The organism is Pseudogemmobacter sp. TB195 (assembly GCF_058313095.1).
On the sequence record NZ_JBZEGG010000013.1, the window covers coordinates 113,227 to 169,091 of the forward strand.

The window sequence follows — 55,865 nt, forward strand, 5'->3', positions numbered from 1 at the left end:
GACCACGCTGCGCCTCGGGATGATCGAGGATTTCGAAGCCGATGTGACGCCCCGGCTTTTATCGGCCCTGGCGCGCGAATTGCCGGGCTGCCGCTTCCTGCTCGAGACCGGGCCATCGCACCGTTTGCTGGAAAAGCTCGATGCACGAGCGCTGGATATCGTGGTGGCGGCGGATCTGCCCGGCGAAGTGACCTGGGAAGGCGAGCGCGAGCAGCATCCGATCCTGCGCGAGCCGTTTCTGGCAATCCGGCCAAAAAGCGGCGCGGCGGATCTGCCACTGATCCAGTATTCTGCCCGGCATCTGATGGGCCGCCAGATCGCGGCGCATCTCTTGCGCGAGGGCCAGCGCCCTGCGGCGCGCTTCGAGCTCGACAGCTATCACGCGATCCTTGCCATGGTGGCCGGGGGCGAAGGATGGGCCATTCTGCCGCCGCTGGCGCTGCATCAGGCGCGGCGTTTCCGCGCCGAAGTCGAGGTCTCGCCTTTGCCCTTCGCCGCCCTGTCGCGCAGCCTCTCGCTGATGGCCCGCGCGGGCGTCCTGCGCGACATCCCGGCCCTGATCGCGGGCCGGTTGCGGATCCTTGTGCGCGAGGAAGTTCAGACCCCTGCCCTGCAGGACTGGCCCTGGCTGAAAGACCAGCTCTCAATCCTGTAAACTAAGTTCCGCCAGAGACGCGCCGAACGAAATCTTTAAAGATTTCGTGCCGGTTCCTTGTAAGGAACCGGACGTTTCAACCCTTGACGGCTTTCACCGCGTCAAGCACCGCCGTTGCCAGATAATCCAGCTCCTCGCGCTTAAGCCGCACCGGCAGCCGCATATCGCAGGCCCGCATCAGCATCGCCCTGGTCATCGGCAGCTCGGGCGTCTCACCAAGGAACTGCCAGTTCCAGAAGGCCCGCGCATTGCCTTCGGAGAGGCCGAAAATCTGCACCGGCACTCCACGCGTTTTCGCCTCGGTCTGGAAGGCGCGCGCCTCGGTATCGCTCCATTCGCCGATCAGACTGAACTGGATCGAATCCGGCGCGCGTTCCTCTGGGGCCAGCGCCAGCGGCACCGAGAGCCAGGGGTTTTCATTCAGCAGAAAAGCCACATGGTCGTGATTGGCCCGGCCCTTCGTCACCCGATCCGCCAGCATCGGCAATTGCGGCCGGATCACCGCCGCCGAAAGGTTCTGCATCCGCACATTGTACAAAGGCAGCTTGTTCTGCCAATGGCCGAAGCTGTTTTGCAGCCCGCCATGTTTCTTCCAGTTTTCCTCATAGGCGCCAGACATGATGATCGCGCGCGCTGCGAGTTCCGGATCATCGGTGATCATCATGCCACCTTCGCCCGCATTCACCATCTTGTAAGACTGAAAGCTGAAACAGCCCGCCTTACCGATCGTCCCCAGCTTCTTCCCGTGCCAGAGTGTGCCAAGGCTATGGGCCGCATCCTCGATCACCGGGATACCCGCCGCATCGGCAAGCGCGCAGATCGCATCCATATCCGAGGTATGGCCCCGCATATGGCTGATCAGCACCGCATCGGCGCCGGCAAGTTTCGCTTTGAAATTAGCGATATCGATGCGCATATCCTGGCCCACTTCGACCAGCACCGGCACGCATTCCGCATGCACCACGGCCGAGGGCACCGCCGCAAAGGTAAAGGCCGGGATCAGCACTTTCGCACCGGGTTTCAGATCCAGCGCCTTCATCGTCAGGAAGAGAGCCGCCGAGCAGGAGGACACGGCGAGGGCATATTTCGCGCCCAGAAGTTCAGCGAATTCGGCCTCCAGCAGCGCGACCGGCGCGTCTTTCGGCGCATTGTAGCGAAAGAGGTCAGCCGATTGCAGCAGCTCCTCGATCGCGGCACGGGCCGCTGCCGGGATCGGCTCTGCCTCATGCAGATCGGGGGCTTTATGGGCATTCATACGGGGGGTGTCTTCGATCACCGGGTTCTGACCATCGGCAGCCATGTTCAGCTTTCCTGAAAACTCTATTCAGGAAGCATTTAAACCCGCTCCCTGCGACATGCCAGTGACGAATTTTTAACTGGCCGGTTTCCGCCAGTCTTTTCTCCTCTGACGCAGGCTAAAAAGGGAAGGATTTACCCTTCCCTTATCCCTCAGCCTGTTCTGGCCGGAGCCGATACGCCGCCCTGCACGGCCGCCGCACGGGCCGCAAGATGCTCCAGCACTTCGACCAGTTCAGCCCAGGCGCTGCGTGCCATGGACCGAAACACCCGGATATGAAACTCCGTCTCGCCCTCGCGCAGGACGATTGCCGGGATATGGTTCAGCCCGGTCCGGACCACATGACCGACCGGGAATGCCGCGAGCCGCAGATCCGGCGTGACCAGCCGCGCGAGCGCCGCCTCGCCGCCAGCCCCCGCAAGCGAGAAGCCCGTCCAGGCGCCGGACTGATCGGTCACCGCTGCCGCCAGCCCCTCGGGCGGGCGCCCGCCGAAGAGGAAGGCCTGATCGCGCCCAGTCCAGATCAGGCGCAGATCGCCGGCACTATGGCTGTGCCCCGGCGCCGGAAATTCAAGCCCGAGGGTCGCCAGCGCGGGCGTAAGATCCTCGCCCGGAAAGGGCGCAATCGACCAGACAGGCGCGGGCGGCAGCACAGAAAGCACCAGCCCCCCCCATGTCACCGGCCCCTGCCCGTCCAGCGCCGCTTTTGCGATCAGTTCAGCCACGCATCCGCCCTCCATCCGCGTCGAAGAACACCGGGTGGGTGACTTCGCATTCCACATCAATGCCGCGCAGGTGGTCGACCAGCCGGATCCTCTCGCCATGCCGCGCACGGCCATCGGTCAGGAAAGCCAGCCCGAGCCAGCTGTCGAGCGTCGGCGACCAGCAAACCGAGGTGACATAGCCTTGGTCATTCTCACGCTCGACGGCAAAGCCAGGGCGGAAGAGATGCGCGCCGGCAGAAATGGCCCCGGAGGCCTTCAGCCCGACCAGCTGTTCGCGATCAGGCCCCCACAGGCCGGGGCGCTGGCTTGCCGCGCGACCGATGCAATCCTTCTTCGTGCTGACCATGGCCCCAAGGCCGACATCATCAGCCGAGACCCGGCCATGGATCTCGGCATGGGTCAGGAAGCCCTTTTCGATCCGGAGCACATTCAGCGCCTCCATCCCGTAGGGGCCGCCGCCCATGGTCTCGGCCCGGGCGACCAGGTCACGATACAGCGCCTCGCCGTAATCGACCGGCACCGCCAGCTCATAGCCTTCCTCGCCAGAAAACGAGATACGGAACAGCCGCGCCTCCACCCCGCCGACCGTGACCGGCCGGACCCCCATGAAGGGCAGATCGCCCAAAGGCTGATCCAGCACCGTGTCGATCAGCGCGCGCGCCTTCGGGCCGGCAATGGCGAATTGCGCGAAGGCCTCGGTGACGGAAATCAGCCGCAGCTTCCATGTCGCGCAAAACGCCTGCTGCACGAAATCGAGATGGCGCATCACCTGGCCCGCTGCGGCCGTGGTGGTGGTCATCAGATAGTGGGTCTCTGACAGGCGCGCCGATGTGCCGTCATCCATGACAAGCCCGTCTTCGCGCAGCATCAGCCCGTAGCGGACCTTGCCGACCGGCAAGGTACTGAACGTATTAGTATAAACGAAATCGAGAAACCGCCCCGCATCCGGCCCCTGAATGTCGATCTTGCCAAGCGTCGAGACATCACAGACCCCGACCGCACTGCGCACCATGCGAACCTCGCGGTCGCAGGCCTCGCGCCAGGTCGTCTCGCCCGGTTTCGGGAAGTAGGAGGGGCGATACCAGAGCCCGGCCTCGATCATCGGCGCCAGCCGGTCGCGCGAGGCCTGGTCCGAGGTCAGGAAGCGTTCGGGCGCAAAGCCCTTCGCACGCCCCCCCGCCCCCATCGCAGCGATGGAAACCGGCACATAGGGCGGGCGGAAAGTGGTCGTCCCGGTTTCCGGGATGCCCCGTCCGGTCGCATCCGCCAACACCGCCAGCGCCGCCACATTCGAATTTTTGCCCTGATCGGGCGCCATGCCTTGCGTCGTGTAGCGCTTCATATGCTCGACGCTGGCGAAATTCTCCTGGGCCGAGAGCTGCACATCCTTGACCGTGACGTCATTGGCAAAGTCGAGCCAGGCGCGGCCATTGCGGCCCTTTGCGCCCTCGACCGACCAGATCGCGCGATGGGTATAGGGCGCGTCTTCCGCCGCCGGCACGGCCAGTTCCGGCGCCCGCAGATCAAGCGCCGCCAGCGCCTGTTCTGCGACCAGCCTGCCCGCCGTCAGCGCGCCATGGGTCGAGAAAGACCCATTCGCAGCACCTGCCGCAGCAAGCCCCGGCACCGCAGCTTCGACCGGCACGAAAGCCGCGATCTCCTCGGACCATCGCGGGCGGCTGTTCATATGACAGGTCAGGTGCAGGCCCGGATTCCAGCCGCCCGAAACCGCAAGGCAATCGGTCTCGATCCGGAAGGTCTCGGAGCCTTTCCTGACAGTGATCGCCTGCAAAGCATGGCGGCCTTTGGTGTCGATCACCACCGCGCCGGCATGGACCGGGCACTCCTCGACCACCGAAACACCTTCCCTCGGGTCGATGATCGCGGCGACCTGGACGCCTGCCGCCATCAGATCGCGGGCGGTCTGGCGGGCCTGGTCATTGGCGGCGAACAGCGTCACACGTTTGCCCGGTGCCACCCCAAAGCGGTTCAGATAGGTCCGCACCGCCGAGGCCAGCATGATCCCGGGGCGGTCATTCATCGGAAAAGCGATATGGCGTTCCTGCGCCCCGGTGGTCAGCACCGCGCGCCTCGCCACGATGCGCCAGAAACATTCGCGCGGCAGATTGGGCCGGGGCGAGCGGTGGAGGCCCACGCGTTCAAGCGCGCCATAAGTGCCGTTGTCATAAGCGCCGGTCACGGTTGTCCGGGTCATGATGCTGACATTCGGCATCGCGCGCAGCTCTGCCTCGACCGCATGCACCCATTGCGCCGCCGGATCGCCGCCGATCAGCCCGCCATCGGCGATCAGGCGGCCGCCGGTCAGGGGCTGTTCCTCAGCGAGGATCACATCGGCCCCGGCCCGCGCGGCGGTCAGCGCGGCCATCAGCCCCGCCGGCCCCGCCCCGATCACCAGGAGGTCACAATGCGCCCAGGCTTTCTCATAGACGCCCTCGTCATGGACCTTTGCAAGACTGCCAAGCCCGGCCGCGCGGCGGATGATGGGCTCGTAAAGCCCTTCCCAGAAGTGGCGCGGCCACATGAAGGTCTTGTAGTAGAAACCGGCGCTGAGAAAGGGCGAGATAAGATCATTCACCGCCATCAGATCATGGCGCAGGCTGCCAAGCCGGTTCTGGCTGCGGCTTTCCAGCCCGTCGAAAATCTCCTGCATCGTGGCGCGGGTATTCGGGGTACGCGAGGTCTTGCCAATCACCTCGACCAGCGCATTAGGCTCTTCCGAGCCTGCCGTCAGCAGGCCGCGCGGGCGGTGATATTTGAACGACCGCCCAAACAGCTTTACCCCATTCGCGAGCAAAGCCGAGGCGAGCGTATCGCCGCGAAAACCGCGATAGTCACGGCCATCAAAGCGGAATGACACCTCGCGGGTGCGGTCGATGATGCCTTTGCCCTCAAGCCTCATCGCGCGCTCCTTTGCGGGCGGCGACCAGCTCGACGCCGGTGATGTCATGGGTGAGCGTGTTGCGGCTGACGAGAAGCCAGGCAGCGCAGCCCTGGTCGTGATACCACAGATCGCGGGTCGGCCCGGCCGGGTTGTCGCGCAGATGCAGATAATTGTCCCAGGCCCCGCCCGGCGAAAGATCAGGCGCGGTATCCGGCCCCGGGCGGTGGAGGTAATCCTCCGCCCCGTAATAGGTGAATTCACGGCGGTCGCGCGGGCCGCAAAGGGGGCAGGTCAGTCTCACGTCAGGCACTCCGCAAAGGGCGGCAGGGATGATGGAAGGGGGCGGAAAAGGGGGCACGCCCGCCGGCCCTGGCGGGCCCCACCCCGGGATATTTCCGGGCAGAAAATGAAAGGCGCGGCATCGGTTTACTCCCAGGGCGGGCAGGCAGAGGCCGGCGCGCGGGTCAGGCGGTAGGTGGTTTTGGCGCTGCCGGCTTCCGCCAGATCGCTGAGTCCGCCACAGCCTTCTTCGTCCCCGGCACCAGGGACCTCCAGCGTGAAACTGCTGGTCTCGATTTCGAGACTGTCGCCTCTGGCGCTGCGGATGGTGAAACTGCCGCCATCGCATTCGACCTGGCAGGTGGTTTTGCCGCCGGTCTCGCCGCAAAAGGCGGCCTGGCGGAAGCTGCGGTCAGAGAACCCTTCGCTGCGGGCACGGCCTTGGTCACTGAACCGGCCGGTCACGATGGCCGAGATAAATCCATTGCCCCAGGGGTCGGGGCCGAGGCTGATCCGCAGCGAGGCGATATGTTGCTTTGGGGTCTTTGCGAGGTGGTCCGCCGTATAGTCACGGGCAAAGCAGCCCTGCGGGATCCGGGCCTCGGCCTGCGTCAGCGCAGAGGTTGCGAACAGGGCGGCAAGGGTAAGACCGGTCAGAAGGCGCATGTCAGTCAACTCCTTTACAGGTCGCGGAAACGGCGCGGGGGCAGGCCCATCCGGACAGCCCGGAAGGTACCGCGCCACTGGCCTGATCGCTGGGCGCGGCGTCAAACGCGCCCCTTTTCGGGCAGCAAAGCGCCGAAGACGGCCTGTCTGACAGGATGTTCCGGCTCACCGCGCGAAAGCTCAACGCGGGCGATGCGGCGCGGTCTGTATGCTGCCCCCCCACCTCTGCCCGGCGCCTTCGGGACCGGGCCGGCCAGGCGCCGACTGACTGATCACGCGCACCGCCTGCCGGACGCGCCCTCTCGCGCAGGTGCCGTCGCGCGGCACAGGCGGAACCTGCCCCGCCAGGCCGCGGATGCACGGGGTCCGGCAGCACGTCGCCCGGGCAGATATCCGCGCAAGCCCGCGCCAGAACCGGGCCTGCCACCATCACCGGCCCGGGGGCGGCGATCTTATGAAGGCGCCCGCTCAATGCAGGTTATGCTGGCTGCCGGTGCCTTCCTCATCGAGGAGGTGCCCGGTCGCGAAACGGTTCAGACGGAAGCGGCAGGCGAGCGCATGGCTTTCGCCGGTGGCCATCAGATGCGCCATACACCAGCCCGAGGCCGGCACCGCTTTGAAGCCGCCATAGTTCCAGCCACAATCGAGGAACAGCCCGTCGATATCGGTCTTATCGATGATCGGCGAGCCGTCGGGCGTCATATCCATCACACCGCCCCAGGACCTGAGGACCTTTGCCCGCCCGATCATCGGCATCAGCGTCATACCGGCCTCCATCACATGTTCGACCATCGGCAGATTGCCGCGCTGCGCATATGAGCTGTAGAAATCCAGGTCGCCGCCAAAGACGAGCCCGCCCTTATCGGACTGGCTGATGTAGAAATGCCCCATGCCGAAGCTGATGACATGGTCGATCACCGGCTTCAGCCCCTCGGTCACAAAGGCCTGGAGGATATGGCTTTCCACCGGCAGCCGCATCCCCGCCATCGCCGCCACCTGCCCCGACCGCCCCGCCGTGATGATCGCGACCTTATCGGCGCGGATCACACCTCGCGTGGTCTGGACGCCGCGCACCTTTCCGCCCTCGACATCGATGCCCGTCACTTCGCAATTCTGGATCAGATCGACGCCGCGCCGGTCGGCGGCGCGGGCATAGCCCCAGGCCACCGCATCATGGCGCGCAGTGCCGCCGCGCGGGTGCAACAGCCCGCCATAGATCGGAAAGCGGGTCTGTTCGAAATCAAGGTAAGGCAGCAGATCGCGCACGCCGTCCTGGTCCAGCAGCACCGCATCATCGCCCTGGTTGATCATCGCATTGCCGCGCCGCACGAAAGCATCGCGCTGGCCGTCGGAATGGAAGAGATTGATCAGCCCGCGCTGGCTGTGCATCACGTTGTAATTGAGATCGGCCTCCAGCCCCTCCCAGAGCTTCAGGCTGTGTGAGTAGAATTCGGAATTGCCGGGCAGAAAGTAATTCGCCCGCACGATGGTGGTGTTGCGCCCGATATTCCCGCCGCCGAGATAGCCTTTTTCCAGCACCGCAATATTGGTCATGCCGTGGTTTTTCGCGAGATAATACGCGGTTGCCAGCCCGTGACCGCCGCCGCCGATGATCACCGCGTCATAATGCGGCTTTGGCTCGGGCTGGCGCCAGACCGGCTTCCAGCCGCGATTGCCGCGCAGCCCCTCAAGAATGACTTTCCAGCCGGAGTAACGCATCAGACACCTCGGGAATCTCTGCCCCTATCAGACAGCGAAGCCGGCAGAATTACAACGCCCGGGCTCTGGCATGGTGGCGGGCAACGCCTGGTTTTGCCGGGCGCGAGGCGCGGCCCGGGCGTTTCCCCCTGCCAGACCGGGAGCGGGACTGCGGCTAAGCCGGAATTCTGCCATGGACCGGAACCGGGATCGCTTTTGTCTGGCGCCGCCTTGTTTTGCCGCGCCCGGGCCGTTTTTATGATGGCTGCGCCGGCTTCTGCCCGCGCTGCTGGCTGGCGGCAGCCAGGTTATGATTGCAGCCAACAGCAATACTGGCATCCCCTCAGATGCGAGGCTCACCGCCTGGCACAGACCGGTCGGCGATGTGTCAGGTCGGCTGATGATGTCCGGACGGAATTTCACGCTGGCGCAGGATGAAAGTCAGTGGCAGTCGCCGCCCGCAGCACGCAAACCGGTCGCCGCAGCGGATAAGGTCTGCGTCATCGGCCCTGACTATGGCTGATCTGCCGGGGAGAGCCTGCAAAACACGCCGAGGCCATTCAGCAAAGCCTCCATGAATGCCGCCACCAGATTGCCTTCACCCGGAGCATGATCGGGTTCAGGATCCTGCCTGATACCAGAGGTCCGGGGCTGATGGTCGCGATCAGGCGACTTCTGTCGCTGGCATATCAGCAGCGCCGGATTGCTGGAGGCCCTTGCCGACATCCGCAGTCAGCAATGCCTTCGCCCTGCCCCCGCGATCACAACAGGTCCCGGGGACCATGTAGCGCCAGAACAACGAAAAGGAGCCGGGCGTGATGCCCGGCCCCGCTGTCAGAGATCCATCAGACCCCGGTCAGAGCCCCTTGGACCGGTAAGTCTTGGCCACGCGGTCAATGGCAACGATATAGGCGGCGGTGCGCAGATCCTCGACATCCTCGCGGCCATGCCAGACCTCGCGCATTGACTGATAGGCCGTACGCATCGTGTCATCGAGGCCCGAACGCACCAGGGCCAGCTCGTCCGAGCCGGTCAGGAAGCGCTCTTTGAAGTCATCCGACAGCGTCCAGCCAAGGCCTTTGTCAGCCGAGAGCTGCTCCAGTTCCTCGACCAGCAGGCGCGAGCGCGCCTCTTCCGCCCGGCGCTGCATCCGGCCGAAGCGGATATGCGAGAGGTTCTTGACCCATTCGAAATAGCTGACCGTCACACCACCGGCATTGGCATACATATCGGGGATGATTATCTTACCCTTATGGCGCAGGATCTCGTCGCCGCCAAAGGTGATCGGGCCATTCGCCGCCTCGATGATCAGCGGCGCGCGGATGCGGTCGGCATTCGACTTGTTGATCACCCCCTCCATCGCGGCAGGGATCAGGATATCGCATGCGGCTTCCAGCACGGAGGCGCCATCCTCGATGAAATTGCCGCCGGGGAAGCCCTTTACCCCGCCATTGCGGGCGATCCAGTCGCGCACCGCATCGACATCAAGGCCCTTTTCATCGGTCAGCGCGCCATCGCGTTCGATGATGCCGATGATCTTGCAGCCATCCTCGCCCGAGAGGAATTTCGCCGCGTGATAGCCTACATTGCCAAGCCCCTGGACGATCACGGTCTTGCCCTGGAGGCCGCCTTTCAGCCCGGTCAGTGCCACATCGCCCGGATGGCGGAAAAATTCGCGCAAAGCATATTGCACGCCGCGCCCCGTCGCCTCGACCCGGCCCTGGATGCCGCCGGCATGGGGGGGCTTGCCGGTGACGCAGGCCTTGGCGTTGATATCGGTTGTGTTCATCCGCGCATATTGGTCGGCGATCCAGGCCATCTCACGCTCGCCGGTGCCCATGTCAGGCGCCGGCACGTTCTGTGCCGGATGGATCAGGTCGCGCTTGATGAGTTCATAGGCGAAACGGCGGGTGATCAGCTCCAGCTCATGCTCCTCCCACTGGCGCGGGTCGACGCAAAGCCCGCCTTTCGATCCGCCGAAAGGCGTCTCGACCAGGGCGCATTTATAGGTCATCAGCGCCGCCAGCGCCTCGACCTCGTCCTGATGAACGGAAAGCGCATAGCGGATGCCGCCCTTGACCGGTTCCATATGTTCGGAATGGACCGAGCGATAGCCGGTGAAGGTCTCGATCTTGCCGCGCAGCCGCACGCCAAACCGCACCGTATAGGTCGAGTTGCAGACCCGGATCTTCTGCTCCAGCCCCGGAGAAAGATCCATCAGCCGCACCGCGCGGCTGAACATCAGATCGACGGAATCGCGAAAGCTCGGTTCGTCGGCGGTCTGCAGCATCGTCATGTTCCTCCAGGGTCAGCCATGGCCTGCCGCCATGTTATCCCAAGGTGACCGGTCTTTCCGCCTGACCCAAGGGCCAGAATGATCAAAAAACAGTCAGACCTGGACTGGTTGCAGCGTCTTTTCGTCAATGTGATTCGTATCAGCAGGCGTTTTGTTAAGGGTTAATGTGCGAAAAACCTCCCTCGGGTTGCGCGGCGCTGTTCTCTCTCTCCGCACAATCCAAATTTGGGCAGGAACATCGTTTCTTTGCCACCGGAAAACCCGGGCCGGAACGAAGCTCCGCCACATTTCAGCCTGATGATTGAAGCAGTTTCACCGTGGGTCAGAGCGCCCCCGGTCCGCTGTTATGTTCCGCAGGATGGTACCAGCTGCCGGGGGGATGGATTTTTAGTGGTAAACGAACCGGGCTGATGTGCGAACCGGGGCAACAGGGACGTATTTATATGAAGAAGAAGGCATTTGAGGACCTGTCCGTGCGCCTTTCGCGCCAGATGCAGAGATTCACGCTGGAAGAGCACGGCTCCATAGGGGCCGTCATGGTGTTCTTCTTCTTCCTGATGATCCTTCTTGGCGGCATCGCTGTCGATGTGATGCGTTTCGAGACCCAGCGTGTCGCGGTACAGAATACGCTCGACCGGGCGACACTGGCGGTTGCCAATATGAACTCGGCCCTCAGGACCGACGACGTCTATACCACGCGCGAGGCGAGAGCGCGGTTTATTGTCGCCGATTATTTCAGGAAGGCGGGCCTTCCCGACAATCTTGCTTATGTACGTCTCGATGACGGGATGAATTACCGCGTGGTCGAAGCGCGCGCCGATGTGCTGTCGCATAACATCTTCATGAATCTCATGAATATTCCAACCCTCGAGACGGTGAACACCTCGGTGGCTGAGCAGAAGATCACCGATATCGAGATCATGCTGGTGCTCGACGTGTCGGGCTCGATGGCTGGTGCCAAGATCAACAACCTGCGTGTGGCTGCGGCGGATTTCATCGACCAGGTGAAGGCCTCGGATGACGAGAACCGCATCTCAATCGGTGTCATCCCCTATAACGCGCAGGTGAACCTGGGCGATGAATTGCGGGCGCGCTACAATATCCGCGATCTGCACGGGGTCCGGCATTCGAACTGCGTCGAGCTCCCGATCGGGACCGACAGGAACAACATCTTCCAGACTCTGGCCCTGTCGACATCTCTGGAAATGCCGCTGATGACCGCAGCGGATACAGAGAACACATCTTCCGCCAATGACAGCTATTTCAACTGGCGGACCTCGGGCGAGGCCACTATCGAGAACACCGCCGCAAAACGCTGGTGCAACCCCAGCACCACGACAGAGATCACGCTGCCGACCAAAAGCATCACCAGGGCGAAAGCCGGCATCCGGGCATTGCAGGCCAGCGGCAATACCTCGATCCTTCTGGGAATGCGTTGGGCCACGGCCCTGTTGGATCCCGCCGCGCGCGACGTCTACGATTCCCTGATCTTTCATCGCGTGATGGACGACGATATGGACGGGCGCCCCTTTGCCTATAACAGCGCGAGCTCTACCGATGAAGACGCGCTCAAAGTGATCGTGCTGATGACCGATGGCGAGCATGTGGCCCATAACCGCATCGCCGATGGTTTCAAGACCGGCCCGGCGACCATCCGCTTTTCCTATCGCCCTAATAGCGCCAAAGTGGATTCGACTGATACCGCCACGATCTGGCGTTCCACCGCGGGCGAATGGTCCGTCTTCTTTGCAAGCAAGGTCGGATCAAATGTCTGTAACAGCAAACCTTTCTGGGTCCCCTCGACGGGATCATGGCAGAACCGTCCGCTCGGCCTGACAGATACCGGGTGCTACAGTCCGAACCGGATCGTGCGACCCTCTGACCCCGCCTATATCGCAACCTGGCAGGAAGTCTGGGCCTCAGTCAGGATGAACTATGCAGTGCGCCAGTTCTTCGGCCGTCCGCTCGGGGCAAACAACACCACCAACCGCGAAAACGTCTACAAAGGTGTGCGGAGTACTCTCTACACAACCTATGCCGATGCAGCGACGATGAACAGCCGTCTGGCCTCCAACTGCGCCGCCGCCCGCAATGCCGGAGTTCTGGTCTATGGCATCGCCTTTCAGGCTCCCAATGCCGGCAAGGCCGCCATCCAGAGCTGCACCTCTACCCCGGCTTCGACCTATTACTTCGACGTAACCGAAACAGCGAAGATCCAGGACGCGTTCCGCCTGATCGCAACCAATCTTAGCCAATTGAAGCTGACGCAATGAAATCCAGGTCCTTTTCTGTCGGTCGTCGCCTGCGCCGTCTCTGGCGTCGCGAAGACGGCGTGGCTTCGATCGAGCTCGCCTTCTGCCTGCCGGTCCTGCTGATGCTTTTCATGGCTTCGATGGAGGCCGGCCTCTTCATGGTGCGCAGCGCCATGCTTGATCGTGGTCTCGATATCGCGATCCGCGATTACCGGCTCGGCCATATGCGGAGTATGGATGCTGAACAGATCCGGAACCGGGTCTGCCAGTTCACGCTTGCAGTGGCGGATTGCAAGAACAACCTGAAGGTCTGGATCGAGCCGGTCAACACAAGCACCACGCCCTGGACCCTTCCGTCGCGCTTTGATCCCCGGACCGGCCAGCTTCGGGTGTTCTGTGGCGACCGCAACGATCCCCTGGTCTCGCCGATTCCCGGCACGGTTCCGGACGAGGCTCATGACCAGAACCGGATCATGCTGATCCGCGTCTGCGCGCTTGAGGATCCAATTTTCCCTTCGACCTATTTCTCGATGCGTCTGACCAAGGACTCGGCCACCGGAAAATATGAACTGGCCAGCGCAACGGTCGTTGTGACCGAACCGATCTGAGGAGATGCGCGTAATGTTTTTCCTGTCCCGTAAAAAATTGCGGCAGTTCGCCAGGGACGAATCCGGTGTCATCATGACCGAATTCCTCATTGTGCTGCCCCTGATGACCTGGACCATTATGGCCCTGGTTGTCTGGTGGGATACCTGGCGCACCATCAATGAAGGCCAGAAGGCCGCCTATGCCGTGGCCGATCTGGTCTCGCGTCAGAAGGAGGTGGACATGAACTTCATCAACGGCATGGAAACCGTGATGGAGGGGCTGATGGAGCGCCCGAACGTCATCTCGATGCGCATCACATCGGTCAGATGGATCTATGACGAGATCAGAGAAACCGGCAGATATTCCCTGATTTTCTCGCGCTCGCCCAATGGAAAGAAGACCCCGCTGACAGCGAGTGACGTGAACAACGACCTCCGCCATCTGATCCCGGTGATGAATTCCGGCGAGTCGACCGTTATCCTTGAGACCTGGACCAAATACTATCCGGCCTTCGATGTCGGCATACCGGTGTCAGACTTCCGCAATTTCATCGTGACGAAGCCGCGCTTCTACCTCAGTGTCTGCCTGAGCGAAAACATGACGCCCTGCGAGAGCGCGGCGAGCTGAAAGGCGTCGGGCCCGCTCTGTCTCTGCGAAAGGCCGCGCGCATCCACGCGCGGCCTTTCGCATCTTCGCTTGCCTCGTCGGCGAATGTGGCAGGCGGGCTTTCGCGGGGCGCGCAGTCGGGTTAGTGTCCGCCACAGATCCGGCGCGTGCGCCCGCGCCTCCCTCACCCGCCTTCCCCTTCACCCGCCCTCCTTCACCCGCCAGGCAAGCCCGCAGATGACACGCCTTCCGATCTTTCTTCCGCTCATCGCGCTTCTGGGCTGCGCGCCCTTCCCCGAGCTCGGCCCCCTGCCCGAGGCCTCCGGCGCACCGCCCTCGCTTTTGCCGATGGACGACGTGCTGGCGCAGGCGCCATCCGGGCGCATCTCGGCGTCAACCGGTGAGGCTCTGGCCGCCCGCGCCGCCCGGCTGCAAAACCGCGCCAGGCTGATGCAGGGACCGGTGCTTGACCCGGCCACCCGTGCCCGCCTGGCCGCGGCCATCGCGGCAGGCCGGGCCTGAGCCCTATCGCCGCCGTTGCGCCCGGCAAGGCCTTGGGCTAACACCCTGGGCGGAACAGCAATATGAGGCCTCCCATGTCGAGCACGCCGTCTGAAACCGGACCCCTCCGCCTTGGGATTGCCGGCCTCGGCACTGTCGGCATCGGCGTGGTGAAAATCATCCGGCGCGAGGCCGAAACCCTTGCCGCGCGCGGCGGGCGCCCGCTGGTGATCACCGCCGTTTCAGCCCGTGACCCGAAAAAAAACCGCGATGCCGATCTCTCGGGCTACGCTTGGGAGACCGACCCCGTTCAGCTCGCAAAACGCGATGATGTCGATGTTTTCATCGAGGTGATGGGTGGCCATGAGGGCGCGGCGAAAGACGCGACCGAAGCCGCGCTGGCGCTTGGCAAACATGTGGTGACCGCGAATAAGGCGCTGCTCGCGCATCACGGCCAGGCGCTGGCGGAACTGGCCGAAAAAACCGGTGCTGCGTTGCGGTTCGAGGCGGCTGTCGCCGGGGGTATCCCGGTGATCAAAGCGCTGACCGAGGGCCTTGCCGGTAACCGCATCAAACGCGTCATGGGCGTGATGAACGGCACCTGCAATTACATCCTGACCCGGATGCAATCGGCTGGCCTGCCCTATGAGACCGTGTTCGAGGAAGCCCGCCAGCTGGGCTATCTCGAAGCCGATCCGAACCTCGATGTCGGAGGGATCGACGCCGGGCATAAACTCTCGCTCCTGGCTGCCATCGCCTTCGGCACCCGTGTCAGCTTTGACAAGGTCGAGCTGGAGGGGATCGGCAATGTCTCGATCGACGACATCAACCTCGCCGATGATATGGGCTATCATATCAAGCTGCTGGGCGTGGCGCAGATGACCGGGCGCGGCCTGGAACAGCGCATGACCCCGTGCCTCGTGCCGGCGGAAAGCCCGCTCGGCCAGCTCCAGGGCGGCACGAATATGGTCGTGCTCGAAGGCGACGCGGTCGGCCAGATCGTGATGCGCGGCGCCGGTGCCGGCGAAGGCCCGACCGCAAGCGCGGTGATGGGCGATGTGATCGATATCGCGCGCGGCTACCGCCGGCCGGTCTTCGGCATCCCCGCCGGGCAGCTGACCGATCCGGTGGCGGCACGTTCTGCGACGCCCGCGCCCTATTACCTCAGGATGCGGCTCCAGGACAAACCCGGTGCGCTGGCCAAGGTCGCAACCTGCCTCGGCGAGGCCGGGATCTCCATCGACCAGATGCGCCAGATCAACCAGCCCGATGCCGATGACGGCGATGCGATTGTGCTGATCGTCACCCATAAGGCGGCCCCCGCCGATGTGAGCCATGCGCTGGCGCAATTCAGCGTGACCGGCGTCCTGGTCGGGACCCCCGTCGCGATCCGCATCGAAGAAGTCTGAAAATACGCCGCCGCCTCCGCTTTAGCGCTACCGCGCTTGCGGCAGGCGGCGGTGGCGGCTAAGCCTCGGGTTAACTCCACGCCATCAGGGATATCCGCAAAATGGCCGATCAGGCTCAGTTCCAGGACCGTATGCTCTCACTGGGCCTTGCCCGCGTTTCAGAGGCCGCCGCTTTGGCCTCGGCCCATCTGATCGGGCGCGGCGACGAAAAAGCCGCCGACCAGGCTGCGGTCAATGCCATGCGCGATCAGCTGAATACGCTTGATATTAAAGGCGTCGTGGTGATCGGCGAAGGCGAACGCGACGAGGCGCCGATGCTGTTCATCGGCGAAGAGGTCGGCACCGGGAACGGGCCGGAAATGGATATCGCGCTCGACCCGCTGGAAGGCACCACGCTGACCGCAAAAGACATGCCGAACGCGCTGACCGTGATCGCGATGGCACCGCGCGGCACCCTTCTCCATGCACCCGACGTCTATATGGAAAAGCTGGCCGTCGGCCCCGGCTACCGCCCCGGCGTGGTGACGATGGACATGACGCCCTCCGAGCGGATCTCGGCGCTCGCGGCTTCGAAAGGCGTCTCGACCGAAGACATCACCGCCTGCGTGCTGGAGCGCCCGCGCCATGAAGCCCTGATCGAAGAAATCCGGTCGACCGGCGCCTCGATCCGGCTGATCACCGATGGCGATGTGGCCGGCGTCATGCATTGCGCCGAACCGGAAGTGACCGGCATCGACATCTATATGGGGTCGGGTGGCGCACCCGAGGGTGTGCTGGCGGCCGCCGCGCTGAAATGCATGGGCGGGCAGTTCTTCGGCAAGCTCCTCTTCCGCAACGAGGATGAAAAATCCCGCGCCCGCAAGGCCGGTATCACCAATTTCGACCGCGTCTATACCCGCGACGACCTCGTGCGCGCTGATGTGATTTTTGCGGCGACCGGCGTGACCTCGGGCTCGCTCCTTTCGGGCATCAAGCGCGAACCGGGCTGGGTGACGACCGAGACGATCCTGATGCGGTCAAAAACCGGGTCGGTGCGGCGCATGTCCTATCGCAGCCCGCTGCGGTAAACCGGACCAGGGGGGCCAGCCCCCCTTCTCCCTGCGGGAGAATCCCCCCGGGATATTTAGAGACAGGTGAATGCCATTTTCATCTGTCTCTGGAACTTTCCGATGGCGCTCCGACAGGAGATCTGGCCTAGGCGCGACCGGATCAGGCCCGGATCGCGCTCTTCGCTCCTCCGCCTGTCAATCCGCGGCGAATGGCGGCCCCCGATCGGCACTCAAAGTGCCCACTATGGGGACCGTATGAGCAGTCCTGTGCCGTCGTGGCTTTCCATCGATCTCAACTGACCTCGCCCCCTGCTTTTATCCAGCGCGAGCGAGACACATAGCTTGAGCTTTGCCTGTCTGGGCGGCTCGGGCATTGGGCGATTGCGCGGAGTTTTGCGGGTTGCGCAGCCTCAGCCCCGTTGAGGGTGACGGACCTCACAAACCCTGCTGGGGTCTGCCAGCCGGTGCGCTTTGGCGGGCGTTCTGTGTTGCAATCTATGCGGCAGACCGCGAGCGCGATATTGTGCCAGTCGATCTTGCGGTCATCGGCAAAGGACAGAACGGCGTTCCGGGCAAACCAGGCGCCCCTCCTCAGGGAAGTGCAGCTCCTCCATCGCCTTTGGGATCAGTTCAGGCCTGCCATCATCTTTGACCAGTTGTTTGCGTTCCTGCCTGCGCCTATCCAATAGCCCGCCATTGAGCCGTCTTGTGGCCGCAAGGCGCAACGGATCGAACACTGCGATCAGCCGGGGCCGCAGTTGCAGAGATTTCGGGCAAGGTCTTCGGTGATAACATGGACAGCCATTTCCCGGCAGCCTCCACAGAGATCAGATTGCGGGCCATGGCATCGGATATGCGGGCACTCTCAACGGTAAATTTGCGAGAGATATTATAGGCTTCTGATCGGGTCCCGGTGCGCAGAAACAGCGGCAGCACGTCGATAGGCGTCGACAATCCGTGCCCCCGTTTGCGCGAGCAGAACACGTGCCCGCCGCCGAACAGATGAGATTGCTTGGGCATGATGCCCCCGGTCAGGTGCGGGCTGCACGGTCACAGATCGGACCGTCTGACACGTCTCTGTGTCATCCAAGTGTGAACCGTTGATCCATCCCATTGCCTCTAAAACACAAACAGGCGCGATTGCCTCCACTTGTCCCCGCAGCAGGCGTCCGTCGCCGCACCAGAGATGACCGAGATCGCAGGACCTCCCGGAACGCCCTTGAACCCGGCCCCGTTTTCCGCCAGCCATGAGGCATGTCACAAGATCATGCATTTCTGGGTGTCGCGGCCTCTCTGAACGGGCGTCGCTGGGTTGGACCTGACGCAGGCGCAGAACGGCTTGCCGAGGCGATGGGGCAACAGACCCGCCTGCCATTGCCGCTTTGTCGCATTCTGACCGCCCGGGGCGTTGCCGCCGAAGATGTCCAGGCCTTTCTCAATCCGCAGCTGCGCGATCTCCTGCCCGATCCACGCCGGCTGAAGGATATGGAGAAAGCGGCAGCGAGATTTCTGACCGCACTTGAGCGGCGCGAGAGAATCGCGGTTTTCGCCGATTATGATGTCGATGGCGGGTCTTCGGCGGCGCTGCTCCTGATCTGGTTGCGCGAAATGGGGCATCAGGCGACCCTCTACATTCCCGACCGCATCGACGAGGGGTATGGCCCTAATATACCCGCGATGCAGGCGCTTGCGCGCGACCATACTCTGATCATCTGCGTCGATTGCGGCACGCTGAGCCATGATCCTGTGGCCGCTGCCCGGCCCGCCGATGTTGTGATCCTCGATCACCACCTTGGAGCCGAAACCCTGCCGGAGGCGATCGCGGTGGTGAACCCGAACCGCCAGGATGAGGATGGCAGCCTTGCCCATCTCTGCGCCGCAGCGGTCGTCTTCCTCATGCTGGTCGAAGCCGGGCGCCAGCTGCGGGACGCAGGCCACAAGGGCCCGGATCTTATGGGGTTTCTCGATCTCGTAGCCCTCGCAACCGTAGCGGATGTTGCCCCATTGACAGGCGTGAACCGTGCCTTTGTCCGCCAGGGCCTCCGGGTGATGGCGCGACGCGACAGGGTGGGCCTGCGCGCGCTTGCCGATATTGCCCGCATGGATCAGGCGCCGACGGCCTATGCGCTCGGCTTTCTGCTGGGCCCGCGCATCAATGCCGGTGGCCGGATCGGCGAGGCGGATCTTGGCGCGAGGCTGCTTGCGACCGCCAGCGAGACCGAGGCTCTGGCTCTGGCCAGGCGGCTGGATGATCTGAACACGGAACGTCGCGAGATCACCGACCGGGTGCGTGAGGAGGCCCTCGCGCAGGCCGAGGCGCGCGGCACAGAGGGGCCGCTGGTCTGGGCCGCAGGGGATGGCTGGCATCCCGGCGTCGTCGGCATCGTCGCCGCACGGCTGAAAGAGGCGACCGGCCGGCCGGCTGTGGTGATCGGCTTCGACGGAGATCACGGCAAGGGCTCCGCCCGCTCCGTGCCGGGGGTGGATCTCGGCGCCTCGATCCACCGCATCGCCGCCGAGGGGCTGCTGGAGAAAGGCGGCGGCCACAAAATGGCGGCAGGACTCAGCCTGACCCGCGCCATGCTGGAACCCGCCATGATGCGACTCGGCGAGTTGCTGTCGCGGCAGGGCGCCGGCGGAACCGGCCCCGAGCCCCTTCGGATCGACAGCATTCTTTTGCCCGAGGCAGCCAATGTTGAATTTGTCGAACAGATCGCGCAGGCCGGTCCCTTTGGAGCCTCAGCACCGTCACCGCGATTTGTGATTCCCTCGGTCGCAGTTCAGGGCAGAAGAATCGGAACCACCCATCTGAAGCTCACCATCCGGGGCCGGGCTCAGGGCCCCGAGATCATGGCTTTTGGCGCTTTTGACGGCCCGTTGGGGCCACAACTGGAGAATAGCGGTCACCGGCTGTTCCACCTTGCGGGCCGCCTGGAGATCAACACTTGGGGCGGAAAATCCAGGGTTCAGCTGCGTCTGGAGGATGCCGCAGCAGCTGATTGAGAATTTTGTTATTTTTCCTCTTGTGCATCCTGTGAGCGCCGACTAAACACCGCCTCACAGAGACGCTGGGACGAAAAAGAACAGCGGCGAAGAAGAAAGTGGCCCGTTCGTCTATCGGTTAGGACGTCAGGTTTTCAACCTGAAAAGAGGGGTTCGACTCCCCTACGGGCTGCCACTTCTGCAAACTCTCCCAAGATTATCAAAGATTTATCCCTTTGGGTTGCTAACCTTTTCGGAGGGGTTAGCAGATTGTTGTTTGGGTTCGAGTTCGATCAGCTCGCCCATGGCGTGTTGCGGCAGCGTCTTCTGATCGGCGGCTTTGGTGTATTGTGTCACCTCGGCTTCTGTCTCGTGCCCGGTTGATTGCCTTGATCTCCTGATTGCTGCATCCCGCCTCTGCCAGGCGGCGGGCACATGCCTTGCGCGGCCCAAGCGAAGAACAGGCAGGAAGCCCCGCCGCGTCGCACCTGGCCAGCAACCAGTTGCCGAAGCCGTTCGTCGTGAAGGGCTTGCTGTGCTCGGTCAGAAGAAAAGTCAGGTTGGCCCTTGGCGTCTGATCCAACACCGCTCTTAGATCCGGGTGCAAAGGTATCGCCAGCGTGGCCTGGGTCTTTTGCTGCCGCACGGTGATAAGCCCGTCCTTGACGTGCTGCCAGCCCGTCCGAACCGCATCAGATCGGCGTTGCCCCGTGCAAAGCATGAGCGTCATGGCCAGCCGGGCCGTAGAGCCTATCGGGTGCCGATCTTCAAAGGCCGCAATTTCTTCCTCGGTCCAAGTGTGAAAACCGTCGCTGGTGCTCTTGAAGCCTTTGAGGCCAGTGAGCGGATTGTGCGGAATAATGTCCATATCCACCGCGAAGCCCATCAGCACTTTGAGGCGTTTCAGGAGGGTGTTTGCCGCTTCGGGACGATCCGACATCTCTCCCAGAATGAACATGACGTGTTTGCGTCCGAAGCGGGAGGGTCTGGCGGCCCCGACCTGTGCGTCCTAGCCCTCTTCCGGGGCCGACCAGCGCAGCCGCAACAGCCCCGGCTCGGCCGCGATGCGTTGCACCGCCTGTTCCAGCCGGGTTTCGACAGTCGCATCACCACTGACGGTGGCAATCAGTTCCACTGCGTCGCCCGACTCGCGCAGCTCGATCCCCGTCAGATGCAGCCCGCTCAGCGCGAGCGTGCCCAAAAGCAGGCTGCGGGCTTGCGCCTCCTGCACCGCCGGGACAAGAACCCTCACAGTGAATGGCCGATGTCCGCCGCCCGCCGCCCCCATCCGACGCTTCATCCACTGAACAAATGGCCGCAGCGCGAAATTCACGAAAACCACCAGCCCCGTGGCAACCAGAGCGTAATCCCAGTGGCCTCCGCCCGCGAGCAGGCCCACTGCTGCGGCGCACCAAAGCGTCGCTGCGGTGGTCAGGCCATGGACATTGGCCCCGTCACGAAAAATGATCCCGGCGCCCAGAAAGCCGATCCCGCTGACCACCTGCGCCGCCACACGGCTGGGGCTCATATCGCCGTCGATCAGGGTGGAAAACACCATATAGGCCGCCGCCCCAAGGGCGACCAGCGCGTTGGTCCGCAGCCCGGCTTTGCGCTGCCGGATCTGTCTTTCCATTCCGATCAGCGCGCCGCAGGCCACGGCAACAGACATATTGGCAGCAGCGGCAAGCAGATCGGCAGGCATCGGGCGCTCCCTCTGGGGAGGGCAACGTTACGCCATCACGCGCCACCTTGTCACCTGCTTGTGACGCCCCCTCCTCCGGGAGGCACGTTGTGCGAGGGCCGTGAGGATCTATGCGCCCTGGTCTGGGCGGCATGATGGGCCCTTCGACGCTGCAGCGCCCGCTTTCAGGACTTCCGGTGTGTTTTGCGGCAAGACCGGCCCTGGCTGCCCATTCCAGGCCTGTGGCCGCGAAGTTCGTCGCGGCATCCTCAGGCAACAGGGAGCGGCAGGCTGGTCCGGCAGCAAAGCACCCCGCCAGAACATGCGCCCTCCCGACAGAAAGCGCCGCGCGGCAGCGACCGCAGAGCGCGTCCCGGACGAAAAGCCGGACCGCCCGAAATTGAAACCGTTCGCTTTAAGGGATTCTGAGGTCAGGCCTTGCGCCGAAGCGCCTCTTTGTTTCGCTCGGCCTCAAGACCTGCCATGAAATCCTTGTGCTTCTTGCGGGCCGCCGTTGCCCTCTGGATTTCCGCGGGAGTCGCCGGGCGGGCCAGATGTTCGGCGAGATTGAATGGCGTTTTCTGGGAAAAATTGGTCAATGACGTCTCCAGTGCAGCCAGCTGCCAGCTCATTGGCGGACAGATCAGGCGGAAAACGTCCGCCCCATACGCAGAAACGCCCGGAGTATTGTCCTCCGGGCGTCTTTTCTGTCTTCCGACCTTCCACCATTTTAACCGCGTTTGCGATTCGGCCCGAGCAGTAAACGCCAGCAAGACCGGCGCAGGATCGGCGATTTCGGCTGAGCAGATTGCCGTTTCAGGATGGGCCGTGGTTCGTCTCGGAGATCCGTCACAACTGAACGGATCAAAAAAATATCAGGCGAGCTTGATGTTGATCGCCGATTCGCGGCCATCGCGGCCTGCTTCGATGTCGAAGGTCACTGCCTGACCATCGTCGAGGCCACGGATGCCAGCGCGTTCCAGTGCGGTGACGTGAACGAACACGTCCTTACGGCCACCCTCAGGAGCGATGAAGCCGAAGCCTTTGGTTGCGTTAAACCATTTCACGGTGCCATTGGCCATCGTGATATCCTTTTCTGATACATGCCGCCCACAGGAAGTGACAGCCCGGCACAAGCGATTATCGAAAACTGCGCCGAATGGATCAGGGTTCAAAAACGTAGATGCAGGCGATTCTTACCACAAAAGCTTGCCTGTGGCAAATCCCGGATCTTCCTGCCCGCATCCCCTCGGAAGAAACCGGCCGGTTGCAATCAGCCCGGGCAGTCTCCATATAAGCAGGATGATAGAAACAGACTGGGGTAAACCCCTGCACATCGCCGTCACCCCCCAGGGTGATATTCAGAAATTCACCACAATCGAACAGGCGCGGTACTGGCTTCGCAAGCGTTGGCCGGTCGAAGACGACGCGCGGACCACGGCGCTTACCCGGATCGAGGCCGCCATGGCATGCCTCGGGAGCGTTGGCTCCGCCAGGCGGGCCTTCCTTGCGGCAGCCAGTTCTGCCGGGTTCAGATCAGAAACCCTCGTCGCCTGAGGTTTGAAACGAGAGGTCAGAGCCGCCCCTGAACGCAGGGGGCGGTTTTTTTTCGTTTGGGCGCCCCGCAGACCACGTGATCTCCGGAAATAATGCGCTTAAATCCGGATCAAATTGGGTTCGCTAAGTGATCTGAGAGAGACTGAAGCGCCCGTAGCCGGTGCCTGGTTGATGGCGACCTGACAGAGAGTCTCACGGAAATCCCGGTATCCTTGGGCGGGCGGGCAGTCATTACCCGGTATCCCAGGCCCGGCTGCGTCCGGCGCTGATCCCAAAAGTGCCCACAGGATCAGGCCGGGCTCCAATATCGCATGATCGGCGTGACCGAGGACGACATCGCCATGGGTTATGTCGGTAGCCGGGACTACCGGCGTGCCCTGCCGTGTTCACCGATGGAGGCCAGTATTGGGCGAGGCCTCAGCCCGGCAGGATCGCCGCGCCGAAGGGCCCACAGGGAAAATAAACCGGACCTGAAAACCTGACCAAAGATGCTCTGCGGACAGAAGAGCCAGGCTGGTTTTCGCAGCTGAATGGATTGATCAGGCGGCAGCAGCGGCCTTGCGCTTCGCATAGCGGAGATCGCGCTCTGACTTGCGCGTTGCTTCATCGGCAACAACACGGGCAATACGCTCATCCAGATTAGCTTTCCGAAGCACAACCTCGCTCACCTCAGCGGCGCGCTTTGCGGCCTCTGAAGCGGCGGCTTCATCGGCAAGCCTCTGTTGTTCTTCGAGCTTTGTACGATCGCGCTGCTCGCGGCGCTGTTCGCGAGCCTCCGCAACAGAGACACGTTCCGCCAGTCTGGCGGCCTTTTCCGGAGCGGCGGCGATTTGCGCGGCCCGAAATGCCTCAAGTGTCGCAGCTTTGGCAGATGCTGCATTTCCGCGACGGTCAGAGAACTCTTTATTTCGCATTTTTTCTCATTTTTATGAAGGTGGTTTGCAGGTCGCCGCGCAGATTAAAAAAAATCAGGCGCGTTTTGATTTCGCTTCAGATCTGGCAACGAGCGCATCACTTTGCGCTTTTTCAAGCCTTGCCGCCCGGAGGCGACGTGTTTTCTCGTCGCGGTCCGCGGTAATGCTGTCAAGATCATCAAAAGCCCGTTGCCGCGCGAGAAACTGGGTCTGAACTTGCGCAAACGCCGCTTCGGCCTGTTGTCTGGGCTTACTGATTGCTTCGGTCATGACTGATCTTTCTGATTAATTCGACAGCCCGAAATCAAAAAGGCCGGACATGATGCCCGACCTTCACGGATAGGGTTCTCGCAAATCCGGCTGATACCGGATACAGCGAAAACCCGAAAAATTAAGCTGATTGCAGGTTGCAGGCCGACATTTTGCCGGATTTGCTGTCGCGCTCCAGATCGTAGCCGACTTTCTGCCCTTCCACGAGCTCGCGAAGGCCAGACCGTTCGATTGCGGAAATGTGAACGAAAGCATCATCGCCGCCGTTATCTGGCTGGATGAAACCGAACCCCTTGGTCGAATTGAACCATTTTACCGTGCCAGTGGCCATGATAACCCCCTCATAAGCGTTACAGATCTGCCACGCGAATGCGAAGCAGGTATTTTTGAACGATGCTTTATAGGGGATGCGAGCCTGGTGCGTCGCATTTCTGACGCAGCAACCAAGATTCAACTGTAAATAATCGATGGTGCAACCAATACTGGCGATTGGCTGGAATGTCAAGTTAAGTCGACCCGGGCGAAAAAACTCGCGGATCAGATTCTGATGAGCAACTGATTCAACCCGGAATTATACACTACTATTTCGCCCCGGCCTTGTTGCAAAAGAAGAGGCGTGATCGGTCTTCCCCCTTCCGTTTGAGTTCAGGCCACGCGTTCGATCTCGGCTGTGCCGCGTGCATTGAAACGATTCCTGAGCGCGATCTGGGTCTGGACTTCGGCTGTCTGGGGGGCCGGGTCGCGTGATGCGCTCACCGAATACCTTGAGGCACCTTATCTTCGCTTTGACCCGACTTCGGGCATGATATCCGTTCCAACGGGGCCCGGCCAGGACGCTGCATGGCGCTGAACATCCCGTAGCGGGCCTGGCGGCGGTGCAGTCCTCCCGCCATCACCGCCTGCTCCTGCGCATGGGTATGACCACCGTGCCGCCGCGCTCCAGGATTACACTACGGCAGCGGCAGGTATCACAGGCGCCATCGCCGGTCACGGTGCCGACCTGCCCACCCTCGTTTCGACGTGAACGCGCTGAGGATCAGCACCAGGGCTCTGCAGGCATGGATCCGGTCCGGAAAGCCCGTCCTGGCGAATATAGTGGGACTTGGTTTATGACAGGGCTTCAGGTCCTGGGCCGGCTCGCCGAGCCCCACTGGGCCTTCCGGCATCATCGAACGGTGGTACCCTCGAAGACCCCACCATCTCGGGCCGCTCCTATGCCGAAGCCGATGCTATCGACTTTGCACAGTTTAACGCGCCCCATGTTTAACGCGCTCCATGCGTACGGAGGCTCCTGGTTCGGAGATACCTGTCCCGATACCGCGACACTGCCATAACCGCCTGCCGGTGGCTGCTCCCGTCGTGTCTCGGCAGGGCTGCGCTATGGGCCGGCGGGGTACCGGCTGGCCTGTGACTGTCGGTTCGGCAGTAAACGGGCTTCGATGTCAGATCCTTACAATCAGACTTTTTTTGTCCAGAAGCTGAGCCACTGCCGTCCAGAAGCCGGGCCGCCGCAACAGCAGCCTGAGGCTGTTCCCCCGGCGTTCCCCAAGGTGAAAGTCAGAACTGAAAAAGGCTTAGGTGTTTCCACCTAAGCCTTTGAATTCAGTGGTGAGCCCGACAGGATTCGAACCTGTGACCCACTGATTAAAAGTCAGTTGCTCTACCAACTGAGCTACGGGCCCACTGTGGATGTGGCGTTTAAGGAAGGTCGCCGGGAGGGTCAATAGCCACGGCTGAAATTTCTCAAACAAATTTCTCCGGGAGGCGATTTTCCTGAAATTTGCCGCCATCTCAGCCAGTGATGCTCTGCACGCGGCCGGGCATTGCGGCCGGGAACCCGCCAATCGGGTCCCGATCAATGGTTCACGGGCGCCGGCTCTGCCGCATGTGAGATTGCAGCATTCAGTTTCGCGCATAATCGCAGAAGCGGGATCAGTCAGACTGCGCCGGCCCCTGATGCGACGCACGGCAAGGGGTGACGCTTTCCCGCGCCCGGGCGACCTGCCCCTGTCGATCAAACCCAGGTGAACGAAAGCGCGATTCTCGTGCGGGCAGCGCAGCATGCGGTCACGCGGCATAAAGCTTGCGGCGGCCCGGGCCTGTCGGTCGGGGGGGATTACAGGGAACAATTTGTAAGTCTCGTTTCCGAACAAAAATCACTGAGCCGATTGATCGGCTTGCGCCTGGCTGTCGGGAGCTTTGGCGGCATACCTCTGCCAGCGGATCCTGCGGAAGCAGGTTATCCCTGACAGGCCGGAACAGTGCCAAAGCAATCGCCGTGAAGGAGCCGTGCTCGCACTCGGAGACGTCAGAGCCACGGACCTGATCAGACCACAGGTTTTCGGGCAGACGAAGCCGCCAGCGTCAGCCCCCTGGGTTAACGGCCACCCGTCGGGGCGCTGCCACTGCCCGGCTTAAGGGTGATTCCTGTGGTGATTGGGAGGAGAGGGCCCGGGCCTCGCGTCAGCGCTGCGCCTGAGAGGCGCAGGGAAGGCCCGCACAGGGGCAGGCAGCGGGAGAGCGGGGCCGTCGTAAGGCGGCTGCGCCAGACCGCCGCTACATGGGCTATCCGGCGGCGAGGGAAGCAGCGCCTGGCTGTCACCGCGATGTGGCGGGAGGTCGGGGCGTCAATAGATATCCCGGCGCAGACGGCGCTCTGTCATCAGGCGCGCGGTCTCGTCCTTGCCCAGCACCTCTTCCAGCGCCTGCTGCACATCTGTGGCCATCCCCTCACGCCGGCCGCAGATCCAGATACCGCCCCCTGCCGCGACATGCGCCCTTACGTCTGACGCCGCCGCGCGCAGGATATGCTGCACATAGCGCGGCCCTTCCCCCCCGCGCGAGAAGCTGCGGTCAAGACGCGCAAGCCCGCCACCCGCCACAAGACCGGACAGTTCCTCTGTGAAAACAGCGTCATGGTCCGGGCTGCGCTCGCCATGGATCAGCCAGACAGGGCCGCTTTCCTTCAGGGCCGCGCGGTGGCGCAGATGCGCCAGCAGGCCCGCCAGACCCGAGCCATTGCCAATAAGCAGCATCGGCATCGCGTCATCCGCGGCATGAAAACCGGGATTGGCGCGGATCGACAGGTCAATGGCACCGCCCTCGCCCAGCTGCCGGCAGAGCCAGTGCGAACCGAGACCGGGACGGCCCTCGCGGGTAATCACCTCGCGCAAAACCAGTTCAGCGCGCCCGGAGGCCGGCAGCGAGGCCAGCGAATAGTCGCGTCTGACCGGACCGTCTTGGGTGGGGATGCTGATTTCGGCGATATCTCCGGCCTGCCAGTCCGGCAGGGGGCCTTCGGGGTCCAGCACCAGATGCCAGAGCGGGCCGCCTGGGCTGCCGGGGTTCAGATGGTGCCGCGCCGCCAGACGCCAGCGCGTGGAGTCGGGTGCGGTGCCCGGGGCCGGCGCTCCGGTGCGCGTGGGCTCCCCCATCCGGGCGCGCCAGGTGGCAAGCGCGGTCGGCTGGTCGCGGTCGACCTCGGTCAGCGGGAAACGGGGCGTGGCGCCGCAGGCCCGCAGCCATTGGTCCAGCCGATGCGCAAAACCGCAAAAGCGCGGATAGTTCCGGTCGCCCAGTGCCAGCATCGCATAGCTGAGCCTGCCAAGCTCCGGGTGCAGGGTCATCACACGCGCAAGGAAACCCGTGGCATTGTCGGGCGCGTCGCCATCGCCGGTGGTGCTGATGTAGAATTGCGCCTGCGCCGTGCTGGCGAGATCCGCCACCCCGATCTGGTCCAGCGACAAAAGGCGCGCGCCCGGAGATCGCGCTGCAGCGGACCGCGCCAGCGCCTCGGAACTGCCGCTCTGGCTGGCATAACCGATCAGAAGGCCACCCGGACGGACTGCCGACGCCGATGCCGCCTGCCCCGCCCGCCGCGCGCGGATCAGGGTCCGGACTGTGAGCCCGGACCAGGCGGCACCGGTCAGCGCCGCCATCGTCCAGTGCAGCGGATCAGCGCTGAGGATCATCGTCGAGCATCTCCTGCAAGGCGGGGGAAACCTCGGTCACTGCACCTTCCGGCCCGCGCCGGATCATCACAGTGGCAATCCCGGCGATGCGCGCAAATGCCATGCCCCGCGCAGCCCCCAGCACCAGAAGCGCAGTCGCCAGGGCATCGGCCTGCATCACCGTTGGCGCCAGCACCGAGACCGAAGCGAGGTCATTTTCCACCGGCCAGCCGGTTGCAGGGTCGATCGTATGGGCATAGCGGCGCCCGCCATGCTGAAAGCCACGCCGGTAATCGCCTGAGCTTGCCAGCCCCCAGCCGTTCAGCGCGATCAGCGGCGGGCGCTGGCTGTTTTGCAGCCCCCCCGGCGGAGGCTCGATTGCGACCCACCAGGGCCGCATATCGGGCCTGAGGCCACGACCGTAGAATTCCCCGCCAATTTCAATCAGATGCGAGCCTATCCCGGCCTCCGCCAGGCGCGTGCTGACCAGATCGACGGCATGGCCCTTGGCACTGCCGCTGAAATCGAAGCGTAGTCCGGGTGGGAAATGAAGCCGGGTGCCCTCCAGCCGCAGCCGCGCATGGCCGCTGAGTTCGCGCGCCTGCGCGATCTCAGCCGGCTGTGGCAGCGGAGTATGGGCAGAACGCGGCCCCGGCGGGCCAAAGCCCCAGAGATCGACCAGCGCGCCCAGCGTCGGATCCGAAGCACCTCCGGTCTCAGCCGCCAGCTGCAAAAGCGGCGCGAGCAGTGCCAGAAAGTCTTCAGACAGCTCCGCCGCCCCTGCCCGGTTGCGATGGAGGCGCGAGACCTCGCTTTCCGGGGTCCAGGGGCTGAAGAGCGCAATCACCCGCGCGCATGCCGTCTCGACCAGATGCTGCAGCCCGGGGCCCGCGCCGGGCGGCGCCCAGGCGATCAGCGACCAGTTTGTGCCCATGGTCTCGCCCGCAAGACGGGTCTCGACCCAGCCGGGCGGCGGCGGGAGAACCGGCCCCCGGGCCACCAGAGGCGGCAGGATAACGCGGTTGCGCGACAGGGTTTGCATCGCGGACCGGCCCTAATGGATGAACAAAAGCGCGATGATCAGCGGCAGGGCAAAGCTTGCCCAGCCGAGCGGCCAGGTGGCCGGGCGCGATTTCGCATGCATCCACATTAGCGCAAAGCCGGTGAGGGTGAAGATGATGCAGGCCAGCGCCAGCAGGTCGATAAACCAGGACCAGACCGGCCCGGCATTGCGGCCCTTGTGCAGATCATTGAGCCAGGCCAGCCAGCCACCATCGGTCAGCCGGTAGGTGACATCCCCGCTGGCACGGTCAATGGCCATCCAGGCATCGCCTCCGGGACGCGGCAAGGCGATATAGACCTCACCGGCATTGGTCTCGGTCGGGCGATGATCAAGCGTCACGCGAAACTCACCGGCCGCCCATGCGGCGACAGAAGCAGGCACCGGGGTCTCGCCCTCTTCCGGCATTGTACTGATCGCGGCCAGAAGGTCAGGCGGAAGGCTCGCGTGCTGCTCGACCGTCTCGGGGCGCGTGGCGAAGAGGCCGGCATTGTTAAGCGTGAAGCCGGTGACCGCGAACAGGAACATGCCCGCAAGGCTGAACGCAGCGGAAACCCAGTGCCACAAACGGAACTGGCGCAGCCAGAAGCTGCGCCCCGAAGCTGTCGCCAGCAGATTGCCTGCCTGCATGAGCATCTCTCTCCTCAGGGGGTCGCGGTCACTTTAAACCGGGTGATCTCACGTTCGCCGGTCACCTCGGCACTGTTTTCGGCGCCGCCCCAGCTGAAGGGCGCGCGCAAAGTTTCCCGCCCGCCATCCTCGCGCGAGACCTCGACGGCGAGCACATAGTCGCCAGCGCTCAGCCCGGCGAGCGCCGCATTTTCAGGGGCAACGGCAACTTTATGGGTGCCTGGGCCACGGGTCGGCCCGCTCAGCCCATCGGCCGGAAGATCAAGCTTTTCGCCCTCGGCCCGCCACCAGCTGCGCAGATCGCGCAGGAAGCCGCGCCCGAGATTGTCGCGCAGCCTTGTGTCATACCACACCGCCACGGTGCCATGGATCTCTTTCGAGCCCGGCTCTTCGATCCAGGCCGCGAGATAGGGGCGGTATGCGGGGCTGGCCTCGGGCTGCGGCAGCGTCACCTCGAATTCCAGCCCGGCGGCCAGAGCCGGGCCGCTCACCAGCGCCAGCGTCGCGGCAACGGCCAGGCGCGCGGCCGGCATCGGGCGGGCATTGTCATCTGTCATCATCAGCACCAGTCATCGTCAGCACCCGGGGGGCAAAAGCGGCATAAGTGCCTCGCGGCGGGCGGGAAGCCTTCACCCGCCGCGAGGCCAGGGACGGAGCTGCGATCAGTTGGCAGCGCCGTCCTTTTTCTCGTCTTTCTTAGCGGCCTGATCATTGCCGTCATCCTCGCGGACGGGCGCCGGATCGGCGGCCGAGACGAAGCCATCGCCATCGGTGTCATTGCGGGCAAATGTCTTGCGGGCGGATTCGAGGTCTTCTTCCAGCGACAGGAAGCCATCCCGGTCGCGGTCGAGCAGCGCGAACCGCACAGCGGCCTGTTTCAGGCTGGCCTCAAAACGCTCACCGCTCGGATCGCGGCCCTGATCGGCATATTGCTGGCGCAGGCGGCCCTCGAACTCAGCGACATATTCCGCCTCATTGAGCCTGCCATCGCCATCCTTATCGGCCCCCCGGAACCGCTCGGTCCGCACCTCGATCAGCTCGTCAAGCGAGACCTTGCCGTCGCCATTCTTGTCGTAAGAGGCGATAAAGGCCGCCTGGCTGTGGCCGCCGGCAATGCCCGGCTTCGGCGAGGCGTCGCCCGGATTGTCGGTCGCAGAACCGACGGTGGCGTCGGCCTGGGCCGGTTTGGCCTCTTCGCTCTGGGCGAAAGCGGCGCCGGACAGGGCTGCGATCAGCGCGAGCCCCAGGACGGGGCTGAGGCTCAGGGTGGTTTTGCTGCGGTCGGCCATGGGGGGACTCCGTTCCTCTGGCTGTGGTCTGGCCGGGGTCCCGGCCGGGAATGAGCGGGCCGGCCATCAAATGACGGCCGGCCCGGATGGATCAGAAGGTCTTGATGATACCTACCTTGAAGTTGCGGCCCGGTCCGTTGCGGGTGGCCAGCGCCTGCATGTAATCGCGGTCGAAGAGGTTCTCGACGCCGAAGCGGATTTCGGTGCCTTCAAGCACGCCGTCCTGCGGACGGTAGGTTGCGCGCAGGTTGTGAACGGCAAAGCCCGGACGGATCACCGATTCGTCGTAACGGTCATAGGCGACCATTTCCCAGCTCAGATCGAGTTCGCGGTCCCAGCGCTTCCCGGCGACGACACGCAGCGAATTCGGCGGTGTCTGCGCATAGTTCGGGCGATCCACAAGCTGGATGGTCTTCGACTCGAAATTCACGATGCTGGTGCTGAGTTCACCGTAATAGCCGCTTTCCATGCTATAGGCGGCCTCAAGCTCGAACCCGGTGCCCGCGATCCAGGCCGTGCTGGGCTCTGACGTCGCGTTCCAGACATTGGTGTCGTAGATATTCCCTTTGATGCTGAAGGCATCCCCCGCCGAGAAGAGGTCGGCGGTACGCCAGGACGCCCCAAGTTCAATGGTGCGCGACTGCTCGTTGGTGGTCATGTAATTGGCGCGCGTACCGCCGGCCCAGGGCTGGTTCTGATTCTCGAAGTCATCAAGGATCGGCAGACCCTCGGTATAGGCCAGGCTGCCGAACACCGCCGCGCCATTGGCGAATTCATAGCGCATATCAACGCCGCCCATCAGCGCGTCATTGTCAAAGTTAGTGACCGGGATCCGGGTCTGCGGATAATCTTTATAGGTGATATCCTGGGTCTCATACCGCATCGCGGGCGTGATGGTCAGGCCGTTGCCGAAATCGAATTTGTTGATCAGGAAGAAGGCTGTGCGGTCATCGGTGCCACCCGGAGCCGAACTGGCGGTCTTGCGCTCTTTCCGGATGAATTCGACACCGGCGCGCAGTTCGTTTTCGATGCTGCCGAAGGTAAAGCGCGCGGTGTTTTTCACCGTGAGCTTGGTCGTCTCATAGCGGTGATCGGCATTCCTGAGCCCATCCGTGGGGACATAGGGCACCGAGGTGCTGTCGATCTGCTGATCGGCATAGGACAGGATCACCCGCAGGTCGACCAGGTCATTGTCGAGAGGATTCCACCCATAGGTCAGTACCGCGTTGCGGCTTTCAACATCGCGGTCGACATTGCCAAATGGATTGCCCCCGATCGCGTCATAGGGCACGTCGCGCTCGGCCATGGTGGTATTTGCCAGCGAGATGCTGACAAACTGGTCGCGTTCCTGGCCGAAGGTGAACTTGCCCTTAAGACCCCATGACGGTGTTTTGAAGCCTTCGGCACCGAGGTCGGCACCCTTGCCATCGACCTGTTCGCCCAGGCGGCGCCAGACATAATTGGCCACGAATTCAGCGTTTTCCGAAGGCTGCCATGCCAGGATGGTCGATGAGGTGATGCCATCGCCATTCGTGTTGAAACTCAGCCCCTGGCGGACCTTGTAGCCGATCTCGCCGCCGGTGAAATCCGAGGCATCCTTGGTTTCCAGCTGCACAATGCCGCCAACGACACCCGAGCCATATTCAAAGCTGCCGATGGTGCCGCGCATCACCGAAACGCTTTTAAACAGCTCCGGATCGGTGAAAAGCTGCGTGCCGATCCGGTATAGCTCTTCCGAACCCTGAGTCGCCCCGTCAATCGTGATCATCACCTTCTGGTTGGTGCCATATGTATTGCCGGCGCCAAAGCCGCGAATATTGATGCCGCCGCCAAGCGGCGTCGCGCCGTTGATCAGCGTGACCCCCGGCACCGAGGAGATCAGCTCCGCGATGGTCGAGGCCTGGCGGTCATCCATCTCTTCCTGATCGATGGTGGTCACCGCAACGCCGGTATGGGTGGCCACGTCACGTTTGGTGTCCAGGATGATGGTGCCGAGAGCCTCGGGCTCCGCTGTCGTCTGGGCGAGTGCCGCCACAGGGATAAGAAGCGCGCAACTGCTCAAGAGAGCCGCGCGCAATGAATTGCGTCCAGTCATTACCGCCTCGCTTCGGGTCAGAATTTTGGGAGAGCGCTGGCGGTCTGATGCTGGCGGATGTGCCTGTTTCTGTCCTGATGCCTTGCACACTGAGTCTGCAGGCTGATCATGGGCACGGCGCATAACTGCTTAATCCTGGTGTAACTGTCAAGATTTGCAATCGAGCTGCCGGAACGTCGCGTTGCACCGATGTGACATCCGGGTAACTCTGCCCCTCTCGCCGCTGCTGTAAACGGCCTCAGGCGGGCCTTGGCATGTGCCTGGCGCCGGGCCGGGCCGTATGCCGGGCGGGGCCAGGCAGCGACAGGGGCGGCCAGCCGCAATGCCACCCCAGCGCGGCGGATGACCGGCCGCACAGTCATTGCAGCTTGACATCCCCCCTCGGCTCGCGGTCTTTCGCGCATGGTATTCCGGTCCCCCGCCGTCGCGCCATGCGCCGCACCTGCCAGGTTCCAGCCGGTCCCTCTCGGTCAATCTGAACAGGAGTCATGTGATGGGTTTCCCTTTCCTGACAAACGGTTATCGTAAATCTGTCTTCGGGCTTACGCTTGCGGCCCTCACGCTGCCCGGCGCGGTTTTCGCCGAAAACAGCTTCCCCGCCCCGGTGGAATTCGAAGGTCGGTTCCGGGTCGTCCCCGCTGAACCCGGCAAGCCCGTCCTTCCCGGCAGCAGCGTCACCATAGAAGGCTCGGGCCTGAAACCGGGTCAGACGCTCGTGCTGCAACGCGGCGCTACGGTCCTGAGCAGCGATGCCCTGACCGCCGATGACAAGGGCGCCGTCAGCTTTACCTTCACCCTGCCCGCAGATGCCGCAACCGGCCTGCATCCGGTGATTGCCATCATGGATCAGCCCTCCTCGACCTCGCTTTTCGATGTGAAAGTGTCAAAGGATGTGCCGCTTTCGGGCGCGGACGGGTTCAGCGTGACCCGCGTGAAATCTGCCCCCGGCCTCTATCAGTCGGTCTATAGCGCGAAATCGAATGCGCTCTTTGTGGCCGCCGCGAATTTCCGGCCGCCGGCTGCTGCACTGCTGAAGCTGAACCCGGAAACGCTGGACGTGGTCGCCGAAGTCACGCCGCCGCCCCTGCCCGAAGACCAGCGCCGCGCGCCGGCGGAAGGTCAGCCCGATAATGGCCCGCAGCCGGTGGCGCTGTTCGGCCTGGCGGTCGATGACGAAAAAGGCACGATCTGGGGCACCAACACCTTTGACAATTCGGTCGCGGTCTATGCCCAGGACGATCTGGCGCTGATCAAACAATTCCCGCCGGGCGAGGTCTATCATGCCCGCGACGTCAAAGTGGATGCAAAGCGCGGCCGCGCCTATGTCTCGGCCTCGGCAACCAATGGCGTGCATGTGTTCGACACCGAGACCCTCGAAAAGGTTGCGGTTATTGAGATCACCTCTGGCATTCGCGGCGGGGAATTCTCACTGATGAGCATCGCGCTCGATCCGGACGGCAACCGCCTTTTCGCGGTCAGCCGCAAATCGAACGAGCTCGCGGAGATCGACCTGACCACGAATACCGTGACCCGGGTTCTGCCGCTGCCGGGCGCGAAAAATGCCTCCGGCGTCGATTTCGACCCGGCGACCGGCACGATTTATGTCGCCTCGCAAGACAGCGACAACCTGCTGATCGTCGATCTGGCCTCGGGAGAGGTGAAGCATGATGTCACCACGGGCGCCGGCGCGCTGAATGTGGCGTTTGACCCGGTGCAGAAACTCGCTTTCGTGTCGAACCGTGGGGCTGGCACAGTGACGGTGGTGTCGCCCGAGGGCGAGGTCGTCGCCAATCTCGACGGCGGCAGCTATCCGAACCATGTGGCGCGTGACGGGAAAGGCAATATCTTTGCCGCCAACAAATCACTTGGCGCCGAGGATGCGACCGCCGACCATATCACCCTGATCCATAAGGCGAACTGATCACCGCACCTCTGTGACGGCAATCCATCTGAAAACCGCAGCCGGCGACCCGGCTGCGGTTTTTTTTCATGAGCATCGGATGCGGTGTGAACTGTGCCGTCAGATACCCTGCCCGGCGAAAATCGCTTCGAGCCGCGCCATCATCTCCGGGTCATAGTCGCCGCCCAGAACCTCGGCCCAGGCCCTGAGATAGTGTTTCGCGGCATAGACATGGCCATGGCCCGGCGGCGTGGTTGTCGCGGTCATCATGTCAAACCCAAGCTGAAGAAAGGTCACCACCGGCCACCATCTGAGGCTCGGGCTGACATCGGGGCCACGCGATCCCCTGAGCCAGGCCGGCGCGCGCCACAAAGTCCCGGTCGAGAAAAACACAATCGGGTCAGAGGGATATTCCAGGTAGATCATCCGCATAACCCCCCAGGGGGCGTATATATGGGTCTGAGGCTCCTGCGTCATCACCCTGATGGCCGAACCGTCGCGGTAACGCGGGGCCCAGGCCGGGCTGTCCGGCACACGGCTGGCCAGAAGCTGCTGCCAGCCGCGCATGGCAAAGGGCGGTCCGGCCCAGAGCGCACCCTGCGGCGGGTCTGACAAAAGATCCTGCCAGGAGATCGGCAATTCGCCATTGCGCGCGCCCAGCGAGAGGCCGAACAGATAGAGCTCGGGCCGGCTCGCCTCCGGCAGGTTGCGCCAGTGGCCATAGATTTCGCGAAACACTGCGACTGCGCTTTCTGCGCCATATTCCGGTTGCAAAATCAATGACATCCAGCTGGGCAGATAGGAATATTGCACTGCCACCACCGCCAGATCGCCGCCGGTGAGATAATCCAGCGGCTGCATCCCCGCCGGGTCCATCCAGCCGGTGCCGGTCGGCGTTGCGATCACCAGCACGCGGCGGTCAAAGGCGCCGACGCGCAGCGCCTCTTCCAGCGCCAGCCGCCCCCGCTGATCGGCGTCAGGGGCCGAATTCAGCCCGACATAGATACGCAGCGGCTCCAGGGCAGGCGCCCCGGTGACCGCCGTGATCGCCGCCGCATCGGGCTCTGCAAGGACCCAGTCACGTCCGGCAGCGCCCAGCCCGTCCCATCCGACAAGCGAGGCGGCAGAACCCGATTTCAACGCATCTGCCGGCGCCGCCTTTTCCGGCGGGATCAGCCGGTCAAGGGCTGCATAGGTCTCGTCCAGCGCCTGCAACACGCGGCCCAGCATCACATCATTGCCGATCGCCCAGAAAAGCAGCAGCGCCAGCGTGATCCCGGTCAGCTTCGCCAGTCGGCGCGGGATAAACGCTTCAAGCTGTGTCGCAATCACGCGCCAGAGCCGGCGGAACAGCCGGCCCAGAAACACCAGCACCAGCGCGACAAAGGCCGCGACCGCGAGAATCGTGAACGGGCGCGCAGTCTCGACCGGCGGGATCCCCATCGCGGCATGGATATCATTTTGCCAGCCCGTGACATTCCACAGCGCCCAGAGGATCGCCACCGCCGCGATCAACAGCCCAAGCGCCATCTTGATCTGCAGCACCCTGGGCGCGGCGGGACCGGATTCGGTTACCCAATGGCGCAGAACCATCAGCGTATAGCCAGCCAGATAGCCAATCGCGAAACAGATGCCGCCAAGCGCGCCCTGCACCAGAGCGGCGCGCGGAATCAGCGAAGGCGATAGAGAGACCGCGAAGAAAAGCGCCCCCAATGCCAGACCCGCCGCCGAGGGCCGGCCAAAAAGTGAGGCATCTTTAACTCTGCGCCAACGCAACATTCCGGGCTCCGTCCTGAAGTGATGGGCAGTTTCGCCGCCCGCATGGCGGGGTCAAGGCCCGGCGTTTCCTTACCGCCCCTGGGCCATTTTCGGCGCGCGAAAGACACGGGTGCGGGCAAAACAATCTTCCAGCCGGTTCAGCCGGTCCCGGACCTGATCGGGCATATGCGACTGGATCTGCGCCAGCAGCGCCTCGACCACCATCAAAAGCACTGCGGTCGAATCCCAGGCCGCGGGCATTTCGATATGGCAGGGCAGCACATGGCGCGAATGCGAGGCCGCGGGCGAAAGCCAGCGATCGGTGATCAGCACCACCTCTGCCCCCTGGACCGCCGCGAATTCGGCAAATTGCACCGCATTCGATTCGTAGCGGCGGATATCAAAAATCACCACCACATCACCGGGCGTGAGATCCAGCAGCGCCTGCTGCCAGTCGGTGAGATGGTCGGCGATCCAGGTGACATCGGGGCGGATGACCCTGAGCAGCGTCGCCATGTAATCGGCCAGCGCGTGGGTGAGCCGCCCGCCCATCACCACCACCCGGCGCGACATATCCGCCATCAGCGACGCAGACCCGTTGAAATCCGCCGCCGGGATCAGATTCAGTGTGGCGCCGATATTGGCAACGACCTGCGCGGCAAAGCCCTGGAGCGGGTGGCTCCGCCCCTCTCCGGGTACCGCCGGGGCGCCAAGCGGGGTCACAAGAAGGTCTTCGACTTCCACCCGCAGCGCCGCCTGGTAATCCGACCAGCCCTTGAAGCCCAGCTTTTGCACCAGCCGCACAATGGTGGGCGAGGACACATCCGCCGCCCGCGCCAGCGTGGTGATCGAGCCAAGCGCCGACATCGGAAAATGCGACAGGATATGGGTCGCGACCTGGCGCTCGGCCCGGGTCAGATCATTGAGCGAGGCCCGCATTCTGTTTTCGATGCTCAGGCCCTGATCCATGCGTTCCCCTTTGCGGCAGCGTCCCCCGGGGCTTCGTTACCCCGGAAATGTCACGGGCAGGGTTGCAGAAAAGATTGTAACAGGAAACAGCATTCTGAAATAATCTTGACAGCGCCCCCGCCACAGGGTGACCCTTGGGAAAAAATCAGGGAGCCGACTCGTCCATGTCCTTTCCGGGATCATCCTCCTGCCGGCTCTGCCGGGCGGGTCATGTCTGTCGCCCTCTGTTCCCTGCCGGCTGCGGAGGCTGACCCGATGCCACTCTTTTTTATCCGGCTCGTGCTGATCATCGAAAAGATCAACACCGTCATCGGCCGCCTCGCGATGTATCTGATCTTCGCGCTGGCCGGTGTCCTGCTGTACTCGGTGATCGCAAAGGCGTTTTTCCGCCCCGCGCTCTGGACCCAGGAAATGGCCCAGTTCACCATGGTCGGCTATTTCGTCCTTGGCGGTGCCTATTCGCTGATCCTTGGCGCCAATGTGCGGATGGACCTGCTTTACGGCCGCTGGAGCGTGAAAACCCAGGCGCTGGTCGATTGCGTCACCGTTTTCTGCATGATCTTCTTCCTCGTCATCGTCCTGTGGGGCGGGATTGAAAGCACGATCTACGCATTCGAATTCGGCGAGCGGTCCCGCACTGTCTGGCGGCCCTATATGGCGCCGATCAAGATTGTGATCTGCTTCGGCGTCTTCCTGATGATCCTGCAATCCATCGCCTTTCTCATCCGCGACATTGCGACTTTGCGCGGAGTGAAAATCTGATGCCCTACGAATATATCGCCATTGTCATGTTCATGGGCATGATGGCCATGCTCATGACCGGCCAGCGGGTCTTTGCCGGCATCGGTTTTGTCGCCGTGGTCGCCACCATCGCGCTTTGGGGGGATCGGGGGGGTTATGACATCGCCTTCACCACCACCATCAAGCTGATGAACTGGTATCCGATGCTCACCCTGCCGATGTTCGTCTGGATGGGCTATGTGATGTCCGAGGCGCGCCTCGCCGATGATCTTTACAAGATGTTCCATGTCTGGTTCGGGCCGATCCCCGGCGGTCTGGCGATTGGCACGATCCTCCTGATGGTGCTGATCTCTGCCATGAACGGGCTGTCGGTCGCGGGCCTTGCCATCGGCGCCACCATCGCCCTGCCCGAGCTTCTGAAGCGCGGCTACGACAAGCGGATGGTCACCGGCATCATCCAGGGCGGCTCATCCCTGGGCATTCTGGTGCCGCCTTCGATCGTCCTGGTGCTTTATTCGATGATCGCGCGCCAGCCGGTCGGGCAAATCTGGCTTGCAGGCGTCTTCCCGGGCCTGCTGATGGCCGGTTTCTTCCTGCTTTATGTGGTGATCCGCTGCGGCATCAACCCAAAGCTTGGCCCGCCGCTGAGCCAGGAGGAGCGCGATTCCATCACCTGGGGCGAGAAGATCCGGCTGCTGCGCGCCGGAATCCTGCCTGTCGTGATCTTTGCCTCGATGATGGGCCCCTTCGTGATGGGCTATGTCAGCCTGGTCGAAGCCTCGGTGGTCGGGGCGATGATTGCCACCCTGGTCGCCCTGTTCAAAGGACGTATCACAAAAAAGGTCTGGGAGAACTGCCTCGTCAACACGCTGGGCGTCACCTGCATGTTCATGTGGATCCTGCTCGCCGCAATGGCCTTTGGGGCAGTTTTCGACGGGCTGGGTGCCGTGCGGGCCATCGAGGGCTTCTTCCTCGATGATCTGGGCCTTGGCCCCTGGGGCATCGTGATCCTGATGCAGGTCTCGTTCCTGCTCATGGGCATGTTCCTTGACGACACCGCCATGCTGGTGATTGTGGCGCCGCTCTATATTCCGCTGGTCGCGAAACTGGATCTCGGCATGCCGCCACAGGATGTGCTGATCTGGTACGGGGTGCTTTACACCATCACCTGTCAGGTGGCCTATATCACGCCGCCCTTCGGCTATAACCTGTTCCTGATGCGCGCCATGGCGCCGGACCATGTTTCACTCTCTGATATTTACCGCTCCATCGTACCGATTGTCGCGATTATGATCCTGACTTTGGCCGTGATCATGACCTTCCCCGAGATCGCACTTTGGCTGCCACATCAGGTTTATGGACAATAGCCGGGCAAACCGGCATTCAATTAAGAACCCACCAACGGAGGTAAAGATGACGACGAACAGACGGAAATTCCTGACCAGCGGGGCGCTTGCCGCCGGTGCAGCCGCCCTCGCCGCCCCCGCCGTTCGCGCGCAGGCCGCGCCGATCAAATGGCGTATGCAGACCTATGCCGGTGCGGCGCTTGGCGAGCATGTCTGCAAGCCCGCGATTGACAAGTTCAACCAGATTGCTGCCGGGCAGATGGAGATCGAACTCTATTACGCCGACCAGCTGGTTCCGACCTCGGAACTGTTCCGTGCCATGCAATCGGGCACCATCGACGCCGTGCAGTCGGATGACGATTCCATGCAATCGCCGACCGAAGTGACCGTGTTCGGCGGCTATTTCCCCTTTGCCTCGCGCTATTCGCTCGATGTGCCGGTTCTGTTCAACCAATACGGGCTGAAGCAGATCTGGGAAGAGGAATATGCCAAGGTCGGCGTGAAGCATATTTCGGCCGGCTCCTGGGATCCCTGCCATTTCGCGACCAAAGATCCGATCAATTCGCTGAAGGATCTGGAAGGCAAGCGCGTCTTCACCTTCCCGACCGCCGGGCGGTTCCTTGCGCAATTCGGCGTGGTGCCGATGCAGCTGCCCTGGGAAGATATCCAGGTCGCGCTGCAAACCGGCGAGCTGGATGGGATTGCCTGGTCGGGTATCACCGAGGATTACACGGTCGGCTGGGCCGATGTGACCAAATACTTCCTGACCAACAACATCTCGGGTGCCTGGATTGGCCATTTCTTCGCCAATGCCGACCGCTGGAACGAAGTCCCTGATCATCTGAAAGCGCTGATGGAAGTTTGCTTCGAGCAATCGCATTATTACCGTCAGTGGTGGTATTGGGGTGGCGAGGCCGACCTGCGCGTCAATGGCCCGAAACTGCAGCTCACCTCGATCCCGGATGAGGAATGGAATACGGTCGAGGCGAAAGCCCGCGACTTCTGGGATGAGGTTGCTGCTGAATCCGAGACCAGGGCGAAGGTCGTCGAAATATTCAAGAAATACAACGATGTGATGTCCAAAGCCGGCCGTCCTTATCGTTACGGCTGATCCAGTCGGGGCGGTGGTGGAAAGGTCCACCCTGCCCCGTTACATTCGGGCAGGTGAATGACCTGCGGGGAGAGAAAAGGACGTGATTGTGATGCGGATTGCTGAGGATTGCTGGCCCAGAAAGCCGGAATTCGGTGGTGGTGGATTTTTATCCGCTCCCGCATCCAATTCCTGATCCTTCTGACAAAATACTGAGGCCAATATGCCCGCGAATCTTACGCTCGAAACCCTGAAAGCCGCCTTTGAAGCCGGAGAGATCGACACCGTCCTGGTCGTCGCCCCGGATATGCAGGGCCGGTTGATGGGAAAACGCTTCCATGCCGGTTTCTTCCTCGACAGCGGCTATAATGAGACGCATTGCTGCAATTATCTGCTGGCACTCGACATGGAAATGAACACCGTGCCGGGTTATAAATCCGCCGGCTGGTCGCAGGGCTATGGCGATTACGTCATGAAGCCCGATCTCGCGACATTGCGCCGCCTGCCCTGGCTTCCCGGCACTGCGATGGTGATGTGTGATCTTCTGGATCACCACACCCATGAAGAGATCACCATCTCGCCGCGTGCCATCCTGAAGAAACAGGTAAAGCGCGCACGCGCCATGGGGTTTGAACCCATGATGGCGACCGAGCTGGAATTCTATCTTTTCGAGAACAGCTACGAAAATCTGCGCGACGATGGCTTCGGCAATCTGCGCCCGATTTCGGCCTATAATGAAGATTACCATATCTTCCAGACTTCGAAAGAAGAACCGGTCATGCGCAAGTTGCGCAATGATCTTTATGCGGCCGGTATCCCGGTTGAAAACACCAAGGGCGAAGCTGACAGCGGCCAGGGCGAAGTGAATTACCGCTATTCCGACGCAATGGATACGGCGGATAATCACACCATCATCAAACAGGCCGTGAAAGAGATTGCCTGGACCATGGGCAAATCCGTGACCTTCATGGCGAAATATCAGACGGATAAGGCCGGCTCCGCTGCCCATGTCCACCAGTCGCTCTGGACCCTCGATGGCAAACCGGCCTTTTTCGACAAAGACGCCGATCACAGCATGTCACAGGTCATGCGCCATTTCATTGCCGGCCAATTGGAAGCGGCCGAAGAAATGACGGTGTTTTTCGCCCCCTATGTGAACAGCTATAAGCGGTTCTGCGTCGGCCTCTTTGCCCCGACCAAAATCGTTTGGTCCGGCGACAATCGCACTGCGGGCTTCCGCGTTTGCGGCGAGGGCACCAAGGCCGTCCGCGTCGAATGCCGTATCCCGGGTTCTGATGTGAACCCCTATGTCGCCTGCGCCGCGCTGCTCGCAGCTGGCCTTGACGGCATCGAGCGCAAGCTCGAGCTTGAGCCCGAAATGACCGGGGATCTCTACTCTGCCGCCGGTGTGCGCGAGATTCCGAAAAACCTCCGCGATGCGGCGGCAAAGCTGAAATCCTCGGCGATGCTGCGCAAGGCCTTTGGCGATGACGTGGTCGATCACTACCATCATGCAGCGCAATGGGAAATCTCTGAGACCGATCGAATGGTTACAGATTTCGAACTGAAACGGCTGCTTGAGCGCGCCTGAACCGCTGCAAACCTGCACATTTCCGACATAGGGGGCGCAGCCCCCTATCCTCTTCCACAGGTGAAACATGACCCCGATCAAACTGATCTCGCCGGTTGACGGCTCGACTTATGTCGAGCGCCAGCCGCTCGAACTCGCCAGCGCCGAGGCTGCGGTTGCCCGCGCCCGCGCGGCACAACCTGGCTGGGCCGCGCGCCCTTTGGCTGAACGCATCGCGCTCGTGAAAGCCGGCGTCGCGAAACTGACCGGGCTGAAAGACGCAATCGTGCCGGAACTCGCCGCCCAGATGGGCCGCCCGGTCAAGTTCGGCGCTGGAGAATTTGGCGGCGTCACGGCGCGCGCCGACTATATGGCGTCCATCGCAGAAGAAACGCTGGCGCCCAAAGTCGTTGAAGACAGTGACAAATTCCGCCGCTATCTCGCACGCGAAGCCCTTGGGGTGATCTTTGTCATCGCGCCCTGGAACTACCCGTTCCTGACCGCAATCAATACGATCATCCCCGGCCTGATCGCTGGCAATACCATTGTTCTGAAACATGCGAGCCAGACCCTTGTGGCAGGTGAACGTCTTGCCGAGGCCTTCCACGCCGCCGGGATTCCGGCAGATGTGTTCCAGAATGTGGTGCTCGACCACGCTGTAACCGAAAAGCTGATCGCGGATCGCAGGTTCGATTTTGTCAATTTCACCGGTTCGGTGAATGGCGGCAAGGCGATCGAGCGCGCGGCGGCCGGAACCTTCACGCCGCTTGGGCTGGAGCTTGGCGGGAAAGACCCGGGCTATGTCCGCGCCGATGCCAATGTCGATGCGGCGGTCGATACGCTGATGGACGGCGCAATGTTCAATTCAGGACAGTGCTGCTGCGGGATCGAGCGGATCTATGTCCATGAATCGCTCTATGATTCCTTTGTCGAGAAAGCGGTTGCCTGGGTGAATGGCCTGAAACTCGGCAATCCGAACGACCAGACCACCACACTTGGCCCGATGGCAAATGTCCGGTTTGCGAAAGTCGTGCGCGACCAGATCGCAGACGCCATTGCAAAAGGCGCAAAGCCTCTGGTCGATCCGGCGCAATTCCCTGCCGATGATGGCGGCGCCTATCTCGCGCCGCAGATCCTCGTCAATGTCGATCACTCCATGTCGGTAATGACTGAAGAGAGCTTTGGCCCGGTTGTCGGAATTATGAAAGTTTCCTCGGATGAGGAAGCGCTGAAGCTCATGAACGACAGCCCTTACGGCCTCACCGCGTCGATCTGGACCGAAGATTACGACACCGCTGCAGAACTGGGCCAACAGGTCGAGACCGGCACCGTCTTCATGAACCGCGCCGACTATCTCGACCCGGCTCTGTGCTGGACCGGCACCAAGGATACCGGCCGCGGCGGCTCGCTCTCGTATCTGGGTTACCATTCGGTGACCCGCCCGAAATCCTACCATCTCAAGAAGGTGTAATATGTCCACCGTTGACAAACAGGGCGTCCCCGACCGCAACTGGTCTTACCCGACCGCGATCAAATTCGGCGTGGGCCGGATTGCCGAACTGGCCGAACATGCCAAATCCACCGGCATGAAAAAGCCGCTGCTGGTCACCGACAAAGCGCTCGCCACCCTGCCGATCACCGCGCAGGCGCTGGATGTGCTCGAGGCCGCCGGTCTTGGCCGCGCAGTGTTTTCCGAGGTCGACCCGAACCCGAATGACAAGAACATGGCTGAAGGCATCGCCGTCTATAAGGCCGGTGGCCATGACGGCGTGATCCTGTTCGGGGGCGGTTCGGCGCTGGATCTGGGCAAGATGATTGCGCTGATGGCGCATCAGCGCGCGGATCTTTCGGTCTGGGATCTGGAAGATATCGACGACTGGTTCACCCGCGCCGACAGCGACAAAATCGCGCCGATGGTGGCGGTTCCGACCACCGCCGGCACCGGGTCTGAGGTCGGGCGCGCAGGCGTTCTGACCAATCTCGCGACCCATAAGAAGAAGATCATCTTCCATCCGAAGCTCTTGCCGGCCGTCACCATCTGCGACCCGGCTTTGACCGTTGGCATGCCGAAATTCATCACGGCTGGCACCGGCATGGACGCGCTGGCGCATTGCCTCGAGGCCTATTCCTCGCCCTTCTACCACCCGATGAGCCAGGGCATTGCGCTGGAAGGTCTGCGGCTGGTCAAAGAGAACCTGATCACCGTTTACAACGATCCGGGCAATCTGCTGGCGCGCGGTCACATGATGTCGGCGGCGGCGATGGGGGCGGTTGCCTTCCAGAAGGGCCTTGGCGCGATCCATTCGCTGTCGCACCCGGTTGGCGCGGTCTACGGCACCCATCACGGCACCACCAATGCCGTCGTGATGCCGATGGTTCTGGATTTCAACCGCCCGGTGATCGAGGACCGGATCAATGCCGCAAGCGCCTATCTGGGGCTGAAGGGCTTTGACGGATTCCGCGCCTGGATCATGGAACTGCGCGAGCAACTGGCGATCCCGGCCAATCTGACCGCGTTGGGGGTCGAGGCTGCACGCCTTGACGAGCTTACCGATATGGCGCTGGAAGATCCGTCCTGCGGTGGCAATCCGATTGCCATGACGCGCGAGAATACCCGCGCGCTTTATCAGGCCTGCATGTAAGATAATGTGAACTGAAACCGCCGGTCCCGCCTTTGCGGGGCCGGCATTTGTTCGAAAAGTGCAAGCAGGCATGGGTCGTCTCTCCTCCGACATCACCATTATCGGCGCCGGTGTGATCGGCCTCACCATCGCCGCGCGGCTGATCGCCGAGGGGCGCGAGGTTACCCTGATCGAGCCGGGTGAGCCGGGCATGGGCGCCTCATATGGCAATGCCGGCACGGTGGCGGATTATGCGGTGGCGCCGGTTGGCACGCCGGATGTGCTCAAATCCCTGCCCTCGCTGCTTTTTGACCGCAATTCACCGCTGGCGATCCGCCATTCGGCCCTGCTTTCACTGACGCCATGGCTGGTGAAATTCGCGCGCCAGTGCCTGCCCGGCCCGGCACAGCGCAATTCGGCGGCGATTGCGGGGCTGCTTGCCGGCGCCAATCCGCTGTGGAAAGCGCTGGCGGCCGAGGCGGGCGCCACCGATCTGATCCAGCCGCGTGGCTGCCTCTACATCTTCCGCCAGGAAAACCAGCTCGCTCCCGCCAGGATCGAGATGGAGGAGCGCCGCAGGCTCGGTGTTCAGGTCGAGATGCTGACCAGCGGGCAACTCGCCGGGCTGGAACCGGGCCTGCCCTTCCATGCCGGTGCCGCCTATTTCCCACAGGCGATTTTCCTCTCGGATCCCGGGCGGATGATGCAGCGCCTGGCTGCATTTGTGATGCAGCGCGCGCATCTGATCCGGGGCCGCATCGACCAGCTCCGCCGAGACATCACCGGTGTTGTGCTGAGTGGCCGCTCCGATGATGGCAGCCCTTTGCAGATCCTCTCGCGCCGGGTCGTCATCGCCGCCGGCGCGCATTCGCGCGCCCTCGCAGCCCAGGCCGGCGACCGGATTCCGCTAGAAACCGAACGGGGCTACCATGTCGAATGGGATATGGCCGAGCTGCCGCTCACCCGCCCCGCCTGCGTGACCGAACGCGGGTTTTACCTGTGCCCGATGCAGGGGCGGCTGCGGGTGGCGGGCACGGTCGAGCTTGGCGGCCTCAGCCTGCCCCCCTCGCCGCATCGCATCGCGAAACTGGTCGAGGGCGCGCGGGTGCTGTTTCCGGACCTGCCGGCCCCCTCGCGCAGCTGGATGGGGTTTCGCCCTTCGATCCCCGATTCAGTGCCGGTGATCGGCCCGTCGAAAGGCGGCGCCGATGTGCTCCTGGCCTTCGGGCATGGGCATATCGGCCTGACGCTGGCGCCAAAGACCGCCGATCTGATCACCGACCTGATCCAGGGTCGCAGCCCGGGCGCGGAACTCACCCCCGCATTGCCGTCGCGATTCTAGGGACGGCCCCGCCGAAGCGGTGGCTTTCCCTTGCCGCAGCCAGCGGCTAGCATGAGCCCAGTTCAGACAAAGCGGCCATGTATTATCTGTTCGAACATTTCCTGATCGTGTCTGGCGTCCTCGCGGTTGCGAGCGCCATGGTGCTGGCGTTGCAGCCGCGCCGCACGCCGCAAAGTTCCGCCGCCTGGATCCTGTTCATCATCATGCTGCCCTATGTCGCGGTGCCGGTGTTTCTGGTTCTGGGCTTTCGCAAATCGGGCCGCAGCTTTCCTGCGATCCGCTTTTCGCCACATCCCGCCCTGCCCGAGACCGAGCCACCACCGCTTGCGCATATCTTCACCAGTCTTGGCGCGCCGCCTGCGGTGGGCGGCAATCTGATCCGCCTGCACGAGACACCAGAGGCCGCAAGCGCCGCGCTGGATGAGGTGATCCTGGGCGCAAAGGCGCGGCTGGATATCCTGATCTATGTTCTGGCCCGCGATGAAAGCGGCTACCGCTTTCTCGACCTTCTCAGGCGCAAGCTGCATGAAGGTGTCAGGGTGCGGCTCTCGGTCGACTGGCTTGGCAGCCATTCCCGCCCGCGCCGCGCGCTGCGCGAATTCGTCGCCGCCGGGGGCGAGCTGCGCTACTTCTCGCCGCTCGACCATCTGACCGACACCGCCCATCTGAACCTGCGCAATCACCGCAAGATGGTGATCGCCGATTGTGCCCTTGTCTGGTCGGGCGGGCGCAATGTCGGCGACGAATATCTCGCCTCGCCGCCCGGCAAATGGGTGGATCTGAGCTTTACCGCCGAGGGCCCGGTGGTCGACAGTTTCAACGCGGTCTTCGCCTCGGATTGGGAAGTGGCGGGCGATCCCCTGTCTGATCCGGTACCTCCCGCCGTCGCACCTCGCGGTGAGGCGCTGTTGCAGCTGGTCCCCGCCGGGCCGGACGAGCCGCAGGATGTGCTCCATGACGGGCTGGTCGCCGCGATCTATCGCGCCCGGAGCCGGGTCTGGATCGCGACACCCTATTTCGTGCCGACCGACGCGCTGGCCCAGGCGCTCGCGACGGCGGCGCGCAGCGGGCTCGATGTCCGGGTGTTTCTGCCGCGGAAATCAAACCAGTGGACCACCGATCTGGCGCGCGGCCCCTATATCCGCGCCTTGCAACCAACGGGCGTCGGCTTTCACTTTTTCCGCCCCGGCATGATGCATGCGAAAGCCGGACTGATCGACGATGGCTGCTGGATCGGATCGGCGAATTTCGACGTCCGCTCGATGCTGCTGAATTTCGAACTGGCGGTGATGGCCTGGGACCCGGCCACCGCTTCGGCCATCAGCCGCTGGTTCGACCGTTTGCTGCCCGATTGCGATGACAGCCTGCCCGCCCCCGGTTTCTTCCGGCGCCTGACTGAAGGCGTCTTCCGTCTCGGAGCGCCCATCCTGTGACTGACACTTCCCTGCGCATCGCCAGCTACAATATCCGCAAAGCCCTTGGTACCGACCGGCGGCGCGATCCGGCGCGGGTCTTGCGGGTGATCGCCGCGCTCGGCGCTGATGTGGTCGCGCTGCAGGAGGCCGATCTGCGCCTCGGCCAGCGGCGCCCGATCTTTGACGAGGCCGAAGTGTTTCGCCGCACCGGCCTGCATCCGGTCCGTTTTGATCATGGCCGCGACAGCCTGGGCTGGCACGGGAATGCGCTGCTGGTCTCTCCCGGGTTCAGGGTGATCTCACAAAGCCATCACGACCTGCCGGGGCTGGAGCCGCGCGGCCTCGTCTCGGCTTTGCTCGAACGCGACGGCCGGCGCCTGCGGGTCACCGGTGTGCATCTGGGCCTCTTGCGCCATTCGCGGCGCAGGCAACTCTCGGCGCTGCTGGATATGCTGCCTGAAGAAGAAGACACCGCCATGCTGATCGCCGGCGATTTCAATGAGCGTTCGCTGGAAGTGGGTCTCGGGCGGCTGTCGAAACGGTTCCGGATCCTCTCCGGTGGCCCGACCTATCATTCCCGCCACCCGGTCTTTGCGCTGGACCGTATCGCGATCTCGGAGGGGTTCACCATGGCCGAGGCCTCTGTCCATCGCAGCCCCGAGGCCAGCCGCGCGTCAGATCACCTGCCCCTGGTCGCAGATTTGCGCCTGTCGCATATGGCCGACGGTGGCGCAGATATCTCTCAGCTGCTGTAACCGAAGCACTTCTGATAGGCGACAAGCGCCTCTCCCGCAGCGATATCATTGATGATGTCGGCAGCATCGGGCGGCAGGACGCGGGCCTCGCCCTCCAGCCTGCGCTTGACTTCATAGCCGCGTCCAAAGCTCTCGAAGCCCGCGAAAGGGTCACCATCAAGCGGCCAGTCCAGCCAGTCACCGAGACTGCGTTGCGCGGCCGGATCCAGCATCAGCTCTTCGAACCGACACACTCTGAGCCGGTCACCATGCATTCCGGCAAGCGATAACAGCGAGAGCGTTGCCGTCTGCAAATAGGCTTCGATCCAGGCGCGCCCATGGGTGGCTTCGGTATTCTGCCGGCTCTGTTTTTCAAGCAGGCTGCGGATGACATCTCGTATATCGCGCACGAGGACGATGATCTTCTCGGGTCGGATGGTTACAATGGTTGGCTCATGAAAATCGCCGCGCACCTCTTTCACGCCCCAGGCGTCGAGACCTGCCAGATGCGGCGCCAGAAAATCGGTATAGCGTCTCACAAACCCTTCATGGTTGCGCTGTGCGGGCGGTAAAAACCAGTCGGTGTCACGGTCCTCCCAAGCGAATTCTCTCCATCTCGCCCGGATGGTCTTCGACATTACCCCATGGATGAACCAGGGCTCACTCAGCAGCCAACGCTTCGGCGGCGTTGTCAGCATATTGGACAGCGCTGTGCTCCCCGAGCGCCCCATTGCAGCAATATAGAGCTTTGCGCTGAAAAGCGGAGGATCTTCACCGCTCAGAAATCCGGTCTCTGCCATCGGTAAACTTGGCCCCTCTTTCGCCCGGCTGTGTCAACGATATGGCAAAGCCCGTGATCAGCCCTGAAAGCCTCTGTCTTACATCATCCCCGGGACAACCTGATCCGGCGGGCGGTGGCCATCAGCGAAGGTCTTGATATTGATCAGAACCTTCTCGCCCATCTCGATCCGCCCCTCGATGGTCGCCGATCCCATATGCGGCAACAGAACCACATTCGGCTCTTCGCGCAGGCGCGGGTTGATCTCATTGCCGCGCTCATAGACGTCGAGGCCCGCGCCCGCGATCTCGCCGGCGCGCAGCGCTCGGGTCAGCGCATTCTCGTCGATCACTTCGCCGCGCGAGGCATTCACCACCACCGCCGTGGGCTTCATCAGCTTGAGGCGGCGCGCGTTCAGCAGATGAAAGGTCGAGGGCGTATGCGGGCAATTGATCGAGACAATATCCATCCGGGCGAGCATCTGGTCGAGGCTTTCCCACCAGGTCGCCTCCAGCTCGGCCTCGATCTCGGGGCGCACGCGGCGGCGGTTGTGGTAATGGACCTGACAGCCAAAGGCGCGGGCACGCCGCGCCACGGCCTGACCAATCCGCCCCATGCCCAAAATCCCCAGGCGCTTGCCCGCGAGCCGCGAGCCAAGGAAGGCCATCGGCGTCCAGCCCTCCCATTTGCCACTGGCCATCGAGGCGATGCCTTCCGGGATGCGCCGCGTCACCGCCATGATCAGCGCCATGACCATATCGGCGGTGTCCTCGGTCACCACACCGGGGGTATTCGAGACAAGAATGCCGCGCGAGCGCGCCGTGGCCACGTCGATATGATCGACCCCCGCGCCATAATTCGCGATCAGTTTCAGCCGGTCCCCCGCCTGGCCGATCAGCCCTGCATCAATCTGGTCGGTGATCGTCGGCACCAGAACGTCGCAGCTCTGCATCGCGGCCAGCAATTCATCGCGGGTCATTTTCACATCCGGATCCCGCAGCCGGACGTCGAACAACTCCTTCATCCGGGTCTCGACCGGCTCTGGCAAGCGTCGCGTCACGACAACAGTCAGGCGTGGCGATGGCATGGCGTCTCCCTCAACTCTTCCATCAGGCGCGTCTTGGGTGCACAGTGGGGTCAAGCGTGGCGGACCACAAGCCCCCGTCTCTGAGGTCATAAAAAATGCGGGGTGACAGCCCGCAAGAGCAGGCAACGGATATGAGCATCGCATCTTTTAAGAACGGCCAGAAGCCGGAGCAGATGAGCCGCCAGACCAGACACCCGATGCTGGCGGCGGTCCTGTTGTCTGCCTCCCTCGTCCTGACCGGCGCGCCGAAAAGCGCGAATGCCGATGAAGCCACCGAAACCGCGATCGAAACCGCAGTGGCCGCCACCTCGTCCGCAGCGGCTTCGGGCACCTCCGGCACCGCCCCTACCGCGCGCACGGTCAAGGAATGCAAGCCCGGTATCGGCTGCGTCACCAATCTGCCCTTGCCGCGCTATGTGTCGCTCAAGGGCGATCAGGGCAATGCGCGGCGCGGCCCCGGGCTCACGCATCGCATCGACTGGGTGTTCACCCGGCCCGGGATGCCGCTGCGGGTGACCGCTGAATATGAGAACTGGCGCCGCGTTGAAGACCAGGACGGCGCCGGCGGCTGGGTGCATTATGCACTGCTTTCAGGGGTACGCTCGGTGCTGATCACCACCGATATGGCCGAATTCCGCGACGCGCCGCGCGCGGATGCACGGGTCAGCGCCCAGGCCGAAATGGGCGTGGTCGCGCGTGTCCTGCAATGCGACGCCGAATGGTGCCGGATCTCGTCTGGCGGCGAGCGCGGCTGGGTGCAGAAGACTGCGATCTGGGGCGTCGACCCGGACGAAACCATCGAATAATCACGCTCGGACAGCGCCACCACCCTCTGGCCGGCCTGCGCCTCCGGCAGGCGTATTTTTGTCAGGTGGATGTCACATTCCACTTGATAAAAATACCCCGGAGGAGGCATCCGCCAGGATGACGGGGTCAGTGCCTCCCTTCAACGCCCCCACTTCAACGCCCCTCTGCGACGCCCTCCACAGGAGCCTGACATGCGAGAGAAAGACACCCGAACCGGGCTGAGCCTTTCCGCCGGCATCGCATCGGTGGTGGTCGCGTCGGTCCTCGTCGGGCTGAAGCTCTGGGCGGTGGTGGCGACTGGCGCGCTTTCGGTTGCCGCCTCGCTGGCCGATAGCGCGGTGGATCTGGTGATGTCGCTCGCGGCCGCCACTGCGATCCTTTACGCGGCGCGCCCGGCGGATGAGGATCACGCTTTCGGGCACAGCTCAGCCGAAGACCTGACCGCGCTGGCACAGGCGCTTCTGATCACCGGCTCGGCCGGCTACATCGCCTGGTCTGCCCTGGACCGGCTGCTCAATGGCGGCGTGGCGGGCCTCGGCGCCGAGGGAACCGGCACTCTGGTGATGGTCGTCTCGATCCTGCTCACGCTGGTGCTGGTCTGGTGGCAGGGGCGGGTCGCAAAGCTGACCGGCAACCGCGTCGTGGCGGCTGACCGGCTGCACTATCTTGGCGATCTGATGCCCGCGGTCGGCGCGGTGATCGCCTTGCAGGCCTCGCAGCACCTTGGCATCACGGGGCTCGATTCCTGGGTCGCGCTGCTGGCCGCCGGGGTCATGCTGATCGGCGGGGTGCGTATCGGCAAATCGGCCTGGGATGCGCTGATGGACCGCCGCGCCGATCCCGAGATCATCCGGGGCATCGCCGAACTGGCCGGGAGCTGGCCCGGTGTGCGCGGTTTTCACGACCTCAAGACCCGCACCAGCGGCAGCCGGATCTTCGTCAACCTCCATATCGAGCTCGACGGCGATCAGAGCCTGCGCGAGGCCCATGACATCGGTGCCGCACTGCGCCGTGAGATCCTGCGGCGCTGGCCCGGTTCAGATGTGATCATCCACAAGGATGTCGCGGCTGCGGATGGCCGGCCCGGCACCTGAGCCTTCGCGCTGAGCTTTCTCCGCCTCTGGCGGGCCGGACTGCGATCACAGCAATCCCGAAACCGGTCAAGCAACGATCTTGCCGCGCAATGCTGGCTGTGTAAAATAGGCAATTATCCGATCGTGTAATTCCCGGCGGATCCCGTTCCCTGCTGCCGTCACAGAAAGGCGCCGATGACCAGTTCCGACAGAGCGGATAAGAGAACCGCCCCGCCTGGTGACATGCGCCAGTCCGGCTCTGAACGCCGCCCCTATATTCGTGACACCGAAGAAAACCGCCGCGAAGCGCTTGTGGCAGCGGTGCAGGCTCTGGTGGCCGAGGGCGGGCGCCCGGCGGCAACGGTCAGGGCGATTGCGGCGCGGGCGGGGGTCACGCCGGGGTTGATCCGTCACTACTTCGGATCAAAAGAAGATCTGTTGCGCGCAGCCTATGTCGCGCTGATGGATGGTATGACCAACAAAGGCGAAGAGGCACTTGCCGGCGCGGGTGCCGCGCCGGCCGAACGGCTGGCGGCCTTTATTGCCGCGTCCTTACGCCCGCCGGTGCTGGATCCGAAGGCAGTCGGGCTCTGGGCCGGTTATCTGCACCAGGTTCAGTCTGATCCGGGGCTTCTGGCGCAGCATGAGAGTTCATATCTGCAATTTCGAGACCGCCTGCAGCAGCTGATCACCGATCTTGGCCGCCCTGTCACGGATGGGCAGCTGCGCCAGGAGGCCATTGCCTGCAATGCGGTGCTTGACGGGCTCTGGCTCGAAGGTTCGGTTTTGCCCGGTCACTTCGCTGAAAGCGAGGTGATCCAGATCGGGTTGCGCTCAGTCGGTGCCATTCTGGGCGTCACGCTCGCAGTCTTTACCCCCCCGCCGGCAGGCAGCTCAGACCAGGAGAGAAATGATGCGTTATTCCGCGGTATATGAACGGCTGTCCGGCCTTGGTTCGGCGAAATGGGCGGTGCATCGCCTCGCGCGCGAGATGGCGGAGGAAGGGATCCCGGTCATCGAGCTTACCATTGGCGAGCCGGATTCCCCCACGCCCCCCGAACTGATCGAGGCCGCGAAATCCGCGATGCGCCCCGGGCGCCTGGGCTATTCCGATGGCAGAGGCGAGCCCGGCCTGCGCGCGGCACTGGCGAAACGTTACTCGGAACGGCGCGGCCGCGAGATCGATCCCGATCAGGTGATCTGCCTTCCGGGAACCCAGACCTGTCTCTATGGCATCCTTCGCACCCTTGTCGAAAGCGGCGATGAGGTGCTGATCGGCGATCCGATGTATGCGACCTATGAAGGGCTGATCCGCCAGACCGGGGCCAGACCGGTGCCGGTGGCGCTGCGCCCCGAACATGGCTTCCGGATGCGGGCGGCGGATCTGGCGGCAAAGATCACGCCGGCGACCCGGGTGATCTTCCTTAACACGCCCCATAATCCGACCGGTGCCGTGCTGAGCCGCAAGGACATCGCGGAAATCGGCGCGCTTGCGGTTAAACATGATCTCTGGATCGTCTCGGATGAGGTCTATGAGGATCTGATTTTCCCGGGCGTCACCTTCACCTCGCCGCTTGACCTGCCCGAACTGGCAGAGCGTGTCATCTGCGCCGCCTCGATCTCGAAATCGCATGCTGCACCGGGCTTCCGGTCGGGCTGGGTGATCGGGCCGCAGGAATTCACCGCCAGGCTGCTGCCGCTTTCCGAAATCATGCTGTTCGGCAACCAGCCCTTTCTGGCTGACATGACCGAACTTGCCGTTTCGCGGCCTTCGCCGATCGCGGCCGGTATGGTCGAACGCTTCTCGCGCCGGGCGGATCTGGTGGCGAATGCACTGGAGGGTCAGGCGGGGCTGAAGGTTCACCGCCCCGAAGCCGGCATGTTCGCCCTTGTGGATATCCGCACCACCGGCCTCTCGGGCCAGGACTTCGCGCTTGGGCTCCTGCGCGAGCGCCATGTCGCGGTCATGCCCGGCGAAAGCTTTGGCGACGGGCTGGCGGGCTGGCTGCGGCTTTCGCTGACCCAGCCCGATGAAGCCATCGCCGAGGCCTGCACGCAGATCCTCGCCCATGCTCAGGCGCAGATGGCCGCTGCCTGAAGCAGCTGCCCGAACCAGCCATCTGAAAATCCTCAGCTGCGCGCCGCCCTCCGCATCAGCGGCGCCAGCACCAGGATGAACATGAGCATCACGGCGGCAAAGATAAAGGCCGCGCGCAGGCTGAACGTGCCCGCGATAATCCCAAGCGCCGGCGGCCCGACGAAATAGCCGAAATAGCCGTAAAGCGTGGCCCGCGCCACGGCCCGCGCCCGGGTGCCTGCCGCCGAATGCCGCCCGACCAGCGAAAAGGCGGTCGGCGCGATCACCGAAGACCCCACCCCCATGATGATAAACCCGGCATAGGCTGCATTGGGCGTCCCTGCCTGCGACGCGATCAATGCGCCGCAGGCGGCAATCAGCGCGCCGCCCATCAACAGGCGGAACGGGTCCAGCCGCGCGACCAGCCCCTGCCCCATCAGCCGCGCGACCCCCATGGTCAGCGCCAGCACCGCCGGGCCAAGCGCGCCCTCCTCCGGGCTGCCGCCCAGCGTTTTTTCAATATGCAAAGCCGACCAGCCCTCGGCGGCGTTCTCGGTCAGGAACGCAATCAGCACCATGCCGCCGCCGATCAGCGGCACAAGGCCCAGACCCGGCCCGCCGGCCTCGGGCCGTTTCAGCCCGTGAATGGCGCCATCGCGCTCAAAGGTCAGAAGCGCAAAGACCAGCGCCAGCAGCGCCATCGTCCCCAGAACCAGATCCGGCGTCCATCCAAGCCCGCGCAATTGCCCGGTGCAGATCGCCCCGCCGCCATAGCCAAAGGAATAGGCGGCATGGGCAAGGTTCATCAGATGCACCTTGCGCGTGGTTTCCAGCTCCGCCGTGCGGGCATTCATCAGAACATCGGTCAGCCCGGTGCCAAAGCCGCAGACCATCATCGCAAGCGGGAACATCCAGGGCACCACAACCGTTCCCGGCAAGGTGAAAGCCAGTGCCATCGCCCCCGCCGAAAGCGGCAGCGCCACTTTACCAAGACGGTGCCCGATCAGCGGCGCAAGCAGCATGGCCGTCACCGCCGCCAGCGGGGTGAACAGCAAAAGCCCGCCCAGCCGTGCCTCATCGACGCCAAGCTGCGCCTTGAGATCCGGCATCACCGCCGCAAACGAGCCCCAGAGGATCCCCATCGCCGCAAAAGCAAAGACCACCGCCCGCGCGGTGATTACGGTTTTCAGAAAAGACATAGGGGGC

The 55,865-nt window shown here is 63.1% G+C and carries 50 protein-coding genes, 2 tRNA genes and 1 pseudogene (1 of these 53 running past the window's edge); 25 read left to right on the forward strand and 28 right to left on the reverse strand.

The genetic code is table 11. The annotated features are described in order from the left end of the window. Positions 1-655: the 3' portion of a LysR family transcriptional regulator gene (locus tag AC4FS3_RS14665; protein ID WP_491021186.1), read on the forward strand. 290 nt of this gene lie to the left of the window's left edge; 655 of the gene's 945 nt are visible here — the last part of the coding sequence; its start codon lies off the left edge, out of view; the stop codon is at positions 653-655. Between the two features lie 76 nt (positions 656-731). On the opposite strand, the gene AC4FS3_RS14670 is transcribed toward AC4FS3_RS14665, so the two are convergent. From AC4FS3_RS14670 to AC4FS3_RS14695, 6 genes are all read right to left on the reverse strand, one after another. Further along, on the reverse strand, positions 732-1,910 hold the full coding sequence (locus AC4FS3_RS14670) for a DegT/DnrJ/EryC1/StrS family aminotransferase (RefSeq protein WP_491021232.1): 1,179 nt from the start codon (positions 1,908-1,910) through the stop codon (positions 732-734). Positions 1,911-2,104: 194 nt separating this feature from the next. Further along, the gene (locus AC4FS3_RS14675; protein WP_491021187.1) at positions 2,105-2,677 is read right to left on the reverse strand and encodes a sarcosine oxidase subunit gamma; all 573 of its coding nucleotides are present in this window, start codon (positions 2,675-2,677) and stop codon (positions 2,105-2,107) included. After that, positions 2,670-5,597, reverse strand: a complete 2,928-nt coding sequence (locus AC4FS3_RS14680; RefSeq protein WP_491021188.1) for a sarcosine oxidase subunit alpha family protein — start codon at positions 5,595-5,597, stop codon at positions 2,670-2,672. Before AC4FS3_RS14680 ends, AC4FS3_RS14675 begins: the two co-directional genes overlap by 8 nt. Next, positions 5,587-5,880 carry a sarcosine oxidase subunit delta gene (locus tag AC4FS3_RS14685; RefSeq protein WP_491021189.1) on the reverse strand — a complete coding sequence of 98 codons (294 nt, stop codon included), beginning with the start codon at positions 5,878-5,880 and terminating at the stop codon, positions 5,587-5,589. Before AC4FS3_RS14685 ends, AC4FS3_RS14680 begins: the two co-directional genes overlap by 11 nt. 125 nt (positions 5,881-6,005) lie before the next feature. Further along, the gene (locus tag AC4FS3_RS14690) at positions 6,006-6,524 is read right to left on the reverse strand and encodes a hypothetical protein (RefSeq protein ID WP_491021190.1); all 519 of its coding nucleotides are present in this window, start codon (positions 6,522-6,524) and stop codon (positions 6,006-6,008) included. 468 nt (positions 6,525-6,992) lie between these two features. Then, positions 6,993-8,243, reverse strand: coding sequence for a sarcosine oxidase subunit beta family protein (locus AC4FS3_RS14695; RefSeq protein WP_491021191.1), 1,251 nt, complete (start codon positions 8,241-8,243; stop codon positions 6,993-6,995). 289 nt (positions 8,244-8,532) lie between these two features. Between AC4FS3_RS14695 and AC4FS3_RS14700 the strand changes: the two genes are divergently transcribed. Further along, a complete protein-coding gene (locus tag AC4FS3_RS14700; RefSeq protein WP_491021192.1) occupies positions 8,533-8,745 on the forward strand; it encodes a hypothetical protein in 213 nt (70 codons plus the stop codon). 333 nt (positions 8,746-9,078) lie between these two features. Here AC4FS3_RS14700 and AC4FS3_RS14705 read toward each other — a convergent pair whose 3' ends face one another. Beyond that, entirely contained in the window at positions 9,079-10,512 is a 1,434-nt protein-coding gene (locus tag AC4FS3_RS14705; RefSeq protein WP_092901828.1) for a Glu/Leu/Phe/Val family dehydrogenase, read from the reverse strand. 449 nt (positions 10,513-10,961) lie between these two features. Here AC4FS3_RS14705 and AC4FS3_RS14710 point away from each other — a divergent pair, with 449 nt between their 5' ends. The 6 genes from AC4FS3_RS14710 to glpX all read left to right on the forward strand — a co-directional run bounded on the left by AC4FS3_RS14710 (position 10,962) and on the right by glpX (position 16,941). After that, complete coding sequence (locus AC4FS3_RS14710; RefSeq protein WP_491021193.1) at positions 10,962-12,791, forward strand: pilus assembly protein TadG-related protein; 1,830 nt, start codon at positions 10,962-10,964, stop codon at positions 12,789-12,791. Beyond that, positions 12,788-13,378, forward strand: coding sequence for a TadE/TadG family type IV pilus assembly protein (locus AC4FS3_RS14715; RefSeq protein ID WP_491021194.1), 591 nt, complete (start codon positions 12,788-12,790; stop codon positions 13,376-13,378). Before AC4FS3_RS14710 ends, AC4FS3_RS14715 begins: the two co-directional genes overlap by 4 nt. A gap of 13 nt (positions 13,379-13,391) precedes the next feature. Continuing rightward, on the forward strand, positions 13,392-13,985 hold the full coding sequence (locus tag AC4FS3_RS14720) for a TadE/TadG family type IV pilus assembly protein (protein ID WP_491021195.1): 594 nt from the start codon (positions 13,392-13,394) through the stop codon (positions 13,983-13,985). Between the two features lie 216 nt (positions 13,986-14,201). Then, positions 14,202-14,486 carry a hypothetical protein gene (locus tag AC4FS3_RS14725; RefSeq protein ID WP_491021196.1) on the forward strand — a complete coding sequence of 95 codons (285 nt, stop codon included), beginning with the start codon at positions 14,202-14,204 and terminating at the stop codon, positions 14,484-14,486. A gap of 74 nt (positions 14,487-14,560) precedes the next feature. Then, entirely contained in the window at positions 14,561-15,874 is a 1,314-nt protein-coding gene (locus tag AC4FS3_RS14730; protein WP_491021197.1) for a homoserine dehydrogenase, read from the forward strand. 101 nt (positions 15,875-15,975) lie between these two features. Beyond that, positions 15,976-16,941: a class II fructose-bisphosphatase gene (gene glpX / locus AC4FS3_RS14735; protein WP_092898627.1), complete on the forward strand. Its 966-nt coding sequence runs from the start codon at positions 15,976-15,978 to the stop codon at positions 16,939-16,941. 660 nt (positions 16,942-17,601) lie between these two features. Here the strand turns inward: glpX and AC4FS3_RS14740 are convergent. Next, positions 17,602-17,943, reverse strand: coding sequence for a hypothetical protein (locus tag AC4FS3_RS14740; protein ID WP_491021198.1), 342 nt, complete (start codon positions 17,941-17,943; stop codon positions 17,602-17,604). A gap of 234 nt (positions 17,944-18,177) precedes the next feature. Between AC4FS3_RS14740 and recJ the strand changes: the two genes are divergently transcribed. Together recJ and AC4FS3_RS14750 are read left to right on the forward strand one after the other, a co-directional pair. Continuing rightward, entirely contained in the window at positions 18,178-19,926 is a 1,749-nt protein-coding gene (recJ, locus tag AC4FS3_RS14745) for a single-stranded-DNA-specific exonuclease RecJ (protein ID WP_491021199.1), read from the forward strand. Positions 19,927-20,026: 100 nt separating this feature from the next. Then, positions 20,027-20,101 (forward strand) — tRNA-Glu (locus AC4FS3_RS14750). A 66-nt stretch (positions 20,102-20,167) separates the two neighbouring features. Here the strand turns inward: AC4FS3_RS14750 and AC4FS3_RS14755 are convergent. The 4 genes from AC4FS3_RS14755 to AC4FS3_RS14770 form a co-directional block, all read right to left on the reverse strand. Beyond that, complete coding sequence (locus AC4FS3_RS14755; protein WP_491021200.1) at positions 20,168-20,863, reverse strand: tyrosine-type recombinase/integrase; 696 nt, start codon at positions 20,861-20,863, stop codon at positions 20,168-20,170. Positions 20,864-20,914: 51 nt separating this feature from the next. After that, positions 20,915-21,607 (reverse strand): MgtC/SapB family protein, encoded by a 693-nt coding sequence (locus AC4FS3_RS14760; protein ID WP_491021201.1) that lies wholly within the window; start codon positions 21,605-21,607, stop codon positions 20,915-20,917. A 410-nt stretch (positions 21,608-22,017) separates the two neighbouring features. Continuing rightward, complete coding sequence (locus AC4FS3_RS14765; RefSeq protein WP_491021202.1) at positions 22,018-22,218, reverse strand: hypothetical protein; 201 nt, start codon at positions 22,216-22,218, stop codon at positions 22,018-22,020. 243 nt (positions 22,219-22,461) lie between these two features. Further along, entirely contained in the window at positions 22,462-22,668 is a 207-nt protein-coding gene (locus AC4FS3_RS14770) for a cold-shock protein (RefSeq protein WP_092898656.1), read from the reverse strand. A 220-nt stretch (positions 22,669-22,888) separates the two neighbouring features. On the opposite strand from AC4FS3_RS14770, the gene AC4FS3_RS14775 reads away from it, so the two are divergent. After that, positions 22,889-23,143 (forward strand): DUF982 domain-containing protein, encoded by a 255-nt coding sequence (locus AC4FS3_RS14775; RefSeq protein ID WP_283178482.1) that lies wholly within the window; start codon positions 22,889-22,891, stop codon positions 23,141-23,143. Between the two features lie 539 nt (positions 23,144-23,682). Here the strand turns inward: AC4FS3_RS14775 and AC4FS3_RS14780 are convergent. The 11 genes and pseudogenes from AC4FS3_RS14780 to AC4FS3_RS14830 form a co-directional block, all read right to left on the reverse strand. Then, complete coding sequence (locus AC4FS3_RS14780) at positions 23,683-24,057, reverse strand: DUF6481 family protein (protein WP_283178483.1); 375 nt, start codon at positions 24,055-24,057, stop codon at positions 23,683-23,685. Positions 24,058-24,111: 54 nt separating this feature from the next. Continuing rightward, positions 24,112-24,327, reverse strand: a complete 216-nt coding sequence (locus AC4FS3_RS14785; protein ID WP_283178484.1) for a hypothetical protein — start codon at positions 24,325-24,327, stop codon at positions 24,112-24,114. Between the two features lie 121 nt (positions 24,328-24,448). Further along, on the reverse strand, positions 24,449-24,658 hold the full coding sequence (locus AC4FS3_RS14790; RefSeq protein WP_283178485.1) for a cold-shock protein: 210 nt from the start codon (positions 24,656-24,658) through the stop codon (positions 24,449-24,451). Positions 24,659-24,972: 314 nt separating this feature from the next. Further along, positions 24,973-25,330 (reverse strand): annotated as a pseudogene (locus AC4FS3_RS14795) (transposase); the annotation flags it as partial. A 603-nt stretch (positions 25,331-25,933) separates the two neighbouring features. Beyond that, positions 25,934-26,009: transfer RNA gene (locus tag AC4FS3_RS14800), tRNA-Lys, on the reverse strand. Between the two features lie 945 nt (positions 26,010-26,954). Next, positions 26,955-28,298, reverse strand: a complete 1,344-nt coding sequence (locus AC4FS3_RS14805; protein WP_491021203.1) for a sulfite reductase subunit alpha — start codon at positions 28,296-28,298, stop codon at positions 26,955-26,957. Further along, positions 28,282-29,319, reverse strand: coding sequence for an FAD:protein FMN transferase (locus tag AC4FS3_RS14810; protein WP_491021204.1), 1,038 nt, complete (start codon positions 29,317-29,319; stop codon positions 28,282-28,284). Before AC4FS3_RS14810 ends, AC4FS3_RS14805 begins: the two co-directional genes overlap by 17 nt. 12 nt (positions 29,320-29,331) lie before the next feature. Then, a complete protein-coding gene (locus AC4FS3_RS14815; protein ID WP_491021205.1) occupies positions 29,332-29,973 on the reverse strand; it encodes a PepSY-associated TM helix domain-containing protein in 642 nt (213 codons plus the stop codon). A gap of 8 nt (positions 29,974-29,981) precedes the next feature. Beyond that, positions 29,982-30,527 carry a DUF2271 domain-containing protein gene (locus AC4FS3_RS14820; protein ID WP_491021206.1) on the reverse strand — a complete coding sequence of 182 codons (546 nt, stop codon included), beginning with the start codon at positions 30,525-30,527 and terminating at the stop codon, positions 29,982-29,984. A gap of 102 nt (positions 30,528-30,629) precedes the next feature. Beyond that, positions 30,630-31,256, reverse strand: a complete 627-nt coding sequence (locus tag AC4FS3_RS14825; protein ID WP_491021207.1) for an EF-hand domain-containing protein — start codon at positions 31,254-31,256, stop codon at positions 30,630-30,632. A gap of 91 nt (positions 31,257-31,347) precedes the next feature. Next, positions 31,348-33,351: a TonB-dependent receptor domain-containing protein gene (locus tag AC4FS3_RS14830; RefSeq protein ID WP_491021208.1), complete on the reverse strand. Its 2,004-nt coding sequence runs from the start codon at positions 33,349-33,351 to the stop codon at positions 31,348-31,350. A 493-nt stretch (positions 33,352-33,844) separates the two neighbouring features. Between AC4FS3_RS14830 and AC4FS3_RS14835 the strand changes: the two genes are divergently transcribed. Beyond that, positions 33,845-35,272 (forward strand): DUF4394 domain-containing protein, encoded by a 1,428-nt coding sequence (locus AC4FS3_RS14835; protein WP_491021209.1) that lies wholly within the window; start codon positions 33,845-33,847, stop codon positions 35,270-35,272. Between the two features lie 99 nt (positions 35,273-35,371). Here AC4FS3_RS14835 and AC4FS3_RS14840 read toward each other — a convergent pair whose 3' ends face one another. Together AC4FS3_RS14840 and AC4FS3_RS14845 are read right to left on the reverse strand one after the other, a co-directional pair. Continuing rightward, on the reverse strand, positions 35,372-37,030 hold the full coding sequence (locus tag AC4FS3_RS14840; RefSeq protein WP_491021210.1) for an alpha/beta hydrolase: 1,659 nt from the start codon (positions 37,028-37,030) through the stop codon (positions 35,372-35,374). A 69-nt stretch (positions 37,031-37,099) separates the two neighbouring features. Beyond that, positions 37,100-37,978, reverse strand: a complete 879-nt coding sequence (locus tag AC4FS3_RS14845) for a MurR/RpiR family transcriptional regulator (protein WP_491021211.1) — start codon at positions 37,976-37,978, stop codon at positions 37,100-37,102. 255 nt (positions 37,979-38,233) lie between these two features. On the opposite strand from AC4FS3_RS14845, the gene AC4FS3_RS14850 reads away from it, so the two are divergent. The 9 genes from AC4FS3_RS14850 to AC4FS3_RS14890 all read left to right on the forward strand — a co-directional run bounded on the left by AC4FS3_RS14850 (position 38,234) and on the right by AC4FS3_RS14890 (position 48,858). Further along, positions 38,234-38,740: a TRAP transporter small permease subunit gene (locus tag AC4FS3_RS14850; protein ID WP_283178497.1), complete on the forward strand. Its 507-nt coding sequence runs from the start codon at positions 38,234-38,236 to the stop codon at positions 38,738-38,740. Then, positions 38,740-40,086: a TRAP transporter large permease gene (locus AC4FS3_RS14855; RefSeq protein ID WP_491021212.1), complete on the forward strand. Its 1,347-nt coding sequence runs from the start codon at positions 38,740-38,742 to the stop codon at positions 40,084-40,086. Before AC4FS3_RS14850 ends, AC4FS3_RS14855 begins: the two co-directional genes overlap by 1 nt. Positions 40,087-40,132: 46 nt before the next feature. After that, positions 40,133-41,176: a TRAP transporter substrate-binding protein gene (locus AC4FS3_RS14860; RefSeq protein ID WP_491021213.1), complete on the forward strand. Its 1,044-nt coding sequence runs from the start codon at positions 40,133-40,135 to the stop codon at positions 41,174-41,176. A 202-nt stretch (positions 41,177-41,378) separates the two neighbouring features. Continuing rightward, positions 41,379-42,746: a glutamine synthetase family protein gene (locus AC4FS3_RS14865; RefSeq protein WP_283178498.1), complete on the forward strand. Its 1,368-nt coding sequence runs from the start codon at positions 41,379-41,381 to the stop codon at positions 42,744-42,746. Between the two features lie 67 nt (positions 42,747-42,813). Further along, positions 42,814-44,196, forward strand: a complete 1,383-nt coding sequence (locus AC4FS3_RS14870; RefSeq protein ID WP_491021214.1) for an aldehyde dehydrogenase family protein — start codon at positions 42,814-42,816, stop codon at positions 44,194-44,196. 1 nt (position 44,197) lies between these two features. Further along, positions 44,198-45,367: an iron-containing alcohol dehydrogenase gene (locus AC4FS3_RS14875; RefSeq protein ID WP_491021215.1), complete on the forward strand. Its 1,170-nt coding sequence runs from the start codon at positions 44,198-44,200 to the stop codon at positions 45,365-45,367. A gap of 70 nt (positions 45,368-45,437) precedes the next feature. Next, positions 45,438-46,688, forward strand: coding sequence for an NAD(P)/FAD-dependent oxidoreductase (locus AC4FS3_RS14880; protein WP_491021216.1), 1,251 nt, complete (start codon positions 45,438-45,440; stop codon positions 46,686-46,688). 77 nt (positions 46,689-46,765) lie between these two features. Continuing rightward, positions 46,766-48,121, forward strand: a complete 1,356-nt coding sequence (locus AC4FS3_RS14885) for a phospholipase D-like domain-containing protein (protein WP_491021217.1) — start codon at positions 46,766-46,768, stop codon at positions 48,119-48,121. Then, positions 48,118-48,858: an endonuclease/exonuclease/phosphatase family protein gene (locus tag AC4FS3_RS14890; RefSeq protein ID WP_491021218.1), complete on the forward strand. Its 741-nt coding sequence runs from the start codon at positions 48,118-48,120 to the stop codon at positions 48,856-48,858. Before AC4FS3_RS14885 ends, AC4FS3_RS14890 begins: the two co-directional genes overlap by 4 nt. Here AC4FS3_RS14890 and AC4FS3_RS14895 read toward each other — a convergent pair. Continuing rightward, on the reverse strand, positions 48,846-49,637 hold the full coding sequence (locus AC4FS3_RS14895; RefSeq protein ID WP_491021219.1) for a sulfotransferase: 792 nt from the start codon (positions 49,635-49,637) through the stop codon (positions 48,846-48,848). The two genes, AC4FS3_RS14890 and AC4FS3_RS14895, sit on opposite strands and share 13 nt — an antisense overlap. Positions 49,638-49,715: 78 nt before the next feature. After that, positions 49,716-50,702, reverse strand: a complete 987-nt coding sequence (locus tag AC4FS3_RS14900) for a 2-hydroxyacid dehydrogenase (RefSeq protein ID WP_198838986.1) — start codon at positions 50,700-50,702, stop codon at positions 49,716-49,718. Positions 50,703-50,875: 173 nt separating this feature from the next. Between AC4FS3_RS14900 and AC4FS3_RS14905 the strand changes: the two genes are divergently transcribed. The 4 genes from AC4FS3_RS14905 to AC4FS3_RS14920 all read left to right on the forward strand — a co-directional run bounded on the left by AC4FS3_RS14905 (position 50,876) and on the right by AC4FS3_RS14920 (position 54,680). Beyond that, on the forward strand, positions 50,876-51,508 hold the full coding sequence (locus tag AC4FS3_RS14905; protein ID WP_491021233.1) for an SH3 domain-containing protein: 633 nt from the start codon (positions 50,876-50,878) through the stop codon (positions 51,506-51,508). Between the two features lie 192 nt (positions 51,509-51,700). Beyond that, a complete protein-coding gene (locus AC4FS3_RS14910) occupies positions 51,701-52,603 on the forward strand; it encodes a cation diffusion facilitator family transporter (protein ID WP_491021220.1) in 903 nt (300 codons plus the stop codon). 174 nt (positions 52,604-52,777) lie between these two features. Beyond that, positions 52,778-53,518, forward strand: coding sequence for a TetR/AcrR family transcriptional regulator (locus tag AC4FS3_RS14915; protein WP_491021221.1), 741 nt, complete (start codon positions 52,778-52,780; stop codon positions 53,516-53,518). Beyond that, positions 53,496-54,680, forward strand: a complete 1,185-nt coding sequence (locus AC4FS3_RS14920) for a pyridoxal phosphate-dependent aminotransferase (protein ID WP_491021222.1) — start codon at positions 53,496-53,498, stop codon at positions 54,678-54,680. Before AC4FS3_RS14915 ends, AC4FS3_RS14920 begins: the two co-directional genes overlap by 23 nt. A gap of 32 nt (positions 54,681-54,712) precedes the next feature. Here the strand turns inward: AC4FS3_RS14920 and AC4FS3_RS14925 are convergent, their stop codons facing one another. Beyond that, the gene (locus AC4FS3_RS14925) at positions 54,713-55,858 is read right to left on the reverse strand and encodes an MFS transporter (RefSeq protein WP_491021223.1); all 1,146 of its coding nucleotides are present in this window, start codon (positions 55,856-55,858) and stop codon (positions 54,713-54,715) included. Between the last annotated feature and the right edge of the window lie 7 nt (positions 55,859-55,865).

What these genes read in the sequence shown, in the direction of transcription:
- AC4FS3_RS14715 (WP_491021194.1), top strand. Translation starts at nt 12,788, where the DNA reads ATGAAATCCAGGTCCTTTTCTGTCGGTCGTCGCCTGCGCCGTCTCTGG.
- AC4FS3_RS14825 (WP_491021207.1), bottom strand. Translation starts at nt 31,256, where the DNA reads ATGGCCGACCGCAGCAAAACCACCCTGAGCCTCAGCCCCGTCCTGGGG.
- AC4FS3_RS14740 (WP_491021198.1), bottom strand. Translation starts at nt 17,943, where the DNA reads ATGCCCAAGCAATCTCATCTGTTCGGCGGCGGGCACGTGTTCTGCTCG.
- AC4FS3_RS14855 (WP_491021212.1), top strand. Translation starts at nt 38,740, where the DNA reads ATGCCCTACGAATATATCGCCATTGTCATGTTCATGGGCATGATGGCC.
- AC4FS3_RS14695 (WP_491021191.1), bottom strand. Translation starts at nt 8,243, where the DNA reads ATGCGTTACTCCGGCTGGAAAGTCATTCTTGAGGGGCTGCGCGGCAAT.
- AC4FS3_RS14805 (WP_491021203.1), bottom strand. Translation starts at nt 28,298, where the DNA reads ATGATCCTCAGCGCTGATCCGCTGCACTGGACGATGGCGGCGCTGACC.
- AC4FS3_RS14885 (WP_491021217.1), top strand. Translation starts at nt 46,766, where the DNA reads ATGTATTATCTGTTCGAACATTTCCTGATCGTGTCTGGCGTCCTCGCG.
- AC4FS3_RS14830 (WP_491021208.1), bottom strand. Translation starts at nt 33,351, where the DNA reads ATGACTGGACGCAATTCATTGCGCGCGGCTCTCTTGAGCAGTTGCGCG.
- AC4FS3_RS14705 (WP_092901828.1), bottom strand. Translation starts at nt 10,512, where the DNA reads ATGCTGCAGACCGCCGACGAACCGAGCTTTCGCGATTCCGTCGATCTG.
- AC4FS3_RS14880 (WP_491021216.1), top strand. Translation starts at nt 45,438, where the DNA reads ATGGGTCGTCTCTCCTCCGACATCACCATTATCGGCGCCGGTGTGATC.
- AC4FS3_RS14900 (WP_198838986.1), bottom strand. Translation starts at nt 50,702, where the DNA reads ATGCCATCGCCACGCCTGACTGTTGTCGTGACGCGACGCTTGCCAGAG.
- AC4FS3_RS14775 (WP_283178482.1), top strand. Translation starts at nt 22,889, where the DNA reads ATGATAGAAACAGACTGGGGTAAACCCCTGCACATCGCCGTCACCCCC.
- AC4FS3_RS14815 (WP_491021205.1), bottom strand. Translation starts at nt 29,973, where the DNA reads ATGCTCATGCAGGCAGGCAATCTGCTGGCGACAGCTTCGGGGCGCAGC.
- AC4FS3_RS14845 (WP_491021211.1), bottom strand. Translation starts at nt 37,978, where the DNA reads ATGGATCAGGGCCTGAGCATCGAAAACAGAATGCGGGCCTCGCTCAAT.
- AC4FS3_RS14905 (WP_491021233.1), top strand. Translation starts at nt 50,876, where the DNA reads ATGAGCCGCCAGACCAGACACCCGATGCTGGCGGCGGTCCTGTTGTCT.
- AC4FS3_RS14725 (WP_491021196.1), top strand. Translation starts at nt 14,202, where the DNA reads ATGACACGCCTTCCGATCTTTCTTCCGCTCATCGCGCTTCTGGGCTGC.
- AC4FS3_RS14765 (WP_491021202.1), bottom strand. Translation starts at nt 22,218, where the DNA reads ATGAGCTGGCAGCTGGCTGCACTGGAGACGTCATTGACCAATTTTTCC.
- AC4FS3_RS14760 (WP_491021201.1), bottom strand. Translation starts at nt 21,607, where the DNA reads ATGCCTGCCGATCTGCTTGCCGCTGCTGCCAATATGTCTGTTGCCGTG.
- AC4FS3_RS14700 (WP_491021192.1), top strand. Translation starts at nt 8,533, where the DNA reads ATGATTGCAGCCAACAGCAATACTGGCATCCCCTCAGATGCGAGGCTC.
- AC4FS3_RS14925 (WP_491021223.1), bottom strand. Translation starts at nt 55,858, where the DNA reads ATGTCTTTTCTGAAAACCGTAATCACCGCGCGGGCGGTGGTCTTTGCT.
- AC4FS3_RS14820 (WP_491021206.1), bottom strand. Translation starts at nt 30,527, where the DNA reads ATGATGACAGATGACAATGCCCGCCCGATGCCGGCCGCGCGCCTGGCC.
- AC4FS3_RS14785 (WP_283178484.1), bottom strand. Translation starts at nt 24,327, where the DNA reads ATGACCGAAGCAATCAGTAAGCCCAGACAACAGGCCGAAGCGGCGTTT.
- AC4FS3_RS14690 (WP_491021190.1), bottom strand. Translation starts at nt 6,524, where the DNA reads ATGCGCCTTCTGACCGGTCTTACCCTTGCCGCCCTGTTCGCAACCTCT.
- AC4FS3_RS14870 (WP_491021214.1), top strand. Translation starts at nt 42,814, where the DNA reads ATGACCCCGATCAAACTGATCTCGCCGGTTGACGGCTCGACTTATGTC.
- AC4FS3_RS14895 (WP_491021219.1), bottom strand. Translation starts at nt 49,637, where the DNA reads ATGGCAGAGACCGGATTTCTGAGCGGTGAAGATCCTCCGCTTTTCAGC.
- AC4FS3_RS14770 (WP_092898656.1), bottom strand. Translation starts at nt 22,668, where the DNA reads ATGGCCAATGGCACCGTGAAATGGTTTAACGCAACCAAAGGCTTCGGC.
- AC4FS3_RS14810 (WP_491021204.1), bottom strand. Translation starts at nt 29,319, where the DNA reads ATGCAAACCCTGTCGCGCAACCGCGTTATCCTGCCGCCTCTGGTGGCC.
- AC4FS3_RS14875 (WP_491021215.1), top strand. Translation starts at nt 44,198, where the DNA reads ATGTCCACCGTTGACAAACAGGGCGTCCCCGACCGCAACTGGTCTTAC.
- glpX (WP_092898627.1), top strand. Translation starts at nt 15,976, where the DNA reads ATGGCCGATCAGGCTCAGTTCCAGGACCGTATGCTCTCACTGGGCCTT.
- AC4FS3_RS14850 (WP_283178497.1), top strand. Translation starts at nt 38,234, where the DNA reads ATGCCACTCTTTTTTATCCGGCTCGTGCTGATCATCGAAAAGATCAAC.
- recJ (WP_491021199.1), top strand. Translation starts at nt 18,178, where the DNA reads ATGTCACAAGATCATGCATTTCTGGGTGTCGCGGCCTCTCTGAACGGG.
- AC4FS3_RS14755 (WP_491021200.1), bottom strand. Translation starts at nt 20,863, where the DNA reads ATGTTCATTCTGGGAGAGATGTCGGATCGTCCCGAAGCGGCAAACACC.
- AC4FS3_RS14920 (WP_491021222.1), top strand. Translation starts at nt 53,496, where the DNA reads ATGCGTTATTCCGCGGTATATGAACGGCTGTCCGGCCTTGGTTCGGCG.
- AC4FS3_RS14840 (WP_491021210.1), bottom strand. Translation starts at nt 37,030, where the DNA reads ATGTTGCGTTGGCGCAGAGTTAAAGATGCCTCACTTTTTGGCCGGCCC.
- AC4FS3_RS14860 (WP_491021213.1), top strand. Translation starts at nt 40,133, where the DNA reads ATGACGACGAACAGACGGAAATTCCTGACCAGCGGGGCGCTTGCCGCC.
- AC4FS3_RS14680 (WP_491021188.1), bottom strand. Translation starts at nt 5,597, where the DNA reads ATGAGGCTTGAGGGCAAAGGCATCATCGACCGCACCCGCGAGGTGTCA.
- AC4FS3_RS14710 (WP_491021193.1), top strand. Translation starts at nt 10,962, where the DNA reads ATGAAGAAGAAGGCATTTGAGGACCTGTCCGTGCGCCTTTCGCGCCAG.
- AC4FS3_RS14780 (WP_283178483.1), bottom strand. Translation starts at nt 24,057, where the DNA reads ATGCGAAATAAAGAGTTCTCTGACCGTCGCGGAAATGCAGCATCTGCC.
- AC4FS3_RS14730 (WP_491021197.1), top strand. Translation starts at nt 14,561, where the DNA reads ATGTCGAGCACGCCGTCTGAAACCGGACCCCTCCGCCTTGGGATTGCC.
- AC4FS3_RS14835 (WP_491021209.1), top strand. Translation starts at nt 33,845, where the DNA reads ATGGGTTTCCCTTTCCTGACAAACGGTTATCGTAAATCTGTCTTCGGG.
- AC4FS3_RS14910 (WP_491021220.1), top strand. Translation starts at nt 51,701, where the DNA reads ATGCGAGAGAAAGACACCCGAACCGGGCTGAGCCTTTCCGCCGGCATC.
- AC4FS3_RS14670 (WP_491021232.1), bottom strand. Translation starts at nt 1,910, where the DNA reads ATGAATGCCCATAAAGCCCCCGATCTGCATGAGGCAGAGCCGATCCCG.
- AC4FS3_RS14865 (WP_283178498.1), top strand. Translation starts at nt 41,379, where the DNA reads ATGCCCGCGAATCTTACGCTCGAAACCCTGAAAGCCGCCTTTGAAGCC.
- AC4FS3_RS14720 (WP_491021195.1), top strand. Translation starts at nt 13,392, where the DNA reads ATGTTTTTCCTGTCCCGTAAAAAATTGCGGCAGTTCGCCAGGGACGAA.
- AC4FS3_RS14915 (WP_491021221.1), top strand. Translation starts at nt 52,778, where the DNA reads ATGACCAGTTCCGACAGAGCGGATAAGAGAACCGCCCCGCCTGGTGAC.
- AC4FS3_RS14790 (WP_283178485.1), bottom strand. Translation starts at nt 24,658, where the DNA reads ATGGCCACTGGCACGGTAAAATGGTTCAATTCGACCAAGGGGTTCGGT.